Source organism: Mycobacterium sp. DHQP2018-32-09 (assembly GCF_058148405.1).
Window position 1 is genome coordinate 1 of record NZ_JBYVYK010000004.1, and the last position, 57,671, is coordinate 57,671.

49 protein-coding genes and 1 pseudogene (1 of these 50 running past the window's edge) are annotated in these 57,671 nt (G+C 70.3%); 21 read left to right on the forward strand and 29 right to left on the reverse strand.

Going from position 1 to position 57,671, the window contains the following annotated elements:
* Nucleotides 1-691, reverse strand: a 691-nt coding sequence (locus AC30CM_RS03260; protein WP_490115388.1) for a DUF222 domain-containing protein, incomplete at its 3' end; no start/stop codon positions are given.
* Nucleotides 692-834: 143 nt separating this feature from the next.
* Here AC30CM_RS03260 and AC30CM_RS03265 point away from each other — a divergent pair.
* Nucleotides 835-1,245 (forward strand): annotated as a pseudogene (locus AC30CM_RS03265) (IS481 family transposase); the annotation flags it as partial.
* 239 nt (nucleotides 1,246-1,484) lie between these two features.
* Here AC30CM_RS03265 and AC30CM_RS03270 read toward each other — a convergent pair.
* The 7 genes from AC30CM_RS03270 to AC30CM_RS03300 all read right to left on the reverse strand — a co-directional run bounded on the left by AC30CM_RS03270 (nucleotide 1,485) and on the right by AC30CM_RS03300 (nucleotide 9,485).
* Nucleotides 1,485-2,642, reverse strand: coding sequence for an aspartate aminotransferase family protein (locus AC30CM_RS03270; RefSeq protein ID WP_490115389.1), 1,158 nt, complete (start codon nucleotides 2,640-2,642; stop codon nucleotides 1,485-1,487).
* Nucleotides 2,639-4,177, reverse strand: a complete 1,539-nt coding sequence (locus AC30CM_RS03275) for an aldehyde dehydrogenase family protein (RefSeq protein WP_490115390.1) — start codon at nucleotides 4,175-4,177, stop codon at nucleotides 2,639-2,641. Before AC30CM_RS03275 ends, AC30CM_RS03270 begins: the two co-directional genes overlap by 4 nt.
* A 10-nt stretch (nucleotides 4,178-4,187) precedes the next feature.
* Nucleotides 4,188-5,357 (reverse strand): NAD(P)/FAD-dependent oxidoreductase, encoded by a 1,170-nt coding sequence (locus AC30CM_RS03280; RefSeq protein WP_490115391.1) that lies wholly within the window; start codon nucleotides 5,355-5,357, stop codon nucleotides 4,188-4,190.
* A gap of 116 nt (nucleotides 5,358-5,473) precedes the next feature.
* A complete protein-coding gene (locus AC30CM_RS03285; RefSeq protein ID WP_490115392.1) occupies nucleotides 5,474-6,184 on the reverse strand; it encodes a PDC sensor domain-containing protein in 711 nt (236 codons plus the stop codon).
* The gene (locus AC30CM_RS03290) at nucleotides 6,181-6,939 is read right to left on the reverse strand and encodes a FadR/GntR family transcriptional regulator (RefSeq protein ID WP_490115393.1); all 759 of its coding nucleotides are present in this window, start codon (nucleotides 6,937-6,939) and stop codon (nucleotides 6,181-6,183) included. Before AC30CM_RS03290 ends, AC30CM_RS03285 begins: the two co-directional genes overlap by 4 nt.
* Before the next feature lie 38 nt (nucleotides 6,940-6,977).
* Nucleotides 6,978-8,327, reverse strand: coding sequence for a flavin monoamine oxidase family protein (locus AC30CM_RS03295; RefSeq protein ID WP_490115394.1), 1,350 nt, complete (start codon nucleotides 8,325-8,327; stop codon nucleotides 6,978-6,980).
* A gap of 24 nt (nucleotides 8,328-8,351) precedes the next feature.
* Nucleotides 8,352-9,485 (reverse strand): extracellular solute-binding protein, encoded by a 1,134-nt coding sequence (locus AC30CM_RS03300; RefSeq protein WP_490115395.1) that lies wholly within the window; start codon nucleotides 9,483-9,485, stop codon nucleotides 8,352-8,354.
* Between the two features lie 74 nt (nucleotides 9,486-9,559).
* Here AC30CM_RS03300 and AC30CM_RS03305 point away from each other — a divergent pair, with 74 nt between their 5' ends.
* The 6 genes from AC30CM_RS03305 to AC30CM_RS03330 all read left to right on the forward strand — a co-directional run bounded on the left by AC30CM_RS03305 (nucleotide 9,560) and on the right by AC30CM_RS03330 (nucleotide 18,558).
* Nucleotides 9,560-11,374, forward strand: coding sequence for an ABC transporter permease subunit (locus AC30CM_RS03305; RefSeq protein ID WP_490115396.1), 1,815 nt, complete (start codon nucleotides 9,560-9,562; stop codon nucleotides 11,372-11,374).
* Nucleotides 11,371-12,519, forward strand: a complete 1,149-nt coding sequence (locus AC30CM_RS03310) for an ABC transporter ATP-binding protein (protein WP_490115397.1) — start codon at nucleotides 11,371-11,373, stop codon at nucleotides 12,517-12,519. Before AC30CM_RS03305 ends, AC30CM_RS03310 begins: the two co-directional genes overlap by 4 nt.
* 67 nt (nucleotides 12,520-12,586) lie before the next feature.
* On the forward strand, nucleotides 12,587-12,961 hold the full coding sequence (locus AC30CM_RS03315) for a SpoIIAA family protein (RefSeq protein WP_490115398.1): 375 nt from the start codon (nucleotides 12,587-12,589) through the stop codon (nucleotides 12,959-12,961).
* A 200-nt stretch (nucleotides 12,962-13,161) separates the two neighbouring features.
* The gene (locus tag AC30CM_RS03320) at nucleotides 13,162-16,434 is read left to right on the forward strand and encodes an NAD-glutamate dehydrogenase domain-containing protein (RefSeq protein ID WP_490115399.1); all 3,273 of its coding nucleotides are present in this window, start codon (nucleotides 13,162-13,164) and stop codon (nucleotides 16,432-16,434) included.
* Between the two features lie 73 nt (nucleotides 16,435-16,507).
* Entirely contained in the window at nucleotides 16,508-16,852 is a 345-nt protein-coding gene (locus AC30CM_RS03325; RefSeq protein WP_490115400.1) for a cupin domain-containing protein, read from the forward strand.
* Between the two features lie 104 nt (nucleotides 16,853-16,956).
* Nucleotides 16,957-18,558, forward strand: coding sequence for a gamma-glutamyltransferase family protein (locus tag AC30CM_RS03330; protein WP_490115401.1), 1,602 nt, complete (start codon nucleotides 16,957-16,959; stop codon nucleotides 18,556-18,558).
* A gap of 76 nt (nucleotides 18,559-18,634) precedes the next feature.
* On the opposite strand, the gene AC30CM_RS03335 is transcribed toward AC30CM_RS03330, so the two are convergent.
* The 6 genes from AC30CM_RS03335 to AC30CM_RS03360 all read right to left on the reverse strand — a co-directional run bounded on the left by AC30CM_RS03335 (nucleotide 18,635) and on the right by AC30CM_RS03360 (nucleotide 24,453).
* On the reverse strand, nucleotides 18,635-19,339 hold the full coding sequence (locus AC30CM_RS03335) for a YoaK family protein (RefSeq protein ID WP_490115402.1): 705 nt from the start codon (nucleotides 19,337-19,339) through the stop codon (nucleotides 18,635-18,637).
* A complete protein-coding gene (locus tag AC30CM_RS03340; protein WP_490115403.1) occupies nucleotides 19,336-20,949 on the reverse strand; it encodes a gamma-glutamyltransferase in 1,614 nt (537 codons plus the stop codon). The genes AC30CM_RS03335 and AC30CM_RS03340 overlap by 4 nt, the downstream gene beginning before the upstream one ends.
* 63 nt (nucleotides 20,950-21,012) lie before the next feature.
* A complete protein-coding gene (locus AC30CM_RS03345; protein WP_490115404.1) occupies nucleotides 21,013-21,801 on the reverse strand; it encodes an amino acid ABC transporter ATP-binding protein in 789 nt (262 codons plus the stop codon).
* Nucleotides 21,802-21,824: 23 nt separating this feature from the next.
* Nucleotides 21,825-22,616 (reverse strand): amino acid ABC transporter permease, encoded by a 792-nt coding sequence (locus tag AC30CM_RS03350; protein ID WP_490115405.1) that lies wholly within the window; start codon nucleotides 22,614-22,616, stop codon nucleotides 21,825-21,827.
* Nucleotides 22,617-22,653: 37 nt separating this feature from the next.
* Entirely contained in the window at nucleotides 22,654-23,502 is an 849-nt protein-coding gene (locus AC30CM_RS03355) for an ABC transporter substrate-binding protein (RefSeq protein ID WP_490115406.1), read from the reverse strand.
* 273 nt (nucleotides 23,503-23,775) lie between these two features.
* A complete protein-coding gene (locus AC30CM_RS03360) occupies nucleotides 23,776-24,453 on the reverse strand; it encodes a TetR/AcrR family transcriptional regulator (RefSeq protein WP_490115407.1) in 678 nt (225 codons plus the stop codon).
* A gap of 220 nt (nucleotides 24,454-24,673) precedes the next feature.
* On the opposite strand from AC30CM_RS03360, the gene AC30CM_RS03365 reads away from it, so the two are divergent.
* On the forward strand, nucleotides 24,674-26,044 hold the full coding sequence (locus AC30CM_RS03365) for an NAD(P)/FAD-dependent oxidoreductase (protein WP_490115408.1): 1,371 nt from the start codon (nucleotides 24,674-24,676) through the stop codon (nucleotides 26,042-26,044).
* A gap of 4 nt (nucleotides 26,045-26,048) precedes the next feature.
* Here the strand turns inward: AC30CM_RS03365 and AC30CM_RS03370 are convergent, their stop codons facing one another.
* From AC30CM_RS03370 to AC30CM_RS03385, 4 genes are all read right to left on the reverse strand, one after another.
* A complete protein-coding gene (locus AC30CM_RS03370; RefSeq protein ID WP_490115409.1) occupies nucleotides 26,049-26,342 on the reverse strand; it encodes a WhiB family transcriptional regulator in 294 nt (97 codons plus the stop codon).
* 10 nt (nucleotides 26,343-26,352) lie between these two features.
* Nucleotides 26,353-27,777 carry an NAD(P)/FAD-dependent oxidoreductase gene (locus AC30CM_RS03375; RefSeq protein WP_490115410.1) on the reverse strand — a complete coding sequence of 475 codons (1,425 nt, stop codon included), beginning with the start codon at nucleotides 27,775-27,777 and terminating at the stop codon, nucleotides 26,353-26,355.
* A gap of 182 nt (nucleotides 27,778-27,959) precedes the next feature.
* On the reverse strand, nucleotides 27,960-29,123 hold the full coding sequence (locus tag AC30CM_RS03380) for an MFS transporter (protein ID WP_490115411.1): 1,164 nt from the start codon (nucleotides 29,121-29,123) through the stop codon (nucleotides 27,960-27,962).
* A gap of 158 nt (nucleotides 29,124-29,281) precedes the next feature.
* Nucleotides 29,282-29,536 carry a hypothetical protein gene (locus AC30CM_RS03385; RefSeq protein WP_490115412.1) on the reverse strand — a complete coding sequence of 85 codons (255 nt, stop codon included), beginning with the start codon at nucleotides 29,534-29,536 and terminating at the stop codon, nucleotides 29,282-29,284.
* Between AC30CM_RS03385 and AC30CM_RS03390 the strand changes: the two genes are divergently transcribed.
* Both AC30CM_RS03390 and AC30CM_RS03395 read left to right on the forward strand, forming a co-directional pair.
* A complete protein-coding gene (locus AC30CM_RS03390; protein ID WP_490115413.1) occupies nucleotides 29,526-30,929 on the forward strand; it encodes an aspartate aminotransferase family protein in 1,404 nt (467 codons plus the stop codon). The genes AC30CM_RS03385 and AC30CM_RS03390 overlap by 11 nt on opposite strands.
* 4 nt (nucleotides 30,930-30,933) lie before the next feature.
* Nucleotides 30,934-32,562 carry a PucR family transcriptional regulator gene (locus AC30CM_RS03395; protein ID WP_490115414.1) on the forward strand — a complete coding sequence of 543 codons (1,629 nt, stop codon included), beginning with the start codon at nucleotides 30,934-30,936 and terminating at the stop codon, nucleotides 32,560-32,562.
* A gap of 31 nt (nucleotides 32,563-32,593) precedes the next feature.
* Here AC30CM_RS03395 and AC30CM_RS03400 read toward each other — a convergent pair whose 3' ends face one another.
* Together AC30CM_RS03400 and AC30CM_RS03405 are read right to left on the reverse strand one after the other, a co-directional pair.
* Complete coding sequence (locus AC30CM_RS03400; protein WP_490115415.1) at nucleotides 32,594-34,240, reverse strand: hydantoinase B/oxoprolinase family protein; 1,647 nt, start codon at nucleotides 34,238-34,240, stop codon at nucleotides 32,594-32,596.
* The gene (locus AC30CM_RS03405; RefSeq protein WP_490115416.1) at nucleotides 34,237-36,267 is read right to left on the reverse strand and encodes a hydantoinase/oxoprolinase family protein; all 2,031 of its coding nucleotides are present in this window, start codon (nucleotides 36,265-36,267) and stop codon (nucleotides 34,237-34,239) included. The genes AC30CM_RS03400 and AC30CM_RS03405 overlap by 4 nt, the downstream gene beginning before the upstream one ends.
* A gap of 152 nt (nucleotides 36,268-36,419) precedes the next feature.
* Between AC30CM_RS03405 and AC30CM_RS03410 the strand changes: the two genes are divergently transcribed.
* From AC30CM_RS03410 to AC30CM_RS03455, 10 genes are all read left to right on the forward strand, one after another.
* The gene (locus AC30CM_RS03410) at nucleotides 36,420-37,214 is read left to right on the forward strand and encodes a polysaccharide deacetylase family protein (protein WP_490115417.1); all 795 of its coding nucleotides are present in this window, start codon (nucleotides 36,420-36,422) and stop codon (nucleotides 37,212-37,214) included.
* Entirely contained in the window at nucleotides 37,211-37,978 is a 768-nt protein-coding gene (locus AC30CM_RS03415) for an SDR family NAD(P)-dependent oxidoreductase (RefSeq protein ID WP_490115418.1), read from the forward strand. The genes AC30CM_RS03410 and AC30CM_RS03415 overlap by 4 nt, the downstream gene beginning before the upstream one ends.
* Nucleotides 37,978-38,685: an SDR family NAD(P)-dependent oxidoreductase gene (locus AC30CM_RS03420; RefSeq protein WP_490115419.1), complete on the forward strand. Its 708-nt coding sequence runs from the start codon at nucleotides 37,978-37,980 to the stop codon at nucleotides 38,683-38,685. Before AC30CM_RS03415 ends, AC30CM_RS03420 begins: the two co-directional genes overlap by 1 nt.
* Complete coding sequence (locus AC30CM_RS03425; protein ID WP_490115420.1) at nucleotides 38,682-39,800, forward strand: C45 family autoproteolytic acyltransferase/hydrolase; 1,119 nt, start codon at nucleotides 38,682-38,684, stop codon at nucleotides 39,798-39,800. The genes AC30CM_RS03420 and AC30CM_RS03425 overlap by 4 nt, the downstream gene beginning before the upstream one ends.
* Before the next feature lie 57 nt (nucleotides 39,801-39,857).
* Nucleotides 39,858-41,606 carry an ABC transporter substrate-binding protein gene (locus AC30CM_RS03430; protein WP_490115421.1) on the forward strand — a complete coding sequence of 583 codons (1,749 nt, stop codon included), beginning with the start codon at nucleotides 39,858-39,860 and terminating at the stop codon, nucleotides 41,604-41,606.
* A gap of 96 nt (nucleotides 41,607-41,702) precedes the next feature.
* Nucleotides 41,703-43,034, forward strand: coding sequence for an ABC transporter substrate-binding protein (locus tag AC30CM_RS03435; RefSeq protein WP_490115422.1), 1,332 nt, complete (start codon nucleotides 41,703-41,705; stop codon nucleotides 43,032-43,034).
* Nucleotides 43,031-43,804: an ABC transporter ATP-binding protein gene (locus tag AC30CM_RS03440; protein ID WP_490115423.1), complete on the forward strand. Its 774-nt coding sequence runs from the start codon at nucleotides 43,031-43,033 to the stop codon at nucleotides 43,802-43,804. The genes AC30CM_RS03435 and AC30CM_RS03440 overlap by 4 nt, the downstream gene beginning before the upstream one ends.
* Nucleotides 43,797-44,522: an ABC transporter ATP-binding protein gene (locus AC30CM_RS03445; RefSeq protein WP_490115424.1), complete on the forward strand. Its 726-nt coding sequence runs from the start codon at nucleotides 43,797-43,799 to the stop codon at nucleotides 44,520-44,522. The genes AC30CM_RS03440 and AC30CM_RS03445 overlap by 8 nt, the downstream gene beginning before the upstream one ends.
* The gene (locus AC30CM_RS03450; RefSeq protein ID WP_490115425.1) at nucleotides 44,519-45,406 is read left to right on the forward strand and encodes a branched-chain amino acid ABC transporter permease; all 888 of its coding nucleotides are present in this window, start codon (nucleotides 44,519-44,521) and stop codon (nucleotides 45,404-45,406) included. The genes AC30CM_RS03445 and AC30CM_RS03450 overlap by 4 nt, the downstream gene beginning before the upstream one ends.
* A complete protein-coding gene (locus AC30CM_RS03455; protein WP_490115426.1) occupies nucleotides 45,403-46,515 on the forward strand; it encodes a branched-chain amino acid ABC transporter permease in 1,113 nt (370 codons plus the stop codon). The genes AC30CM_RS03450 and AC30CM_RS03455 overlap by 4 nt, the downstream gene beginning before the upstream one ends.
* A 3-nt stretch (nucleotides 46,516-46,518) precedes the next feature.
* Here AC30CM_RS03455 and AC30CM_RS03460 read toward each other — a convergent pair whose 3' ends face one another.
* The 6 genes from AC30CM_RS03460 to AC30CM_RS03485 form a co-directional block, all read right to left on the reverse strand.
* The gene (locus tag AC30CM_RS03460; protein WP_490115427.1) at nucleotides 46,519-47,922 is read right to left on the reverse strand and encodes an aspartate ammonia-lyase; all 1,404 of its coding nucleotides are present in this window, start codon (nucleotides 47,920-47,922) and stop codon (nucleotides 46,519-46,521) included.
* Nucleotides 47,919-49,031, reverse strand: a complete 1,113-nt coding sequence (locus AC30CM_RS03465; RefSeq protein WP_490115506.1) for a M20 family metallopeptidase — start codon at nucleotides 49,029-49,031, stop codon at nucleotides 47,919-47,921. The genes AC30CM_RS03460 and AC30CM_RS03465 overlap by 4 nt, the downstream gene beginning before the upstream one ends.
* 53 nt (nucleotides 49,032-49,084) lie before the next feature.
* Entirely contained in the window at nucleotides 49,085-49,753 is a 669-nt protein-coding gene (locus tag AC30CM_RS03470; protein WP_490115428.1) for a DUF1028 domain-containing protein, read from the reverse strand.
* A complete protein-coding gene (locus tag AC30CM_RS03475; protein ID WP_490115429.1) occupies nucleotides 49,750-50,193 on the reverse strand; it encodes a RidA family protein in 444 nt (147 codons plus the stop codon). Before AC30CM_RS03475 ends, AC30CM_RS03470 begins: the two co-directional genes overlap by 4 nt.
* An 18-nt stretch (nucleotides 50,194-50,211) precedes the next feature.
* On the reverse strand, nucleotides 50,212-51,474 hold the full coding sequence (locus tag AC30CM_RS03480) for a flavin-containing monooxygenase (protein ID WP_490115430.1): 1,263 nt from the start codon (nucleotides 51,472-51,474) through the stop codon (nucleotides 50,212-50,214).
* Nucleotides 51,475-51,622: 148 nt separating this feature from the next.
* Entirely contained in the window at nucleotides 51,623-52,534 is a 912-nt protein-coding gene (locus AC30CM_RS03485) for a LysR substrate-binding domain-containing protein (protein ID WP_490115431.1), read from the reverse strand.
* A 117-nt stretch (nucleotides 52,535-52,651) separates the two neighbouring features.
* On the opposite strand from AC30CM_RS03485, the gene AC30CM_RS03490 reads away from it, so the two are divergent.
* Nucleotides 52,652-54,145: an aldehyde dehydrogenase gene (locus AC30CM_RS03490; RefSeq protein ID WP_490115432.1), complete on the forward strand. Its 1,494-nt coding sequence runs from the start codon at nucleotides 52,652-52,654 to the stop codon at nucleotides 54,143-54,145.
* Nucleotides 54,146-54,220: 75 nt separating this feature from the next.
* Here AC30CM_RS03490 and AC30CM_RS03495 read toward each other — a convergent pair whose 3' ends face one another.
* The 3 genes from AC30CM_RS03495 to AC30CM_RS03505 all read right to left on the reverse strand — a co-directional run.
* Nucleotides 54,221-55,771 (reverse strand): GMC family oxidoreductase, encoded by a 1,551-nt coding sequence (locus tag AC30CM_RS03495; protein ID WP_490115433.1) that lies wholly within the window; start codon nucleotides 55,769-55,771, stop codon nucleotides 54,221-54,223.
* Nucleotides 55,768-57,210: a purine-cytosine permease family protein gene (locus tag AC30CM_RS03500; RefSeq protein ID WP_490115434.1), complete on the reverse strand. Its 1,443-nt coding sequence runs from the start codon at nucleotides 57,208-57,210 to the stop codon at nucleotides 55,768-55,770. The genes AC30CM_RS03495 and AC30CM_RS03500 overlap by 4 nt, the downstream gene beginning before the upstream one ends.
* Nucleotides 57,211-57,309: 99 nt before the next feature.
* Nucleotides 57,310-57,671: the end of an APC family permease gene (locus tag AC30CM_RS03505; protein WP_490115435.1), read on the reverse strand. 1,192 nt of this gene lie beyond the right edge of the window; 362 of the gene's 1,554 nt are visible here — the last part of the coding sequence; its start codon lies off the right edge, out of view — the gene reads right to left on this strand; its stop codon occupies nucleotides 57,310-57,312.

The window sequence follows — 57,671 nt, forward strand, 5'->3', positions numbered from 1 at the left end:
CCGGGGCGGCGTACTTGGCCAACAACACCTCCAGCAGCGCCGCCGCCTCCGGGGTCAACGTCGCCGACATGGGCACGGTGCGGTCACGCCGCTGGGAACCGATCACCACCTCCCGCCGCCGCATCCGTTCGGGCTCCCCATCCGTGGGTTCAGGGCCGTCGGGGTCGATCTCGGCCAACGCCAGCCCGATCTGATCCCGCAACTCCTTGGGACCGTGCCCCACCGCGTGGCGTACCCAGTCCAGTTCGAGGCGTTCGCGCTCCACGCGGCTCACCCAGCCGGGCACCTCGCGCAGCCCGTCGCGGATCACGGCCACGTGCTCCCCGGTGAGCAACCCGCCGGCTTGGGCGGCCGCCAACGCCGGCAACACCGGCGCCAACGCCTCCCCGGCCACCGAACGCCGCGGCCCCAACACCGCGGCCTCGGCCAGCCGGCGACTCGCCTCCCGCCCCGAGAGCCGCCACCGCACCGCCACCACCTCCCGCCACGACTTGGCCCCGACCTCCTTGGGGGTGGTGCGGCACTGCAACTCGGTCAGCACCCGGTGCCACTGCGCCGGCAGCGCGCAGCCCAGGGACTCCAGCTCGTCGCCCAGGGCGAACAGTTCGTCGAGGGTCACGGCGTCCAGGTCGCAGCCGGCGAACGCGGCCCGCAACCCCGCCACCGCCACCCGAACCTCACCCAACCCCACCACTCGAACATACATTCGACCACCGACAAGCCGGGGTGCTGAAGCGTGTCATCTCTCAGGACATCGGTGACAGTTCTGCATCACGACATCGGTGACACTTTGGGCGGTCTTGGTGGTGACACTTCTGCGTCAGAGTTCCGGTCGTGGCTGGCAATGAACCCATCGATCCTCGCGTTCGTCTCGCGATCTCCCAGTGGCCCGATGATGCACCCCGTGGAGCGGTCTCGACCTTCTGCGCCGAGCACGGCATTTCCCGTAAGTCGTTCTACGAACTCCACAAACGCGCCGCGACTGACGGTCCGGCCGCAGTGCTCGAACCTCGAACTCGGCGGCCCAAGTCGAGTCCATCAACTCTGAGCGCTGAGTTGAAACTGCAGGTCGTGACCGTGCGTGCAGCCCTGGAGGCCTCAGGTCTCGATCACGGGCCGATCAGCGTGTACGAGAAGATGCGCGCCATGGGGTTCGAGCAGGTTCCCTCCATCGCATCGCTGGCGCGCATCTTCCGCGCAGCCGGAGTGTCGCAGCCCGAGCCGAAGAAAAAGCCCCGCTCAGCGTGATGCAGAACTGTCACCGATGTCCTGAGAGATGACATACGCGTAGTCGGCAGTCGACCAACCCTGCCGGCCCCACGGCACGGGAGCGACGCACCCCTCGGTAGGCGCAGCGTGAGACACGAGTCAGTTCCGGTTGGATCCCGAGCACTTCCGCATTGGCGGGCCAGGCAACCGCGGGGGCCGAACACGACGGGTGTCAGCGAGGTCCCCGGGACATCACTGGCCCTGCTGAGGGAGGGCTACTCCGCGGGTACGCACTCCAGGACGCACCGCTCGATGTGGTCGACGTCCTCGTCGGTCATCACGGTCGACAGTGCGAGCAGGCCGTTCGTGCCGGCGAGTACCCCCGCCTCGTACAGCCGCCACCACGTCGCGGTGGCATCCTCGACGTGCAGTCGCAGCAGCGAGCCCCGACCGTGCACGCGGACGCCGGCATCGCTCAACCGACGTCGCAGCCCGTCACCGCGAGCGTTGAGATCGTCGATGACCGATCCGGAGAACCGTTGCAGCGCAACCAGTCCCGCAGCCATCGTCACGGGATTGGCGCTGAACGTACCACCCCACGTCACCGGGCCACGCCCCAGCGGACTGAACGCGTCGAGCACGTCGGCCCGTCCGCCCACCGCTCCCACCGGGAATCCGCCGCCGATGATCTTGCCCAGCGACACCAGGTCCGGCACCAGGCCGTAGTCGCGGTGCAGTCCGCCTTCGCCCAACCGGAAGCTGATCACCTCGTCGACCGCCAGCAGCGCGCCATGGTGGCGCGCCAGGCGCTGTGCGGCCGCCGCGAAGTCCTGCGACACCGGGCGCAGACCTGCGCGGTTCGGCATCAGATCCAGCAGGATCACCGCAACCCGGTCGCCGTGGCGGGCCATGGCATCGGCCAGTGCGTCGACGTCGTTCTGCGGCAACTCGATCGACGCCTCCGCCGCCGACTGCGGCACCCCGGGCGCGTCGGTGGCCACCACGCCGTCGTAGGTGCCGTGGTAGCTGCCCGCGAACCTCACGACCAGATCGCGGCGGGTATGGGCACGCGCGCCGCGCACCATCATCATCACGGCCTCGGTCCCCGAGTTGCAGAATCGCCATCGCGGCAGACCGGTTCGCTGCGAGAGCGTCTCGGCCATCTCCACCTCGGACGCGGTCGGTAGCCCGAAGGCGGTACCCGCGGCGGCGGCACGGGTCGCGGCGGCCAGGATCTCCGGATCGGCGTGCCCGTGGATCAGCGCCGTGTAGTTGTTGTTGCAGTCGATGGTCCGGTGCCCGTTCGAGTCGGTGACCCGTGCGCGCTCCCCGGCCACCGCGTACGGCGGATGCGGTGCGACGAACAGGGTCGAGCGGGTGTTGCCACCCGGCATCACCCGTGACGCCCGGGCGTACAGGTCCGCGGTGCTCATCGCCGTGTGCTCACCGTACGACTCTGCTCCCGCATGAATCCGGGCAGATACCACGGTCCCAGCCCGCCCTTGCCCGTCGAGCCGCTGGCCTTCCACCCGCAGAACGACTGCAGACCGGGCCACGCTCCGGTGGTGGCACCCTCGCGCCGGTTGACGTACACCACGCCGGCGGCGATCTCGTCCAGGAAACGATCGGTCTCGCCGCCGTCGGCGGAGAAGATGCCCGCCGACAGCCCGTAGTCGACCGCATTGGCCTCGGCGAGGGCATCGTCGATGCCGTCGACCGCGGTCACGGTGACGACGGGGGCGAACAGCTCCTCGCGCGTGAGTCGGTGGCCCCGCGGCAGCCCGGTGATCACGGTCGGCGCCACGAAATGGCCCGGACGTGAGACGATCTCGGCCGCGTGCACCGCGGCACCGTCGTCGAGCGCGCAGTCGAGCGCGGAGGCCACACGGGCGGCGACGTCGGCGTCGATCAGCGGACCGACGAAGGTCTCCGCGTCGGCGGGATCACCCACGACGAGGTCCGCGGTGCGCGCGATCAACTTGGCGACCAGGTCGTCGTGGACGGCGCGGTCCACCAGCACCCGGCGGGTCGCGCTGCACTTCTGACCCGAAAAGCCGTAGGCCGAGCGGACGATGCCCTCGACCGCGTCGTCGAGGTCGGCCGTCGCCATGACGAGCGCCGGGTTGCTGCCGCCCATCTCGGCGAGCACCGGCTTGGCGTAGGCACCGGCCGACGAGGCCCGCACGATGTCCCAGCCCACCTCTGCCGAGCCGGTGAACGCGATGCCGTCCACGCCGGATGCGGCGAGGGCGCGTCCTGTCTCGGCGCCACCGTGCACGACGTTGAGCACGCCCTGCGGCAACGATTCGTCGAGCAGGCGGGCCGCCAGCGCCGTCGCCCGCGGCGTCTTGTCGCTGGGCTTGAGCACCACGGTGTTCCCGGTGACCAGCGCGGCGGCCGACATGTTCACCGCGAGCGCGACGGGAAAGTTGAACGGCGCCAGCACGGCGAAGACCCCGTAGGGCCGCAGGACGTCCGTGGTGTCGTCGGTGGCCGTGGACCGCAGTGGCGTCACGAAACCGTCGTGGCGTTCCATCTCGGCGCAGTAGTGCTCGATGAGGTCGGCGGCCTCCTGCGCCTCCGCCAGGGCTTCGATGCGCGGCTTGCCGGTCTCCGCCGAGATCACCGCGGCGATCTCGACGACGCTGCCGCGGAAGCGAGCCGCGGCGGCCCGCAGCGCCTCGGCGCGGGCGGCGAACGACGCCGCGCGCCACTGCCGTGCCGCCGCCCGCGCGGCGGTCACGGCGTCGTGGACGACGGCCTCGGGGGCGGCGTGCGCCCGGGTCACCACGCGGCGGGTGTCGGCGGGATCGCGGCGTTCGAAGACGTCGCCCTCGAATCGCTCGGAGCCGCCGACGACGTGACCGAGCGCGGCGGGCGGCGCCTTCCGGGCCGCCTCGAGCGCGTCCTCGTAGTCGCGATCGAGTTCGGCTGCCAGCGCAGTGCTTCCGTAGTTCAACGTGGTCATGTGAGGCCTTTCAGACGGAGTGACCGTAGGGGGCGGTGACGGCGCGCTGGGGCGCCCACGACGCGGTCCAGTCGAACGTCGGCCCGACGTCGAGGACGGCCTCGGCGGCCACGAGGCCGATGGCGGGGGCCAATTGGATGCCGGAGCCTCCCGCTCCCAGCGCGCAGATCACCGTGGGTCGATCGGGGTGTCGCCCGACGACCGGGCGGTGGTCGGCACTCATGGGGTAGATGCCCTGCCAGCTGCCGCTGACCGCGAGATCGTCGACGTCGTGCAGACGTTCGGCCATCAACGTCAGGATGCGCTCCACCTCGCCGTCACCGACCCGTCGCAGCTTGACGTCGGGTGACACGGCGTCGTGCACTCCCTCGTCGGTGTGCAGGCCGGCGATCAACTGGTCGGCGCGTTCGGAGCGGAAGTAGACGCCGTCGGTGCCCGATTCGGGGACGTAGTCCATGACGAAGGGCAGCAACGGATCCTGCGGCGCCCCCAGGTCGATCGTGATGGCGCCGTGCAACTGCGGGTGCAGTGGGATCGGCGCGCCCAACAGGTCGGCGACGTGGGAGCCCCAGGCCCCTGCGGCGTTGACGACGACGTCGGCCCCGAGGTCGCCCTTGCTGGTGTGCAGCGTCCAGCGACCGTTCGCGTCGACGTCCGCGCCCAGCAGGTCGTGGGTGCTCAACACCCGACCGCCGAGGCTCGTGACGAGTTTGGCTGCGATGCTGCAATATTCGTATCCGTCGATGTGGCCGTCGGACGCGCCGTACAGCCCGCCGCTGCGGCCGGTCATGTCCAGCTGCGGCCACCTGGAGGTGATGTCGTCGGCGGTGAGCACCGCAGCGTCGGTGACGCCGAAGGCGCGCTGCGTCTCGACACTGCGGGCGAACGTCTCGAGATCGGATGCCGAGGATCCCAGACGCAGGTATCCGCATGCGGCATAGGGCAATCCGTGGTCGGCTGCCATTCGGTCATAGTGTCGGCGGCCGTACACGCGGGCCTCGACGTCGTCGGCCCGGAAGTACTGCGTCTCGACCATGCCGACCGACCGTCCCGACGATCCCTCACCGGGGTGGGCCCGTTCGATCACCGTGACGTCGGCGACGCCGCGGACCGCGAGTTCCAGCGCGGTGGACAGGCCCAGCACGCCACCACCGACTACGACCACCGTCGGGGTCGTCACCATGAATCCTCCAGGGGAGCAGATCTGCGTGTCGCCGCGAATGCGGCGGACGACGGACCGCGGACGCACCGCGGACCCAAATCCTATAGTTGAATAGTTTTAAAGGTCAAGCCCGGTCACGAGGGAGCCAGCACCACCGACCAGGCGAAGCCGGGCACCGGAACCCGTTGCCGCTGAGAATCTTCCGACTCATCGACAGTCGCGCCCCGCGGTCGCAGGGGCAGGCCCGTGCTCAGGGTGGGCGCAGTGGACACCACCACCCGGTCGAACTCGTTGACCAACGCCACGGGCGCGGACACCCCGCGCAGGTCGGTGATGAGCGACGCGATGAATCGCCGCACGTCGACGTCGGCCGCCACCACTCCCACCGGGCCGTCGACTCCGGTCACCGGCAGTGAGACGGTGACGGTGTAGTCGTCGGCTCCCCACGTGTCGATGAAGGGTCCGGTGAGGGTTGGCTCGCCCGAGCCGACCGGTACCCGGAACCAGCGGAGTGCGGCGTAGTCGTAGAAGCTCTCCGAATCCGGATCGACGCTGTGTGATCGCTCGACCAGCGCATCGCCGCGGCGCGCCCACCACACCATGGCGGGCAGGCGTTCGCGCCCGTCGTAACACGCTGCGAAGCCCGAGCCGGCGAGGACGTCGTCGTCATCACCCGTGGCCAGCAACCGTCGTGTCGCCGAACGAAAGTGCTCGACCGCGCCACCGTCGGACGGTGCGTCCGAGGCCACGTCCTCGAGCCGTTGCACCACGGCATCGATCCTGGCGGCCACCTGGTCGGCGAACCGCGCGATCGTTCGCCCGGGCGTTGCGGCGCGACGGTTCATCGGGAACTCCTCACTCGGGCGTCGATGGTCACTCCGGCAAGATGGTGGGCGACGTGGGCGCCTGCGGTCCTGACCGCACGGGCAGCCGCATCCCGGTCGCCCGCTCGCACGGCCTCGACCAGGTCGCGATGCCGCGCAGCGACCTGCTCGCGCAGCGCGGCATGGCGATAGGCGACCGACAGCAGCGGACCGTAGTCGATGACGCACGTCACCGTGGCCCTGGTGAGCCGCACCGACTGTGATGCGGCGGCGACGGCGATGACGAGCCGGCCCTCCGCGCGGCGAGCCGACACGGCGTCGTCGGAGCGGGCGAACGTCTCGGCGTGCTGACCGATGCCGTCGACCTCTTCGTCGGAGGCGCGTTCGGCGGCCAGCGCCGCCGACGACTCCGCGATCGCGATCCGCCAGTCCGAGAGGTCACGTAGGTCGACCAGCGACATCTCGGCCAACTGCGAGAGGCCATGGGCCACGGCGTCGTAACCGTCGCGGCGCACGAAGCTGCCGCCGGTGCGGCCGCGTCGCGTCTCCACCAGCCCCGCATCGCGCATGAGGCTCAGCGCTTCGCGCAACGTCACCGGCGAGATGCCCAGCTGTCCGGCCAGGTCGGTTTCCGACGGCAGCTGCTCGCCGTCCTTGAAGACGTCCAGTGCCACCGCACTGCGCAGCCGGTCGAAGATCACCTTGGTCCGGCCACCGTGCTCGAGGGGGGCGAAGATCACCTCGCGCAAGATGTCCGACGTTTGAGGTACCGCCATGGACGTCCTCCAAGCCTTCGCGTGTCGTCAGCCGCGGTTCAGCGACCGAGAATACCGAGCACCTCGTCGGCGGCGAGGCCTCCGGTGTGCAGGGCGCCCTCGACACCCAGACGCGTGTCGAAGTCCGAGCCCGCGAACGTCACCCGGCCGTGGGGGCGGCGCGCGGTAGGCCGGATCGTCGTCTGCCCGGGGCGCAGGTAACTCCACGTGCCGCGGGAGTACTCGTCGCCGGCCCAGTCGTGGAACGCCACCGCCTCGACCCGGATGCCGGGAACGTAGTGCTGCAACGCCTTCTCGACGGCCGCGGAGTCACCGGGGTCGAGGATCCCGACCTCGGAGGTGAAGCCCACGACGATGGCCCGGTCCCCCGCGTGATGGGTGGTCGACGCGGTCGCGAAACCGCCTTCCGGGGGAATCCCGTGTCCGTAGAACGGTTCCGGGCAGTTGCTGACGAACACCGTGAGCTTCTCGGCCTGCGCCGCCACGCCCTGTTCGGCGAGCGCCTGCAGTTCCGGCGACAACGCAGGTGAGAAGGCGACGTTCGACAGCACGCCGATCGGCAACGCGCACACCACCGCCGGAACGGTGATCTCACCCGTCGACGTGGTCACGCGCACCTGGTCGCCCTCGTCGGTCACCGCGGTGACGGTGACGCCGAGCAGCACGTCGGCGTCCGAACCCGACAGCACCGCCTCGAAGAGCGCGCCGGTGCCGTCCGCGAGCTGCGGACCGAGGGTCCGGGCCATCGGGGTGTCGTACGGCGCGGCGAAGAAGGTCGCCGCCGACACCGAGCCGCTCGCGGCGACGGCCTGCAGCAGCGGAAGCGCCGACGGCACGTGCCAGTCGTCGCCCGCCAGCGTCACGACGTGGGCGGCGAACAGTTCCCGGGTGTGCGGGCCCAGTGGCAGGTCCGCCAGCAGCGTCGGCCACGGCACGTCCAGATCGGCGACGTCCTGCTCCTCGATGGGCCGGTCGACGTCGATGCGCTTCGCGAGTTCCGTGATGCGGACGATGAGCCGCTCGAACGAGGCCAGCTCGTCCAGTGGGATCGGCATCGGGCCCACGCGCCGTTCCCCGCCGGACAGCCAGATCAGCTCGGTGCGCTCCAGGGAGCCCCACTCCAGCGCGAGGCCGTGATCGTCGATCTCCTGCCAGGCCAGGGGGTAGCTGGGTCGATCGAGCATGAACGCTCCGCCCCACTCCACGGTGTGACCGTCGAAGAACCCCGGCTGCGACCACATGCGGCCGGAGAGCCGATCGCGCCCTTCGACGATCAGGACACGCAGACCGGACCGGGTGAGCCGGCGGGCCGCGGTGGCGCCGGCGAAGCCGCCGCCGAGGACGGCGACGTCGTAGGGACCCTGAGGTGCGTTGACGACGTGATACATGTTCTCCCGTTCTCGCGAGTCGTGTTATCGAGACTGGAACGCCGCCAGCGCGTTCGACACGGCGTCGAGGTTGTCGGCGTAGTACTTCGCGTTCTCGGCAACCGTGTTGGCGCCGTCGGTGTTCTGCTTCGAGACGACGTAGGGCTGGACGGCCTGGTCGTACTCGGTGGCCTCGAGGTCCTTGATCGCCGTGGTGTAGGTGGTGCGATCGACGAACCCGATCTGTCCCTCGTGATCCAAGATCCACATCGCGATGGCCGCCTGTCCCACCTTCGATTCCGGCGCGCCCTTGGGTACGGCGAAGTAGGCCGCGGTGGTCAGGCCGCCGTTCCAGGTGAAGGCCAGCGGCAGCTTCTGCTTGGCGATCGCGTCGTAGACGCGACCCGTCCACACCATGCCCATCGAGCACTCACCGTTGTTGAGCAGCTGCAGAACGGTGGAGCCCGACTCCCACCACACGATGTCGTTCTTGATGGTGTCGAGCTTGGCCAGCGCCCGGTCGACGTCGAGCGGGTACATCGCGTCCGGCGCGACGCCGTCGGCGAGCAGCGCGACCTCCATGGTGCCGCCGCTGACGGGGTACTTGTAGAGGCAGCGCTTGCCGGGGAAGTCCTTGGTGTTGAACAGGTCCGCCGACGACGTGGGGGTCTTGCCCCCGAGGGCCGTGGTGTTCCACACCAGCACCGCGGCGTTGTCTTCCACGCGGATGCCGTACTCGTCGACGCTGCTGGCGTCGAGCTTGTCGACGGGGACGGTGGTGGTGTCGATCTTCTCGAGCAATCCCGCGTTGGCCGCCTGGAAGTACTCGCCGCCGGTGCCGAATTCGATGAGGTTCCAGGGCACGTTGCCCGCCTCGGCCGCGGCCCGGAACTTCGTCGACGTGCCGTCGGTGTACTCCGCCCGGGCCTGCAACCCCGTGAGTGCGGTGAAGTCCTTCCAGACCGTTTCGTTCTTGGCGTCGGTGGTCAGACCGCCCGAGGAGTCGTACCAGGTCAGCGAGCCACTCAGCCCCTTGAACGTGGATTCGGGGAAGACCGCGGGATCGAACTCGCCCGCGTTGTTGGCGGGCGCCGCCGAGTTGCCGCACGCGGCGGTGACGGTGCTGACGAGCGCCACGGCGGCGATCGCCGCCGCCTGCTTGAAGCTTGCTCTTGACATGGCCGCTCCTTTGGGTCAGGTTGTTTTAACCGATCGAACTGTATCTTTAATTTGGCCCACGTCAAGAGGAACTCGTGAGAACCGTTACGGACATCCCCCCGGACACCGGCGCGCCGTCGCCACGTCCGCAGGACGGACCAAAGGACCTGGCCACCAACAGGACTCGTCGGCGCTATCCCGTCGCGACCGTGGCGCTGCTGGTGGCTCTCGCCGCGCTGTACGGGGTGTTCTTCCTGTGGCCGCTGGCCAGCATCGCGGTGCGCAGTCTCAACCCGGGTGGCGCCGCATCGTGGGATCCCGCAGGATTCAGCCTGACGAACTACGGCAGCCTCGTCACCGACGCACTGCTGCGCGACGTCCTGGTCAACACGGTGATCACCGCGGCCGTGTCCACGCTCGTCACGTTCGTGCTCGCCTTTCCCACCGCGTACCTGATGTCGCGGCTGCGGCGCTCGACGTCCACGGCGTTGTTCATGTTGGTGCTGCTGCCGTTCTGGGTGTCGATCCTGGTGCGTCTCTTCGCGTTCCTCGAACTGCTGTCCTCGAACGGACCCGTCAACGGCGCACTCGACGCCCTCGGCGTCGGCAAGCAGCAGTTGCTGTTCAACACGACGGGCACGGTCATCGGCATGGTGAACTACCTGCTGCCCTACATGATCCTGGTGCTGTTCGCGGCCATGAGCGGCGTGGACCCCAACCTGACCCGCGCGGCCAAGTCGCTGGGATGCTCCAGCCGGCAGGCGTTCACGGCGGTGTACCTACCGCTGATCCGCGGATCCATCGTCGGCGCCCTGCTGCTGAACTTCATCATCGCGACCGGGTTCTTCTTGACTCCCGCCATTCTCGGCGGACCACAGGACGTCACGATCTCGACCTACATCGCCACGCAGGTACAGAACTACCGCTGGGGACCTGCGAGCGCGTTCGGCGTGGTGCTGCTCGTCCTGACGTGTCTCGGCTTCGCCGTCGCCGGCCGCATGACGGGGTTGACGGCCGGGTCGGGCATCTCGATGACCGGCGCCAAGGGCGTGTCTCGCGATCAGGCCATGGCAGGCGGCCCGGTCAAGGTCGGTCTGTGGGCGGTGACGGTGCTCGTCATCGCATTCCTGTTCGCGCCCATCGCGTTCGTGTTCCCGCTGTCCTGGGGAGTCGACGCGACCATCGCCTGGCCCCCACGGGGTTTCACCCTCGACTGGTACGGCGTGGCACTCACCGACCCGATGTGGACCGACGCACTGCAGAAGAGCGTCACTGTGGGCATCGCGGTTGCCGTCCTGTGCGTCGCGCTCGCCGTGTTCATCGCCCGCTGGGTACGTACGCTCGACGACCGGCCGCGCCTGCAGTCGGTCGTGGTGAGCGTGGTCTACCTGCCGGTGATCGTGCCGGTGATCCTGCTGGCGATCGGCACGTTCGACGTGCAGAACCGCATCGGCCTGCTGGGCACGTGGTGGGGCTTGGTGCTCGTCGAGAGCATCCTCGCCCTGCCGTTCACCTACCTGGTGGTCGCGGCCGCGCTGAACAACGTCGACCCCAGCCTGGAGAAGGCAGCGTGGACCATGGGCGCCAGCCATCTGCACGCCCTGCGGAAGGTGGTCGTGCCGACCGTGATCCCCGCGATCACGGGCGCGGCACTGCTCGCCTTCATCAGCTCGTGGGACGAGGCCGTGGTGGCGCTGTTCCAGACCAGCTTCGACAAGACGCTTCCGGTCAACTTCTACGCGTCGCTCAAGAGCGGATCGAGCCCCGTGATCGCGGCCATCGGCGCCATGCTGATGCTGCTGGTCGTGGTGTTGGGGGCCGCCTTCCTCACCGTCCAGGGCGTGCGCTCCCGGCGCCGCTCCGTCACGCCCACATCCGAGAAGACCGACACCGTGGAGAAGCAGCCATGACCACCGCGCACCAGACGGCGCCCCCCACCGAGACGCAGGCCGTCGAGCCGTTCATCCAGATCCGGCGGCTGCACCACGAGTACGCCGGCCTGACCGCGCTCGACAGCATCGATCTCGACGTCCGGCCCGGGGAGTTCGTCACGCTGCTCGGCCCCAGCGGGTCGGGCAAGAGTTCGCTGCTGCACATCCTCGCCGGGCTCATCGATCCGACGTCGGGCACCATCACCATCGCCGGCCGCGACATCACGCGGGTACCGCCGCAGAAGCGCGAGATCGGGCTGGTGTTCCAGAATTACGCGCTGTTCCCGCATCTGACCGCCAGGCAGAACATCCGCTTCCCGCACGACGTCCGCAAGACTCCGGACGCGCAGGCCGCCGCCCGGGTCGAGGAGGTCCTGGAACTCGTCGAGCTGACGGCGCTGGCGGATCGTCGGCCCGATCAGCTCAGCGGTGGCCAGCAGCAGCGCGTCGCGGTGGGCCGGGCCATCTCCGCCGTGCCGAAGGTGCTGCTGCTCGACGAGCCGTTGGGTGCGCTGGACCGGCGCCTGCGCCAACAGCTGGGCCACGAGATCCGGCGCGTGCAACGGGAAACCGGCATCACGACGCTCTACGTCACCCACGATCAAGAGGAAGCCTTCACCATGTCCGACCGCGTCGTGGTGATGAACCATGGCGAGATCCGTCAGGTGGGCACCCCCGAGGAGGTCTACACCCGGCCCACGGATTCGTTCGTCGCCAACTTCGTCGGCGAGGTCAACCTGTGGCCGGTGACGGTCACCGGCCGTTCCGCAGAGGGACGGTACACCGCGACCATCGCGGGTTCGGCGGAGTTCGCGGCGACCGCGTCGGCGGAGGGCCCCGACGGAGTCGGAGGCACGCCGATCGACCCGATGGTGGCCGTCCGCCCCGAACGCGTCTGGGTATGGCGGCCGGACGGCCCGCCACCGCGGGCCGGAGTGCAAACGGTCGATCGCGGCATCATCGTCGAGTCGACGTTCCTGGGCAACAGCCGCAGCGTGGTCGTCGAGACCGAACACCTGGGTCGCACCACCGCGCTGCTCTACGACGGCGAGGAGCCACGGGATCGCGGTGAGCAGGTGCGGCTCGGCTGGGAACCCGGGCACGCGCTGGTCCTACCCCGATAGCGGACATCGGGAGGTTCACAGCCGATTCCGAGGTGCGTCGCGGGCCGGGCGGCGCATCATCGACGACATGATCGAGGAGCTCTCGGACCTGCCCGCCGGCGTCGCCGGGATCCGGGTGTCCGGCCGCGTCACCCGCGAGGACATGCGCGCGTTCCGGCCGACGATGGAACGCATGCTCGCGACCGACGACATCCGTTTCGTGGAGGTCATCGGTCCCGACTACCAGGGTTTCGGACCGGGCGGACTCGCCGAGGACCTCAAACTCGGATTCGGCGCGCTGTTCTCCCACCACGCCGCGTTCACGCGCATCGCGGTGGTCACCGACCAGACGTGGGTGGTGCACACGCTGCACGCGCTCGCGTGGCTGGTGCCCGGCGAGCTGGCCCTGTTCGGCCTCGACGACCTGGACCGCGCTGCGCGGTGGGCCGCCGGGACGTCGTGAGGCCCGTCTGCGTCGCGACGGCCGCGGGACCCGGCAGCGCCGCAAGCCCCCGGCGACCCCGCTGACCCCGGCAACCCGGGCGACACTGTGTAAACCCCGACACGAGATGCGTGACACTCTGACCGATGCGGCGCCGCGGCGGCGGCACCACACTGACTGGGCAGCCAACCGGCAACGTCGCCAGCCCGCCAGGAGTCCCCGTGTCCGCCACGCCCGTCCCCCCTACCACCACCGCTCTGCACGACGCGACTCCCGACGGCATCGTCGTCGAGATCACGCCAGGCTCGGACTCCCCCACCCAGCTGCACTTCACCCTCGCTGCGGCACAACCGGTTCCGCTGCGGAGAATGCTGCCCGCACTTCAGAGCATGGATCTCGAGGTGCTGCACGAGCAGACCGACTCCGCACTGCGGCCCGACGGCCGCATCGGGTACGCCTACGGGCTCACCCTGCAGGCCGGTGACGACGCCGCGGCCGCGGTGGCCGGCTGGCACCCGGACACCGAGCGACGCATCCGCGAGACGTTCCAGGCCATCTGGGCGGAGCGCATCGAGGCCGACCAGTTCAACACGCTGGTCGTCAGCGCCGGTCTGACGTGGCGCCAGGTCGCCGTGTTGCGCAGCTACGCCCGGTACTTCCGGCAGATCTCGCTACCGTACGGGCAGGCCCGCATCCAGCGCCTGCTGCTCGACGATCCCGATGCCGCCAGGGCCATCACCGAGTCCTTCGAGGCTCGCTTCGCCGACACCACCCGCGGCGCAACCGATCCCGTTCGCGTGGCCCGGATGGCGCAGGCCGCCGCCGAACTGGATCGCTGCATCGACGCCGCCACGCACATCGACGCCGACCGGGTGCTGCGCGCCTACCGCAGCCTCATCGATGCGACGGTGCGCACCAATGCCTTCGCTCCGGAGGCGCTGACGAGCGCCGCACCGTACCTGGCCCACAAGATCCAGGCACGCGAGGTGGCCGAGATCCCCGAGCCGCGGCCACTGTCCGAGATCATCGTGACCGCACCGGACTTCGAGGGCCTGCACCTGCGCCACGCGCTGGTGGCCCGCGGCGGCCTGCGCTGGTCCGATCGCGTCGACGACTACCGGACCGAGGTGCTGGCACTCGTCAAGGCGCAGGCGGTGAAGAACGCCGTGATCGTCCCGTCGGGCGCCAAGGGCGTCTTCGTCATCAAGCGCTACCCCGCCGCCGGCGGCGACGCGATGGACGCGCAGGCCCGCGCCGCGCACGGGCGGCGCTGCTACCGGCAGTTCGTCTCGGCGTTGCTCGACGTCGTGGACGTCGTGCCGCCCAGCGCGGCGACGCCGCCGCGTGCCGGCGTGGTATGCCACGACGGCTCCGATCCCTACCTGGTGGTGGCCGCCGACAAGGGCACCGCGACGTTCTCCGACACCGCCAATGCCATTGCCCTAGACCGTGGTTATTGGCTGGGCGATGCGTTCGCCTCGGGCGGCTCGACGGGATACGACCACAAGGCGATGGGCATCACCGCGCGGGGTGCGTGGGTGAGCGGCGACGCGCACCTGCGGACATTGGGCATCGACAGCCGAACCGATCCGTTCACGGCCGTCGGCATCGGCGACATGAGCGGTGACGTGTTCGGCAACGGCATGTTGGCGCGGCCGGCGATCCGCCTCGTCGCCGCCTTCGACCACCGGCACGTCTTCATCGATCCGAACCCCCGGGCGGACGTGGCGGCGGCCGAACGGCGCCGCCTGTTCGCCCTTCCCCGATCCAGCTGGGCCGACTACGACCCGAGCGCCATCAGCGCCGGCGGCGGCGTGTGGCCCCGCACGGCCAAGTCCATCCCCGTCTCACCCGAGGTACGCGCCGCGCTCGGGATCCCCGACGACGTCACCGCACTGCCACCGCACGAACTGATCCGCCACGTCCTGTGCGCCCCGGTGGACCTGCTGTGGAACGGCGGCGTGGGCACCTACGTCAAGGCCGGCGACGAGACGCACGCCGACGCCGGGGACAAGGCCAACGACCAGCTCCGGGTGGATGCGGCACGGGTGCGCAGCCGGGTGATCGTCGAGGGCGGCAACCTCGGTGTCACGCCGCGCGGTCGTATCGAGTTCGCCGCGGCCGGCGGCCTGATCAACACCGACGCCATCGACAACGCCGCGGGCGTGGACTGCTCCGACCACGAGGTCAACATCAAGGTCCTGCTCGACGCGCTGGTGCGCTCCGGGCGCGTCGCGGCGTCGGAACGCAACGCGCTGTTGGCCGAGTTGGCCGACGACGTCGCCGAACTCGTGCTGGCCAACAACCGTGATCACACCCGGATCCTGTCCGACGCCACGTTCGGTGCCGCCAAGTTCGTCGCGGTGCACCAGCGCATGACCGACGCCCTCGAAGCGCGTCTCGGATTCGACCGCGCCATCGAGAACCTGCCCACCGCAGAGGAATTCGCACGGCTGCGCGCTACCGGCGGCGGCCTGGTGACGCCGCAGCTGGCCACGCTGCTGGCGCACGTGAAGCTGGCGCTGAAGGCGGACCTGCTCACCGGCGAGCAGATCGACGCGGCGCGCTTCACCGCACGGCTGGACGGGTACTTTCCCGCCAGGCTGCGCGAGCGGGTGGGTGGCCCCATCGTGGAGCACCCGCTGGGCCGCGAGATCATCGCGACCTCGGCGGTCAATCACCTGCTCGCCACGTCCGGGCTGACCTACGCCTTCCGGATCGCCGACGAGACCGGCGCCAGCACGGCCGACATCGTTCGTGCCCACGCCGTGACGTCGGAGGTGTTCGACCTCGACGCCCTGTGGGCCGCGATCTACGCGGCCGATCTGCCGAGTGACCTCGAGAACCTCCTCGTCACCGAGGGTCGCCGCCTCCTGGATCGGGCGTCGCGCTGGTTCCTGCTCAACCGTCCGCAGCCGCTCGACGTCGATGCCGAGATCGCGCGCTTCGCACCGCTGGTCGGCGCGCTGCGACGCCACGTGGGCGACATGCTGTGTGGGCGCGAACGCGCCACGGTGGCGGCGGCGCGCGACGCGTTCGTCGCCGCAGGCGCCCCGGAAGACCTCGCGCGCACCATCAGCGAGGCCCTGTACGCCTACAGCCTGCTCGACGTGGTCGAGGCCGCTGCGGCGTGCGGGGAGGATCCCCACCTGCTGGCCCGGGTGTACTTCGAGTTGTCCGATCACCTCGGCGTGGACAGTCTGCTGCTGGCCGTGTCGACCCTGCCGCGGGGTGAGCGGTGGCATTCGCTGGCGCGGCTGGCGCTGCGCGAGGACCTCTACCGGTCCATCCGCGACCTCTCCGTGGACGTCGCCCGGCGGGTGGCACTGCACGACGAGGGCAGTGCCATCGAGGAGTTCGAACTGTTCAACCGGCGTCGCTTCGAACGGGCACGCCGCACGCTCGACGACATCACGGCCACGGCCGAACCGGGTTTGGCCGTACTGTCGGTCGCGACGTCGCAGCTGCGCAAGCTGTCCACGACGCAGGTGTGAACGCGCGTACCACCCACGAGCCACGACACCACCCACGAGCCACGACACCACCCAGGAACCACGGAGACCTTCGATGACGACGCTGCAGCCCAACCGCTCCATCCGCGGCGGTGAGATCCCCCTCGAGTACGCCGCCGTGCCTGCCGAACAGACCGTCGCAGGTGCACCCCGCACGGGCGTGGCCGAACTCGGCCGCCTCGGCGACCTGGAGGTGGGCATCTGGGAGATGACCGAGGGCACCATGACCGACGTCGAGACCGACGAGGTGTTCGTCGTGTTGTCGGGCCGCGCCACGGTGGAGTTCGACGACGGCACCGAGCCCCTCGACCTCCGAGCCTGCGACGTCGTCCGGCTCGCCGCGGGCGCCCGCACCACGTGGACGGTGACGGAGAGGCTGCGCAAGGTGTATCTGGCCTGATCCGCCGTACCGGTCCACACCTTCCCTATCGTTCGATAGTGTCCTATCATTCGATAGGGTAGGTGTGGATCGCGCCGCCCCACGCTCGAGGAGGACGGCGACCCGTGACCGCACCGACCATGAATGCGCCCCGTTCGGCCGTGCACCGCTGCGCCGCCATCGCGGCCCCGCACCCGCTGGCCACCGAGGCCGGGCTGCGCGCGTTCTCCGACGGCGGGACCGCGATCGACGCGGCGATCGCGGCGGCAGCCGTGCTGACCGTGGTGTACCCGCACAACGTGGCCCTCGGTGGCGACCTGGTGGCCCTGGTCCGCACGCCCGACGGACGCGCGCACTGCGTCAACGCCTCGGGGTGGGCAGGCCGCCGCACGGACGTCACGACGCTGCGGACGGTCCACGGTGCGGCCCTACCCACCCGCGGCGCCGACACGGTCACCGTACCCGGGGGCGTCCGCGGCTGGGAAACCCTGCGCCAGTTCGGTTCCCGCAGATCGTGGTCGGCGACGCTGGCGGCCGCCGAGGCCGCGGCCGCCGACGGCGTACCCGTCGCACCGTCGGTGGCCTGGCACCTCGCCCACCCCGAGAACGCCGACCTGCGCGGCCTCGAGGACTTCGACCGCGCGTTCCGCCCCGGCGGCCACGACGCCGCCGCCGGCGACGTCCTGCACCAACCGGAACTCGCACGCACCTTCGCGCGTCTGCGTGACGGCGGGCCCGACGAGTTCTACGCCGGTGACCTCGCCCGCCGCTCGGTGGCCTACCTGGGTGCACAGGGTTCGTCGCTCGAGGCGTCCGACTTCGCCGACTTCCGGCCGGAGGTCGGCGCCCCCCTGACGGCGAGTTTCGGGGGTCTGGACGTGTTGACCAGCCCACCCAACACCCACGGTTTCGTACTCTTGCGCGTGCTGCACGCCATCGACCGACTGCGGCTCACCGACCCGCTGGGCCGCGACTTCGGCACCGTCATGCGACTGTTCCACCACGCCAACGCCGTTCGCGATCGCGCTCTGGCCGACCCGCGGTACGCCGACGTCGACGTCGCGGCCCTCGTCCACGGCGGATCGACCGAGTTCACCGCGGTCGGTGACGCCGCGGCCCCGGTCCTCGTCCCGCGCGGTGACACCGTGGGGGTGTCCGCCCTCGACGGCGACGGCACTGCGGTATCCCTCATCCAGAGCGTCTACTACGCGTTCGGATCGGGCCTCGTCGACCCCGAGACCGGGGTCCTGTTCCACAACCGGGGAACCAGCTTCTCGCTCGACGGGGCATCACCCAACGTCATCGCCCCGCGCAAGCGCCCGGCGCACACGTTGATGCCCGCCATGACCGTCGCCGACGGTGCCGTCCGCCACGTGCTGTCGACGATGGGCGGACAGGGCCAGCCTCAGATCCTCGCCCAGATCCTGTTGCACGCCATGGCGGGAACGCCGGCCGCCGACGCCGTCGCCGCGCCGCGGGCGATCGTCGGTCCGCAGTACGACGGGATCACGGCCGACGTCGTCTCCGTCGAATCCGATGCACCGCAGGCGGTCCGCGCCGCCCTCGCCGCCAGCGGGCTGGTGGTCGCGGAGCTACCGGCCCACACCGAATCGCTCGGACAGGCCAACGTCGTCTTCGCCGCGCCCGACGGCACCGTCTCGGCGGCGTCGGACCCGCGGTGCGACGGGACGGCGGCGGTGCTGCAGCAGCCACGCGGCCACGCCTGAGCGGGCGTCAGGCCGCCGGCGGCGGCGGGGTTTCAGGCCGCCGGCGGTGGGGTTTCAGGCCGCCGGCGGCGGGGTTTCAGGCCGCCGGCGGCGGTGTCGCCCGGCCCCACAACACGTGCCCGAGGACGCCGCACACCAGGGTGGCGGATGCCGCGACGTACACCGGAACGCTGATGTGCAGCTTCATCATCAGGCCACCGACGAGTGCGCCCGCGAAGATGGCGACGACCGCCCACAGGCGGCGGTGGGTGAACCAGGTGAGTCCGCCCTTGAACAGGGTCTCACTGGCGTAGGACGTGATGGTCGAGGTCACGACGACCGTCGTCATGTCGGTGACGGCGAGGAAGCGCGCCACCGAGGCCTGGGCACCCATCACCACCGCGATGGTGGCCGCGCAGGCGATCCCGGCAGGCGACGGTCCCGAGACGGGCGCCAACAGCGCGGTGGCGACGGCGGCGAGCACCACCGCGTTCACGCACACGATCGCGGTGATCACGCGGCTCCAGCCGCGCGGCCTGCCGCGAATCAGCCTGCCCGCGAGGGCGGCTCCCAGCACGTAGCCGATGAGCGCGATCAACGGGCCCGCCACCGGCAGCCCCTCCTCGGCGGCCAGACCCATGCCGAGGATCACCACGTTCCCGGTCATGTTGCCGGTGAACACCCGGTCCAGGCCCAGGTAGCCGACGGCGTCCAGCGCACCGGTGACCACGGTGAGCGTCATCATCAGCCACACGTGCAGATGACGCAGTGCGAAGGGGCGGGTGTCGGCGGGTGCGCTCACTCGGGTGCCCGGTTGGGACGCGCGTACTGCGCGACGACGGCGGAGCCATCGGCGCGCGGATCGGCCGCGGCGACGAAGCTGCCGTCACCGTCCACCCGGACCACGTTGGCTTGGCCGAGAGCTTCGGTGTGCGTTGGCACTTCGAGGACACGCAGACCGGACGCGACGACTGACGACACGGCATCGGAGTCTACGTCGCCTTCGACGACCGCCGAATCGACGGTCGCTCCCCCCACCTGAGGGCCCACGACGGCACGGGGCGCTGCGAGAGCGTCGGCCGCCGAGGCCCCGTCGAGCAGCCGGAGCAGCACCTGGGTGAGGATCTGGGGCTGGCCCTGGCCGCCCATGGTGGCCAGGACGTGCCGGACGGCTCCGTCACGGGTGGTGAGGACCGGCATGAGCGTGTGCAGTGGCCGCTTCCTGGCGGCGACGACGTTCGGCGACCGGGGGTCCAGCGAGAAGCTGGTGCCGCGATCGTGGAACAGCACGCCCGTGGCCGGATCCAGCAGCCCGGATCCGAACGCGTGGTACACGCTCTGGATCAGGGACACCGCGAACCCGTCCGAATCGGCCGCCGCGACGCCGACGGTGTCACCGCGGGGCACCGTCGCCGCGGGCGCCGAGGTCATCGCGGGCTCGGCGACGGGCGAGGCGGCCCCGAGGTCACCGTCGAGCAGCGCCGCCACGTCGACCGCAGCCGCCCGTGGATCGGCGAGATGCTCTGCGCGCAGCCGGTTTCCGTGGTGGAACGCCCGCATGAGCGCCCCGAGGCCGGACCCCAGGGGGGCGTCGACGCCGAATCGCTCCAGCACCCGTAGCGCACGCAGCATCACGAAGCCGTGGGTGTTCGGCGGGCTGGTGAACACGCGGTGGCCGCGATGGTCGGTCCAGATCGGATCGACCACCTCCGGAACGAACTCGGCGAAGTCACGTTCGTCGAGCACCGATCCGTGCGAGCGTAGGAACTCCACGGTGCGGGCACCCAGGGCGCCGGTGTAGAACTCGTCGGGGCCGCCCGTTGCGAGGGCGGCCAGCGTCGCCGCCAGCGCCGGTTGCCGCAGCGTGTCCCCGAGTCCCAGCAGGCGACCACCCGGCCGGAACGCCCGGTCGAAGTCCTCGGAGCCGAACAGGTCGGCATTCTCCGGCTCGACCAGGTGTGCGTGCAGCGACCGCGCCACCGGCACACCCGCCCCGGCGGCGCGTTCGGCGGGTTGCAGCAGCCGCGACCACGGCAACCGACCACCCATCCGACGCAGCGCATCCCAGCCCCGGATCCCGCCGGGCACCGTCACCGTGTCCGCACCGCGGTCGGGCAGTGTCGCCCCGTGTCGCGCGCGCAGGGCCGCCGCGTCGACCGCCGCCGCCGCCCACCCGGAGGCGTTGACACAGCGCACCTCTCCCCCGGGCGTGCGCACCAGCGCGATGAGATCACCGCCGAGCGCCACGTTGTGCGGATACACCACGCACAGCACCGCGGCGGCGGCGATCGCCGCGTCGATCGCACTGCCGCCGTCGCGGTAGACGTCCGCGGCGGCATCGGTGGCCAAGGTGTGCGGTGTCGCGATCGCTCCGGTGAACGTCGCAGGCCCGGGGAACGTGGGCATGCTCATTACCCCCTCGTGAGGTCGTGGTGGCGACCGCGGTGCGGTCCGTGGATGCCGACCGCGGTGCGGTCAGTGGATGGTCGACAGGAACGTCTTGGTGCGCTCGTTCTTCGGGTGGGCGAACAGTTCTTCCGGCGGGGCGTCCTCGATGATGCGACCACCGTCCATCACGATGATCCGGTCGGCGACGTCGCGGGCGAATCGCATCTCGTGGGTGACGACCACCATCGTCATCTGGTCTCGCGCGAGTTCGCGCATCACCTCGAGCACCTCGCCCACCATCTCGACGTCGAGGGCGCTGGTGGGTTCGTCGAACAGCATCACCTTGGGTCGCATGGCCAGGGCGCGGGCGATCGCGACGCGCTGCTGCTGACCGCCCGAGAGCTGGCTGGGCCGTGATTCCCCCTTGTCCCCCAGTCCCACCCGTTCCAAGAGGGCGCGCGCGTCCTCGCGCGCCTTCTCCTTGGGCTGGCCCAGCACGCGGACCGGTCCGTTCCACACGTTCTCCAGCGCGGTCATGTGCGGGAACAGGTTGAAGTGCTGGAAGACGAAGCCGATCTCGCGGCGGCGGCGCGCCAGTTCCTGCGTGCCCACCTTGCGTTGCGAACCCGTCTCGCGGTGGGCGATCGACACCCCACCGATGAGAACCTCACCGCTGTCCAGGGTTTCGAGGTGATTGAGCGACCGCAGGAGCGTGGTCTTGCCCGCCCCGGACGGGCCGATCAGCACCACCACCTGGCCGCGGTCGACGTCGAGGTTGACGCCGTCGAGCACGCGTCGGCCGCCGAGGGTGCAGCAGGCGTTGCGTACCGACACGATGGGGGCCGTGGCCTGCCCGGACTCGGAATTGGCAGTCATGTCGTCTCCTTGAGGAAGTCTCGTCATCCGTGTGGCTGCAGGGTCGTGGCGGCGGCAGCACCGCGGCGTGCGCCCAGCAGCCGCTGGGTGATGGGTACGCGGACCTCGATGCCGAGCTGACGCGTCAGCCGGTTCTCGATGGCGGCCTGGATGAAGGTCCACACCGTGGTCAACGCCAGGTAGTAGATGGCGGCGACGATGAAGATCTCGAAGGTGTGGAACGTGGCCGAGCTGATGGACTGCGTGACGAGGAACATCTCGCTGACGCCGATCACCGACAGCACCGAGGTGGTCTTCATCATGCCGTTGAACGAGTTGCCCATCGGCGGGACCATGACGCGCAGCGACTGCGGGACGATGACGAAGCGCATCAGCCGCGCCGGCGTCATGCCGAGCGATGCCGCGGCCTCGAACTGCCCCTTGGGCACGGAATCCAGTCCTGCCCTGATGATCTCGGCGATGTAGGCGCTCTCGTTGATCATCAACCCGATGATCGCCGCCTGGACGGCGGCCTTGACCGACAGCCCGAGCAGTGACACGTCGTGGAACTGGTAGAGCCCGACGGCGGCGAGGCCGGTGTAGATGATGACCAGTTGCACCAGCAGCGGGGTTCCACGGATCACCCAGATGTAGAACCCGGCGCACCAGCGCAGCCCGGCGAACGACGATCGCCGCATCAGCGCGACGGCCAGGCCCAGCAGCGTGGCCAGCACCATCGCGATCACGGAGATCACGATGGTCAACACCAGCCCGTTGAGGAAGTTGTCGCTGGGAGTGAACAGCGCCTTCCAGAAGAAGTCCCAATCGAATTGCACGGTAGCGCCTTTCGTGAACCTGGTGAGGTCGGGCCGGTTACTTGTCGATGGCGAGGTCGGTCATGCCCCACTCGTCGAGGATCTTCGAGTAGGTGCCGTTGGCCTCGAGTTCGCCGAGTGCCGCCGCGATGGCGTCGTGCAGCGCGGTGTCGTTCTTCAGCGTGGCTGCGCCGATCTTGATGGTCCCGAACGGCTTGCCCACCGACGTGATCTGGGCACCGGTCTTGGTCTGGTAGTAGCCCAGCGTCTCCGCGGTGTCCATGTAGGCGTCGACCTGACCATTCTGCACCTGCTGAATGGACACGTCGGCCTGGTTGGCGCGGGTGATGTCGACGGGGGCCTTGCCCGCCGCCGTGCACTTGTCGGACTGCTCTTGGGCCAGGGACTCGGCGGTGGTCGCCACCGCCAGCACGACCTTCTTGCCGCACAGGCTGTCGTCGAGTCCGGTGATGTCGGCGGGCTTCTGCTTCGAGACGGCGATGCCGGTGCCGGAGTACACGTAGGGCACGAAGTCGACGACGGCCTCGCGCTCGGGCTTGATGTACAGCTGGGCCATGATCACGTCGCACTGCTTGGCCTGCAGCGTGGGGATGACCGTCGCGAACGACGACTCGTGGAACTTGGGTTGCAACCCCATCTGCGCGGCCAGCGCCTTGCCCAGGTCGACCTCGCTGCCGATCAGGCTGCCGGACTCGTCGTGGTACACGTTGGGCGGCGTGCCGTCGTTGGGCGCGCAGATGGTGAGGGTGCCCGCCTCCAGGATGGCCGGGGGCTGCACCTTGGGCGGTCCCGTCGGGGTGGGCGCCGCCTCGTTCGACGACGACGAACAACCCACCAGCCCGAGGGCGGCCAACCCGGCGATGCCGGCGATCAACGTCTTCTTCACTGTTCCTCCAGGTGAGCGGTCAGCCGGTGTATGCCAGGTCACACCTGGCGTCCTATCGAACGATAGGGCACTATCGGCCGATAGGGAACCCTTTGACGCAAGTCGTAACACCGTTAACGCAACGGTCACGTGGCCCGCCCATCCCGGGCCCATCACCAAGGTCCTACCCAGGCTCCCAACCGAGGCCCCCGCCCAGGCCCCCACCGAGGCCCCCCACCGAGGCCCCCGCCCAGGCCCCCACCCAGACCCGCCGGCAGGTGGTGGCCACTCGGCTCAGGGGGCGGCGGCCGGTTCCAGATCGCGCAACCGACCCAGCGTCACCTCGCGGATGCCGGGCAGGCGATCCTGATCCACCAGCAGCGCGCGCACCACGAAGTCGGCGGCCTGCAGGGGCCGCTCCTGCCGCATGCGGCCGGAGGGCCCACCTTGCTCGCGCAGCGTCTCGAAGAGCACGCCGTTGGCCGCACGCACGACGAAACTCGGCTCACTCGGCACGAATTCACCCGCGCGGCAGCCGCCGTCGACCACGGTCTCCATCTGTTCGTGGAACCGCGCGATGCCGGCGCGCTCGTCGGCGAATTCCGGCAACGCCAGCACCGCATCCTGATACAGGCCGCGGGCGTCGAACGGCTGCACCAGGATCTCGCGGACGTCGCACGAGATCGCGAAGTGCAACTTCTCCGCCCAGGTCGACGATTCGGCCAGGCGCGCGTTCATCCGTTCGATCGTGGGTCCCAGATCCAGTCCCACGAGCGTCCGGTAGATCTCGTGCTTGGCCTGGAAGTGGTGGAACAGCGAGGGCTGCCGGATCTGGACGGCGTCCGCGATGTCGCGCGTCGACGTCCCGAAATAGCCGCGCTGCGCGAACAGTTCGGACGCGGCGAGCAGAATCCGGCCGCGCGTCGAGGACCAGTCCACCACCCCCGGCTGAAAGTCCGGCCCGTACTTCACCCGTCAACTGTGACACAGCGCCCCGCCCGACCGCCGCCCGACGCGTGCCCGACACTCCGCCTCGATTGGACCTCGGCGGAAGACACGTTGTCGGACGCCGGGCCCCGCAGCCGGTCCCATACTGTGATTCCCGCACCCCGCGTGGGGTCCCGGCGGGGTCGTCGACCATGAAGGAGTAGCGCGTGTCGAGTCGTCGTTCTCGAGTCGTCGAGGTGTCGTCGTGACGGCCAACGGCGGCGTGTCGTTCTGGTGGCAGCAACTCGGGGTGCCCAAGCCGCGGCCCGCACTCCCCGGGTCGATCGACGTCGACGTCGCGATCGTGGGGGCCGGCTACACCGGGCTCTGGACGGCGTACTACCTGAAGAAGGCGCAACCCGACGCGCGGATCGCCGTGCTGGAGGCGCGGTTCGCGGGATTCGGCGCCTCGGGCCGCAATGGCGGTTGGCTCACCAACGACATCACCGGCGGCCGTGACCGCATGGCCAAGACCAGCGGCCGCGACGCCACCAACGCCCACCAGGCAGCGCTCAACGCCACGATCGACGAAGTGATGGCCGTGGCCGCGGCCGAGGGCATCGACGCCGACATCCACCGCGGCGGCGAGCTGAACGTCGCCTACACCCCTGCACAATTGGCCCGGCTGACGGCGACGGCGACCGCCGCCGCGCGCTGGCCCCATACCGACGTCGAACTGCTCAGCGCCACCGAGAGCGCCGAACGCATCAACGTCGCAGGCACTCTCGGAGGCATCTGGCATCCGCACTGCGCCCGGCTGCACCCGGCGAAGCTCGCCAGGGGCTTGGCCGAGGCGGTCGAACGCCTCGGCGTGACCATCTACGAGAACACCCCGGTCACCGCCATCACCCCGGGCCGCGCCGACACCGTCTTCGGTGCCGTGCGCGCCGCGCACGTGTTGCGGGCGACGGAGGGGTTCACCGCGAACCTCGCCGCCGAGCACCGCACCTGGCTGCCCATGAACTCGTCCATGATCGTCACCGAGCCGCTGCCCGCGGCGGCGTGGGAGTCCATCGGCTGGAACGGCCGCGAGACGCTCGGGGACTTCGCGCACGTCTACATGTACGCCCAGCGCACCGCCGACGACCGGATCGCGTTCGGCGGTCGCGGCGTCCCCTATCGCTTCGGATCGGCCGTGGACACCGACGGCACGACGCAGCCCGCGGCGATCGAGACCCTGACCGCACTGCTGCGCCGGTTCTTCCCCGCGGCGTGTTCGGCGGCCATCGACCACGCCTGGTCGGGCGTGCTGGGCGTCCCCAGGGATTGGTCGGCCGCGGTGAACCACGACCGCGCGAGCGGCCTCGGGTATGCCGGGGGCTACGTGGGTACCGGGGTCACCGCCACCAACCTCGCGGGACGCACGCTGTGCGACCTGGTGCTGGGCCGCGACACCGAGCTGGTGCACCTGCCCTGGGTCGGCCACCGGGCCCGCAAGTGGGAGGTCGAGCCGCTGCGCTTCGTCGCGGTGCACGGCATCTATGCCGCCTATCGGGCAGCGGACCGCAGTGAGTTCCGGGGCCGGGCGACCAGCTCGCCGATCGCGCGGGCGGCCGACCTGGTGGCGGGCCGCTGACGGGTCAGCTCGACGGCTGGGGGGTCAGGGCGTCGCGTTCCCGCGCGGTGAGCCCGCCCCAGATGCCGAACCGCTCGGGTGTGCGGATGGCGTGCTCGAGGCAGCCCTCGAGCACTGGGCAGCCGACGCACACCGCCTTGGCGGCCGCCTCCCGGCCGTGCAGCGCGCGGCCGCGGCCGCCGTCGGGGAAGAACGTGTCGACCGGGATGCCGCGGCAGCGAGCGTCCTGGTGCCACGGGCCGGCGTCGCGCGAGCGCAGCACCACCCGGCGCCTGGGGACCGAACGGGGTGACGTCACGAGCGGCTCCTCACGAATCGAAGCCCAGGCCCGCCGCATCGAGCGTGCGCAGGAACAGGTTTCGCCGCCCACCGGAGTGGTCGGCGCGGTCGAGTGACCACCGCGTCGCGGTGATGCCCACCCAGCTCAGCGGCTCCGGGGGGAACGGCAGCGGCAGCGACCGCACCATGTCCAGCTCGGTGCGCTCGGTACGGCGACCCGACGTCCGGTCCAACATGACGTCGGCGGCGAACCGGGTGGCGGCGACGCCCAGACCGGTGAAACCCGCGGCGTAGGCCGTCCGCCCCTGATGCGCCGATCCGAAGAACGCGCAGAACCGCGTCGAGGTGTCGATGACGCCCGCCCACTGGTGGGTGCACCGGATGCCCTCGAGCATCGGGAACGTGGTGAGCAGGTGGCTGGCCAGCCTGCGATAGGTGGCCGGCCGGTCCTCCAAGCGTCGATCGATGCGGCGGCCGTAGTGGTAGATCGCGTCGTATCCACCGAACAGGATGCGGTCGTCGGCGGTCAACCGGTAGTAGTGGAACTGGTTGGCGGTGTCGGCGAGTCCCTGCCGCCCCCGCCAGCCGATCTCGTCGAGTTGGTCGGCGGTCAGCGGCTCGGTCACCAGGACGTAGTCGTACACCGGAACGGTGTGGTACCGGTAGCGTTTCAGCAGCGACGGAAATGCGTTGGTGGCCAGGATGACCCGGTCGGCCGTGACGTGAGTGGCCGCAGCGGCCAGCCGGATCGGGGCTCCGCCGCGGCCGCCGGACAGCCCCGCCACCGGCGTCTCCTCGAAGACGTCGACGCCGTGCTCGTCGCAGGCGCGCGCCAGTTCGTGCGCGAGCTTGGCCGGATGCACCAGCGCCGTCCGATGGCGGGTGAAGCGCGAACCCAGGTAGGTCGGCGAGTTCACCTGGGCCCGCGTGGCCGCGGCGTCCAGGAACGTCGACTCGGCGGTGTCGGGTTCCGAGCGCAGGTAGTCGAGTTGATAGTCCTCGACGGCCAGCGACAGCACGCCGGGACGTTCGAAGTCGCAATCCAGGCCCAGCGTGGACACGGTCTGCTCGATGCCGTCCAGGTTCTCCAGACCGAGGCGGTCGAGCGTCGCCATCTCCTGCGGCCATCGGCTGTGCCCGTTCTCCTCACCGTGGGTGAGGCTGGCCTCGACGAAGCCGCCGTTGCGCCCCGACGCCGCCCACCCGATCCGATGACCCTCCAGGAGGGCCACCCGAATTCCGGGATCGCGCCGTACCGCCTGCAGCGCACTCCACAACCCCGTGTATCCCCCGCCCACGACGACGAGGTCGTAGTGGCCGGGCGAGGTCAGGGACGGGTACCGCCGCGCGTCGCCGACGTCGGCGGTCCAGAACACCTCCGAACGCGTGGTCGCCAACGCGTGGTCGATCGCGCGGTCGCTGGCCGGCTGTCGTTCGAATACGGTCCGGGACATCTCGAGGTATCTCCAACGCTTCGGTGGGTGACGCCGCCCGCGGCCGTGAGTGGCGGCGGGCCGGCAGCCGTCGATCGTGGGCTGCACCGCGTCTTGGCCAGTGTGCGCCACGCCACGAGGCGCTGCCACGGACAGTATGCGTCGAAATCGCGCCGAATTCCGACATCCTGTCCGTTCGGCGATCACGTCGTCAGACCACGGATCGGCCCGGTCATTCGCACCACCAGCGGGCTGAGCGCCGAGACCACGCCCAGCACCGTGGCGACCGCGTACGCCCCGGACGGGCCCCAGGCATCGCCGGCGACGCCGGCGATCGCGGTGCCGATGGCGCCACCGGCCAGGGCTCCGGTGTTCAACCAGCCGAACGTCTCGGTGGCCGCGTCACCAGCCACCCCGTCGGAGACCATCAGGTAGATGGTGGCCAGGGCGGGCGCGAAGCCGAAGCCCGACGCGAACAGCACGATCAGCTGGATGGCGAGCACGTCGAAGACGCCGGTGGCGGCGGTCCCGGCGGCGACGATGGCGAGCATGGCCACCAGGCCGCTCATCCCGAGGTGACGGTGTCCCAGCAGGACGCCACCGATCAGGGAGCCGATGCTCGACACGGCGATCGCGATGCCGGCGACGACGCCGTCGTGGCCGTACTGGGCGACCACGCCCACCTCCAGCGCCATGAACGAGGCCACCAGCGCGAGGCTGGCGACCATGGCGAGCACGACCTGCTTCTGCAGCAGCACCCGGCCGAACGACGACTGGTTGCGCTCGACGCGCGGCGTGCGGCGCTGGATCGAGGTCAGGAACCCCACGCAGCCGGCGACGGTGATGGCCGCGGCGGCCAGCAGGGGGATCGCCGTCGACACCGTCGTGGCCAGGAACGTCGCCGCGACCGGTCCGATGACCCAGATGAGTTCCTGGGCCGAGGTGTCGAGGGCGAACAGCGCCCGCACCACGTCGGGCGGGACGAGCTGGGGGTAGAGCGCTCGCACCACGGGCATTAAGGGTGGGACCGAGGCGCCGACCAGAGCGCCCAGCACGCACAGCACCAGCGCGTTGGGCGGTGCGGTGGCCATGCCGACCATCGCGGCACCGTTGACCAGCGCGGCCGGCAGCATCACCGGGACCACCCCCACGACACCGACCAGGCGTGCGGTCAGCGGCATCACGATGGCCTCGGCGACGCTCACGCACGCCACCACGGCGCCCGCCTGGCCGTACGAGCCGGTGGTGGCGCGAACGTGCAGCAGGATCGCCAGCGACAACATGCCCAGCGGCAGACGGGCGAACAGCTGCCACGCGGTGATTCTGGCGACGTGGGGAATCCGCAGCAGGGCCAGATAGCTCCGCATCCATCCCGTTCCTGGTCGAGGCCGACCGTGCGACGGCGCCGAACGGCGTTCGCGCGCAATTCATCCGATGGGTGGCCGAGTTCGATGTGCAGGTCCGGCGACGCCGAGGCTGTCGACCGGTCCCCCGCTACCCTAGCCGATGCCGTCGGCTCTGATACCTACGGTTTCAATCGTCTGGGAGCCCCCTGACGACCCTTTTCGTTGCCCACCTTGCCATCGCACACGAAATCGGTGCAGAATGCTGATGTGCGCGGAATCACGCCGGATCCGGCCGAGGCTGTCGGCGGGAACCGTCGCGCGCCATCGACGACGAGGACGCGTGCCGATCCGGGAGTGATATTCAGCCATCGCCATGACATGTGACCGATAAAGTATTGAACTGCAACACAATTGAGGTTCTCGATGACGATCATCTCCGAAACGCCAGAAACCACGTCGGCCTCCGGCTCGGGTAGCGGGCTGGCCGCCAAGGCCAACCGCCACCTGTGGGGCCACTTCGCTCGCCACGGCGCGGGCATCACCCCGCCGATCATCACCCGCGGCGAGGGCGTCCACATCTACGACGACGCAGGCAAGCAGTACATCGACGGCCTGAGCGGGCTGTTCGTCGTCCAGGCGGGCCACGGCCGTGCCGAGCTGGCCGAGGCCGCAGCCAAGCAGGCCGAGACCCTGTCGTTCTTCCCGCTGTGGTCTTACGCCACCCCGCCCGCGGTCGAGCTCGCCGAGCGCATCGCCGGTTACGCCCCCGGTGACCTGAACCGCGTGTTCTTCACCACCGGCGGCGGCGAGGCCGTCGAGTCGGCGTGGAAGCTGGCCAAGCAGTTCTACAAGCTGACCGGCAAGCCGGGCAAGCACAAGGTCGTCTCCCGGGCCATCGCCTACCACGGCACGCCCCAGGGCGCCCTGGCCATCACCGGCATCCCCGCCTTCAAGGCTCCCTTCGAGCCCCTGACCCCGGGCGGGTTCCGGGCACCCAACACGAACTTCTACCGCGCACCTGCGCAGTTCGCCCACGACGAGAAGGCCTTCGGCCAGTACTGCGCCGACCGCATCGCCGAGGCCATCGAGTTCGAGGGTCCCGAGACCGTCGCGGCCGTGTTCCTCGAGCCGGTGCAGAACGCCGGCGGCTGCTTCCCGCCGCCCCCCGGCTACTTCCAGCGCGTGCGCGAGATCTGCGACGAATACGACGTGCTGCTGGTCTCCGACGAGGTCATCTGCGCCTACGGCCGCATCGGTTCGATGTTCGCCTGCAACGACTTCGACTACGTCCCCGACATCATCACCAGCGCCAAGGGCCTGACGTCGGGCTACTCGCCGCTGGGTGCGATGGTCGCCTCCGATCGCCTGTTCGAGCCGTTCAACGACGGCCACACGGTGTTCGGCCACGGCTACACCTTCGGTGGACACCCCGTCTCGGCCGCCGTCGCGCTCGCCAACCTCGACATCTTCGAGCGCGAGGGCCTCAACGACCGCGTGAAGACCAACGCGCCGGCCTTCCGCGCGACGCTGGAGAAGCTGCTCGAGCTGCCGATCGTCGGCGACGTGCGCGGCGAGGGCTACTTCTACGGCATCGAACTGGTCAAGGACAAGACCACCAAGGAGACCTTCAACGACGAGGAGAGTGAGCGCCTGCTGCGCGGGTTCCTCACCCCCGCGCTGTGGGAGGCCGGTCTGTACTGCCGCGCCGACGACCGTGGCGACCCAGTGGTGCAGCTCGCCCCGCCGCTGATCTCCGGCCAGGCCGAGTTCGACGCGATCTACGACATCCTGTCCGACGTCCTCGGTCGCGCCAGCAACATGCTCTGAGCCGGTGCGCCCGACCTCTGCGCTGCCGGGCCCCGCGGACGCGACGCTACCCACCGTCGCCGACGTGATCGCCATGCCCGCAACGCAACTCGGGCGCCCGCAGGTCATCGCAGGCGACGCGCACCTCGCGCGTCGCGTGCGATGGCTGCACGTGGCCGAGCTGGCCGAGATCGACGAGCTGTTGCGCGGTGGTGAGCTGGTGCTCACCACCGGCTTCGCGCTCACCGATTCCGCCGATGCATGGGAGACCTACGTCTCGCGGCTCGAAGACGCCGGGGCCAGCGGATTGCTCCTGGAGTACGGCACGCGGTTCGCCACGGCCCCCGAGGCGCTCGTCGCCGCCTGCGAGCGGCACGCCGTACCGCTCGTCGTCTTGCATCGACCGGTGGAGTTCGTGCGCCTCACCGAGGCCGTGCACGCCCGCATCCTCGAACACCAGATGGCGACGTTGCGGCTCTCGGACAAGGCGCACGAGGTGTTCACCTCGTTGACCGTCACCGGCGCCACGGTCGCCGACATCGTCTCGGCAGCCGCCCGAATGGCCGACGCCGCAGTGGTGTTCGAGGACCTCATCCGACGCGTGCTGGCCTGCGATGCCTCGGGCATGCCGGTCGACCAGCTGCTGAACCGATGGGCCGCCCGTTCCCGCGAGGCGGTCTCGACCGGCCGGGCGGCGGTGTGCGGACCCGAGGAGTGGGTGGTCACCAACGTGGAGGTCGACGGAGAGCCCGTGGGCCGACTGATCCTGCTGCCTCGCGGCAGGCCCACGGCGGAACACCTGGTGATCGTCGAACGCGCCTCGGTGGCGCTGACGCTGCACCGCATGCTCACCCGCGACGACGAGGACCCGGGCGCGCTGGCGCAGCGCTCGCTGTTGAGCGACGTCATCGAGCGCAGGTACGGCAGCGAGGACGACGTGCTGGCACGCACGGACGCACTCGGCGTCGGATTGCGGCGCAAGCTGCTCGTCGGGGTCGTGGTGCGCACGCCGGACGGCGGGCCCGCCGGACGCGACTTCGGCAGGCTCGTCGCCGAGGCCACGCGCGCCACCGGTCTGCCCACGTTGCTCACCCCCCGGGGTGACGACGTCGTCTGCGTTTTGGTCGGCCTCGAGGATCACGGGCAACGTGCCGACGTCCTCACCCGCCTGGCCCGTGCGGTGCGGGCCCGCTGCGCGGGTGCCCGCATCGGGGTCGGGTCGACGGTGACCCGGTTGGCCGACGTCCGGCGATCCATCTCCGAGGCCGTCCAGGTCGAGCGCGCCTACCGCGCAGAACCCCACGGAGATCGGCTCTTTCACGAGTTGCCCGAACTCGGGGTGCGGGGCCTGCTGGTGACGCTCACCGGCGATCCCCGCCTGCAGGCGTTCGTGGCGCGCACGCTCGACCCCCTCCTGCACTACGACGCGCAGCACGGCACCGACATGCTTCGGCTGCTGTCGACCTACCTCGAGTGTCGCGGCAACAAGTCGGTCGCCGCGCGCACCGCCGCCATGTCGCGCGCCGCGTTCTACGAGCGGCTCGACGTCATCGCCAAGATCCTGCGCGTCGACCTCACCTCGGCCCGGGTGTGCACGTCGTTGCACGCCGCGGTGATGGCCCTGGAGGCCGAAGCGGCGATTCGTGGAGCGTGAGTCGCGCTGAGCGCGACGGATGCTCCACGAATCACACGCGCCCGTTGCGGCGATCGTCGTCGCGGGCACGCTCGTCGCGGGCGCACGGATCGCCGTAGCCACCGCCCCCGGCCGTCTCGACGCGCAGCACGGTGCCGGGTTGCAGTGTCAGCGACGCCTTGTCGGGCAATCCGGTCAGCTCCGTGCCGTCGGGACCGATCACCGTGACGGTGGTGGCTCGCGCGTCGCCACCCCCGTGCGCCCCGCGAGGCGCGAACTCGGGATGGGTCTGCTCGGAGTAGAACGTGACGCGCTGCGGCATGCCGACGATCTGGTACTCCCGACGCAGGCCGAGGCCGCCGTTGAACTGCCCGAGCCCCTGGGAACCGGGGATGAACTCGCACCGCAGGACGCGCACGCTGTAGTTGGTCTCGACCACCTCGACCGGCATCACACCGACGTTGGACATGTAGGTGTCCACACCGTCGATGCCGTCACCGAGCGCGGTGGCCCCGGTGCCGCCGCCGACGACGTCGGCCATCACCGACGGGCGACCCGTCAGCGGACTCACCGAACCCACGTTGCAACAGAAGAAGCTCACCGTGCTGCTGCCCACCGCCAGCTGCGGCCACATGTCGGCCATCGCCCGGATCAGCGTGTCGGCGAAGCGCTGACACGTGTTGTGGCGCACCGAGACCGCCGCGGGCGGCTCGGGGTTGAGGACGCTGCCCAGCGGTGCGTCGACGTCGACGACGCGCAGCAGCCCGTCGTTGGCACCGAGATCCGGTGCGACGACGGCTCGTACCGCGTAGACGACGCCGGCCCGGGAACTCGCCCACGGCACGTTCATCGCACCCGCCACCTGCCGGTCGCACCCGGACAGGTCGATCGCCAGCCGTCCACCCCGCTTGGCCACCCGAACGTGGACCCGGGCGGGGGGCCCACCTCGGCCGTCGTCGTCGAGGAAGCCCTCGGCTTCTCCCGTCCCGTCGGGCAGCGCCCGCAGTGCGGTCGCCACGCCCCGTTCCACGGAGTCGAGCATGCGCTCCATCACCTCCAGAAATGCTGCGACGCCGTATCGTCGCACCAGTTCGACGACGCGCTCGCCGCCAAGTGCGCACGCTGCGCGTTGCGCCCGCAGGTCGCTGACGGTGCTGCGCGGGTCGCGGATGTTCTCGGTGATCACCGCGATCAGGTCCTCGTTCTCCACCCCGGCCACCGCCAGCCGCACGGGAGGCAGCACCAGGCCCTCACCGAAGATGTCCTCCAGTTCCGGTCCCTCACTGCCGGGATTGACGCCACCGACGTCGATGTGATGTGCGGCGGTACCCGCCCAGGCGACCAGTCGACCATCGACGAACACCGGCGCGATCACGTTCACGTCCGGCAGGTGCATCGCGCCCATGAAGGGATGGTTCGAGATGAAGACGTCGCCCTCGGCGACCCGGCCTCGCCACCGCTCGATGATGGACGCGACCACGAGCGACATGGCGCCCAGCTGGGCTGGGATGTAGTCGGCCTGGGCCACCAGGTCACCCGATGCCGTGAACAGCGCGCAGGAAAAGTCGTCCATGTCGCGGATGATGGGGCTGTAGCTCGAACGCTTGACGACGTCGCCCATCTCCTCGGCCGCCGACTGCAGTGCCGCGGCCATCACCTCGAAGGTGACGGTATCCACCTCGTGCGCAACGGAATTCATCGATTTTCTCCGTTCTCGGTGATCAGCAGGTCGCCACCTGCCAGCACCTCTGCGTGCTGCGCTTCGAGTAGCACCGTGGTCGAATCCATCTGCTGCACGATCGCCGGCCCGGTGAATCGTGCGCCGACGGCGAGCCCGGCACGGTCGTAGATCGGGACCTGGGCGGCGGCGAAGCCCGGGATGCGGACCTCGCGGTGGGCCACCGGCGCGGGGGCCGGCGCGGCACCGGTGGGGACCGGGGCGTCGACGGGCCGGCGGTACGTGCCGACGGCGGCGATGCGCACGGTCACCAGTTCGACGGGTTCGCCGAGGTTGGCGTGGCCGTAACGTTCCGCATGTGCCGCGTGAAAGGCCTCCGGGATCGCGCTCAGTGCGGCCTCGTCCCACCCGGCAAGGGCCACGTTGAGTTCATAGCCCTGACCGAGGTAGCGGCAATCGACCGATGCCGTCACCGCCACGCCCTCCGGTGGCGCCCCGTCGCGCAGCAGTCGCTGGGTGGCCGCAGCGGCCGCCTCCTCGAACCACCCGGCGATGCGCGGTGTCGCGGCGTCGTCGAACGCGGTCAGCACCGTCTGCGAATCGTCGATCCGCAGACCCGCGACCAGCAGGCCGTCGGCGGAGAACAACCCCGGCCACAGCGGTACCAGCACCGACCGCAATCCCAAGTGCCGCAACAGCAGACCGGCGTGCAGCGGCCCGGCGCCCCCGAACGGCACCAGCGTGAACCGACGGGGATCGAGCCCCCGCTCCACGCTGACCTTGCGCACGGCGCGCACCATGTGGGCCAGGCCGATCGCCAGGATGGCCTCTGCCGCTTCATCGGTGGTCATGCCCAACGGGCCCGCGACGCGGTCCACCGCGGTGACCGCCGCGGCGCGGTCCAGTACCAGGTCGTCGGCGAGTTCTTCGGTGCCCAGCGTGCCGAGCACGACGTGCGCGTCGGTGATGGTGGGTTCGGTTCCGCCGCGCAGGTAGCTCGCCGGGCCGGGCACCGCCTTGGCCGAGCGCGGTCCGACCCGCAGGCGCCCCGTCGCATCGAGCCACGCCACGCTGCCGCCGCCGGCGCCGATGGTGTGGATGTCGACGGTGGGGGCCACCAGCACGTGGTCGCTGACCACCTGAGAGGTGGTGAACGGGATCCGTCGTCCGCGAACGAGACACACGTCGGTGGACGTCCCTCCCATGTCCAGGCTGATGACGTCGTCGAGGTCATGGCGCCGGGCGGCGGCGATGAGACCGGCCACCCCGCCCGCGGGGCCGGAGAGCACCAGGCGGTGCGCGGCCGCGTCGGCGCGACCCGCGGGTGCGCACCCGCCGTTGGACTGCATCACCAGGAAGGACGACGTGACCCCGGCATTGCCCAGTGCCGTCGCGGCACGTTCCAGGTACCCCCCGATCACCGGGCGCAGCGCCGCGTTCAGCACGGTGGTGGCGGTGCGCGGGTACTCCCGGAACTCGCGGACCACCTCGCTGGACAGCGTCACCGGCACGTCGGGCAGCGCCGCTCGCAGCGCCGCTCCCAGCCGTCGTTCGTGGGTGTCGTCGAGATAGCTGAACAGCAGGCTCACCGCGACGGCCCGGACGTCGAGGGCGGCGATCTCGGCGACGACGCGCTCCACCTCGGCGTCGGTCAGCGGCGTCAAGACCTCGCCGGTGCTGGTGAGCCGCTCGTCGACCTCGATGCGGGCGTGACGCTCGACGAGTTCGGCGGGACGAACCGGGGTGAGGCTGTACACGTCGGGGCGGCTCGACTGCCGATAGCCCATGACGTCGCGGAACCCGCGGGTGGTCAGCAGCGCCACCGGCGCGAGGTTGCCGGTGAGGACCGCGTTGGTCGCCACCGTGGTGCCGTGGCACAGCAGCGCGACGTCGGCCACCGGCACGCCGCGCCGCACCAGGGTGCGCACCGCGTTGCCGAGGCCGCGCGCCGGGTCGTCGGGGGTCGAGGCCACCTTGGCCACCACCACCCGACCGTCGGCGCAGCGCGCCACTGCGTCGGTGTACGTGCCGCCGGCGTCGATGCTCACCGTCCAGTCCTTCACGGGCTCCCTCTCGTCGAACCGTTCGTCGAGGTGCCAGTACAGCCGCCCCGCCGGGCCGCGTCATGCGTCAATCGACGGACGGTCACTACGTCAGATTGCGGATGCCGGCCCGGGCGGCGGCGACCACAATCGCGAGGATGGCAGCACGACCCTGGCCCGGTGGCGCGCGGTACGCGGCGAGCGTCACGTTCGACTTCGACGCCGAGGAGGTATGGATCGGCGAGGACCCGGCCAACGCGCAACGCCCCGGCGTGCTGTCGCAGGGGGCCTACGGCCCCAAGGTCGCGATCCCCCTGATCCTCGACCTGTTGGCCCGCCACGGGGTGACCGCGACGTTCTTCGTCTGCGGCGCCGACGCCGACCGCCATCCCGACCGGGTTCGCGACATCTTGACCGCCGGGCACGAGGTGGCCCACCACGGTTACACCCATCGATCCCCGATGGCGCTGTCCCGCGAGGACGAGGAGGCCGAGCTGGTCCGCGGCCTCGACTCACTGCGCGGTCTCGGCGCGGACGTGGTCGGCTACCGCTCGCCGTCGTGGGACTTCAGCCCGCACACCCTCGAGCTGCTCGGCGCGTACGGGTTTCGGTACTCCTCGAACCTGATGGACGACATCACGCCGTACCGGCATCCCGGCGGGATCGTCGAGGTGCCCGTGTCGTGGCTGTTCGACGACGCCCCGCACTTCTGGTTCTCCGGCGCCCGTGCCGACTGGGGCAGGACCATCCGCACCGTCGACGAGGTGCACGCCCTGTGGTCGGCGGAGATCGACGGCATCGCCGACCTGGGAGCGCACGTCATGCTGACCATGCATCCCTTCCTCATCGGCCGGCCCTCACGGCTGGCGCTGCTCGACCGGATCATCCGCCGCCTCGTGGACGGCGGGGCGTGGATCGCGCCGGTTCGCGACGTCGCCGGGCTGGTGTCGTGACCCCGCGCAGCGCCATCGTGACCGGCGCGGCGAACGGCCTGGGCACCGGCATCGCTCGTCGGCTGCTCGCCGACGGCTGGTGCGTGGTCGCGTCCGACGTCAGCGCCGAGGTGGAGGAGCGCTTCGCTGCGGGCACCCACGACGGTCGGGTGCGCACCGCGGTCGCCGACATCGCCGATCCCGACACCGCGCAGGCCCTGGTGCGCGCGGCGATGGCCTCGTTCGGGCGACTGGATGCCGTGATCAACAACGCCGGGATCGGCGGTCCCGGAGGCAATCTCGACACCGTGGCGATGACCGACGTGCGGCGCACCCTCGAGGTGAACCTGATCGGCACCGTCCAGCTGTGTCAGGCCGCCATCCCGCACCTCAAGGCGCAGCGCGGCGGGCGCATCGTCAACGTCGGCTCGGTGTATGCGCAGCGGCCGGTGGTCGGCGGAGCCGCCTACGTCATGTCGAAGGCCGCGCTGCACGGGCTGTCACAGTGTCTGGCACTGGAATTGGGCCCGTTCGGCATCACCGTCAACACCGTCGCCCCCGGGTACATGATGACCCGCATGCACGAGGAGGAGATCGCCTTGCAGGCGCGCGCGGCCGGCATCGAACCGGAACGCATGCAGGATCGGCTGCGGTCCGAGGTGCCGCTGGGCAGACACGGCACGGGTGACGACGTCGCCGGCGCGGTGACCTGGCTATTGAGCGCCGACGCCGGCTACGTCACGGGGCAGACGATCGGCGTCAACGGCGGGATCGTGGTGAGCTGATGGGGCATCTCGTCGTCACCGGGGCCGCGTCGGGCATCGGCGCCGCCGTCGCCGACGGTGCCGAGGCACGCGGGTGGACGGTGGCACGTCTGGACCGCGACACGGCCGCCGATGCCCGCATCCACCACGTCGACGTCGCCGACTTCGATTCGGCGACGGCCGCATTGGATGCGATCACCGCTCGGTGGGGACGCGCACCGGACGCCCTGGTGCATGCCGCGGGCATCTACCGGGTGCGGGCCGCCACCGACGTCGATGCCGACGCGTGGGACGAGACGTCGACGATCAACGCGCGCGGCACCTTCGTGATGGCGCGCGCCGTGGCCCAGACCATGATGTCGGCAGGTACCGGCGGCTCACTGGTGCTGCTGGGTTCGGTGGCCGCGCTGCGGGGCGACGCCGTCGAACCCAGCGTCACCTACGCCGCCAGCAAGGGTGCGGTCAGCGCGCTGGTGCGGCAGCTGGCCGTGGAGTGGGCCCGCGCCGGCATCCGCGTGAACGGCGTGCTGCCGGGCGTCATCGACACGGCCATGACCACGCTCGTCGACGACGCGCCGGCCTACGAGGCGTTCCTGCGCACGCTGCCGCTCGGCAGGCTGGGCCGCGCCGAGGAGGTCGCCGAGGTCTGCCTGTTCCTGGCTGGTCCGCAGTCGTCGTACGTCACGGGCAGCGAAATCACCGTCGATGGAGGGTATCTCGTCTCGTGACCACCCACGAACTGCCCATCGTGACCGTGGCGGGCGATGCCCGCGACCGCGGCCTGCAGTACGGATCGCAGGCTGCCGAGCGGGTGCGGCGCACCCGTGACGCCTACGCCGAGGTGTACGCGCACTTCGCGACCTGGGACTGGGACCGGGTGCGCGCCGAGGCCCTCCCCTTCGTCGAACCGATCCAGCAGTTCCATCCAGCGTCCGTCGACGAGATGGCCGGCATCGCCGAGGGCGCGGGGCTGGACTTCGTCGACGTCCTCGCGATGAACCTGCGCACCGAGATCCTCTTCGCCGCGAAGGTGCGGGCCGCCGACGCGCGTCGGCCACCCGTACTCGAGTGCACCTCCTTCGCCGCACGCACCGCCGACGGTGAGCAACTGATCGGTCAAACCTGGGACTGGCTCGTGTTCTCCGCCGACACCATCGTGCTGGTCGAGTCCACGCCCACCGAGGGACCGGCCTTCATGACCGTGGTGGAGGCCGGTTTGTTGGCCAAGCTGGGCATGAACTCGGCGGGTCTGGCACTGGCCACCAACGCGTTGGTGACCGCCGCCGATGCCGGGACACCCGGGGTGCCCTACCACGTGCTGCTGCGCGCGCTGCTGGACTGCCGCACCCCGACGGAGGCCGCCACCGTGCTGCAGTCGGCGCACCGGTCGTCGTCGGCCAACTATCTCTTCGGTTCCGGCGAGGGATTGGTGGCCGACGCCGAGACCCGGCCCGGCGGCCCCGCCGACATGGCCTGGGCGGTCCCCGACGACGACGGGCTGTTGCTGCACGCCAACCACTTCTCGGTGGCCCCCGCGGGCACCGTGGTGGACGTCGGAACCGCGCTCATGGCCGACTCGCTGTTCCGGCTGCAGCGGGTGCGACGCCTGGCCCGCGAGGCGCCGGGTGGCGGGGTCGAGGAGTGGAAGCGCATCCTCGCAGACCACGCGGGCCACCCGGCCGGCATCTGCTGCCACCCCGACCCCGACACCCATGCGATGGACCGGTGGACCACCGCGACGGGCGCGATCTTCGAGCCGGGTCGGCGCCGCGCACACGTATCGGTCGGCAATCCCTGCGGCGGCACCTGGTTGCTACGCGATTACGGCCCGTCCTGGGCGTAGAGTTCGGGCCACGTCGCAGGATCGCCGCGCATCGCGGCACCGCGCCAAGGGAGTTCGATGTCGAAGGTCGTCGCCGAGTTGGTCGTCGAGGCGGATGCGCGCCACCGCCCCGCGCATCCCGCGGTACCCGACCGCGTCGTGGACTACGCCGTGGGCTTCCTGGCGACGGCCAGGGATTCGTTGCGCTTCCTGTGGCGCGCCGACGACGCGTGGTTGTCGATCCACCTGGTGCGGACGCACGACGATCCCGTCGGCCCTGCACGGGTCGCCGGATCGCGGGTCACCCTCCGCGTCGCCGAGGTCGAGATGCCGCGCGGCGTCACGCTGCGCGAGGTGGACGTGCTGACGCTGCTGGCCCTCGGATTGACGAACGTGGGCATCGCCGAGCGGCTGGGGACGAGTGCACGCACGGTCTCCACGCAGATCGAGCGGTTGCTGACGAAACTGGACCAGGGCACGCGCGGGGGTCTGGCCGCACTCGCGGTGGACTCGGGACTGCTGCGTCTGCCGATCCCCGGCGGCGTCGACGGCACTCCGGGCATCGGCATCGTCGAACTCGAGTCGATCGTCACGGCCGTGCCGCGCTCGCCCGCACCCCCGTTGCGCCCGGCCTACCCGCGCAAGCGTCCGATGACCGTCGGGGCGCTCATCCCGGTCAGGGCCGCGGCGGCCGACGGCGTCGAGGTGCGCCACGGCGCGACGCTGGCGGTCGAGGAGATCAATGCCACCGGCGGCGTCGGCGGTCGACGCCTCGAACTGCTCGCCTCCGACGTCGACCTGTTCGACTGGGCCAGCGTCGAACGCGGGCTGGCCCGGTTGTTCGCCCACGACGTCGACGCGATCACGACGAGTTACGCCAGCGCGGAGAACTCCGCGGTGATCGACGCGGTCGCCGACTTCGGCAAGCCGTTCCTGCACACCGCGACCTACGCCGAGCAGGTCGCGCATGCCGAGTCCGATCCGCGGCGCTACGGTGCGGTGTTCCAGACCTGCGCGTCCGAGACGTTCTACGGCGTCGGTCTCATCCGACTGCTCACCGAGCTCGAGGCGGCCGGGGTGTGGCGACCACGCTCGCGACGCATCGTCAGCATCGAGGCGGCGACCACGAGTACCCGCGTCACCAACGAGCACTTCCTGGCCACCGCGGGTCAGGCGAATTGGACTCTCGCCGAACTGATCCGGGTCCCGGTGCCGAGCACGGACTGGGCGCGCGTCGCCCGGCGCATCGCGGCCGTCGACCCGGAGGTCGTCATGGTGACGCACTTCTTGGACCAGGAGGTCGCGGCGTTTCACCAGGCGTTCGTCGCCGCCGGTCTGGAATCGCTGGTGTATTGCGTGTACGGCCCGTCGATCCCCCGTTTCCAGGATTCCGTCGGCAGTGCCTCCGACGGCATCATCTGGTCGACCACCACCGGGACCTACGACGACGTGCTGGGGCGCCGCTTCCGCAACCAGTACGCGGCGCGTTTCGGCCGCGCGCCCGGGTGGTCACAGGCCGGCGCGGCATACGATCAGGTGAACCTGCTGGCTGCGGCGTGGAGCGCGACGGCCACCCGGGACACCGGCGACGTGGTGCGCTACCTCCGCCGCTGGCCGCACCGCGGGGTCAACGGCGTCTATTACTTCGGCGAGACCAGCCAGTCGACCCTGTCGTATCCGGATCTGACGCCCGACGCCTCGATGGGCCAGGCGCACATGGTCTATCAGATCCAGGGCGGCACCCACCGCGCGTTGGCGCCGGAGCCGTTCGGGTCGTGCGCGCGGTTCCGCGTGCCCTCCTGGTGCGCCCCCGGCAAGACGGCCTGACCAGGGTGATCGGACCCGTCCGTCAGATGACGGATGTGGTGCCGGGGCGAATTGGCTGTACTTCTCCTCACGTTCGATCGGCCGAGGAGCGGATACATGCCGGACACCCCACGCACCGCGAGACCGCGCGGCGTCTCGCGCCGCAACTTCGTCAACGGACTGGGGATCGCCGGCCTCGGTGGCGTCGTGGTGGGCGGTGGCGCGGCGTGGACGGTCAAGCCGGCGGGGTCGGGGCTGGCCGGTGGCGGTGCGACGGGCGCGCCCATCACGATCGGCAGCGTGGCGCCGCTGACCGGCCCGTACTCCGGTGACGGCCAGGAGATGGTGCGCGGCGCAGAGATGGCGCTCGACGACGTCAACGGCGCAGGCGGGGTGGCGGGCCGTCCGGTTCGGCTGGTCACCGCCGACATCTCCGATCAGGCCCCGGAGAACTTCATCCAGGCCGCCCAGCGACTGGTGTCGCAGGAACGCGTGTCCGCGGTGTTCAGTGGCTACACCACCACGACGTCGGCCGAGTACCAGATCTACGGCGATGCGGGTGTGCCGATGCTGCATGCCAATACGCTGCAGGACAACACCGACTTCGTCGTCGAGCACGGCATCACGAACATCTACCAGGTGTGCCCCACCGAGATCTGGTACGCCGAGGGCTTCATCCAGCTGATGCGGCGGTGGATCGACTCTGGCACGTGGCGGCCGTCGGCCAACACCGCGGCCGTCATCGCCAGCAACGATTCCTACAGCATCTCGATCGCCACCGTCTTCCAAGACGGCCTCCGAAAGCTCGGGTGGGACATCACGTTCTACGACGAGGTGACCGCGCCCAACGCGGACTGGGGACCGCAGCTCGCACGCATCCGCGCCAATCCCCCGGGGCTCATCTTCATCACCGACTACCTGGCCGGTGACCTCGCCAGCTTCGCCACGCAATTCGCCAGCGCACCAACGCCTTCGCTGCTGTATCAGCAATACGGACCGAGCGTGCCGGAGTACCTGGACCTGGCCAAGGGTGCCGCCAACGGCGTGCTGTGGTCCACCACCATCGGCACCTTGCCCGACCAGATCGGCACCGACTTCCGCCAGCGGTACCAGGGCAAGTACGGTGCGCCGGCCGGCTTGAGCCAGTCCGGCGCCCAGTACGACGCCGTGCGCCTGTGGGCGCGGGCGGCCGCCCAGGCCGGTGATCCCGACGACTTCGCGCGCGTGAACCAGTTCCTCAAGGCCACCGTGTTCCGCGGCGTCGTCGGCACGTATGCGTTCGATCAGACCGAGCTGACCGCCGTGCCCTATCCCGACAAGGTCGACGACCCCAGCCTGGCGATGCCGCACCTGACCTACCAGATCCAGGACGGCAAGCAGGTGCTGCTGTCACCGGACCCGTACACGCAGGGGCGTTTCGCGCTGCCGCCGTGGCTGGCCGGCCGATGACCCCGATCTTCGAAACCGACGCCGTGACCAAGCGTTTCGGCGGTCTGACCGCCGTCGACGGGGTGTCGATGCGGGTGCTCGAAGGCCAGATCTTCGGCATCGCCGGGCCCAACGGGGCAGGCAAGACCACGTTCTTCGACCTCGTCACCGGGTTGGTGCGCACCGACGCCGGCGAGGTGCGCCTCCGCGGCGAGTCGATCGCGCGGGCCAGCGTCACGCAGATCTGCCACCGGGGCATCGCGCGCACGTTCCAGCATCCGGCCGTCTTCGACACGCAGACGGTGTTGGCGAACGCGGTCGTGGGAGCTCAGTTCGGCAGCGGCAGAAGCTGGTTGAGCGCGCTGCGCAAGGATCGTGCGGCGCTCGACGCCGCGTGGTCGGAGCTGGAGTTCACCGGTCTGGCAGCCGTCGCACGGCAGCAGGCCGGGCCGCTGCCGGTCTTCGACAAGAAGCGGCTGATGATCGCGTCCGCTTTGGCCACGGGCCCGGCGATGCTGTTCCTGGACGAACCCTTCGGCGGCCTCACTCCTCCCGAGATCGACGACCTGATGGACCTGCTGGCCAGGATCAAGCGCCGCGGAGTGACGATCGTGCTGATCGAACACGTCATGCGGGCGCTGATGGCCCTGTCGGACCGCGTGCTGATCCTCAACCAGGGCACCGTGCTGTTCGAGGGCACGCCGCGCGAGGTCGCGGCACACGAGGACGTCGTGCGCGTGTACCTGGGGGAATCCCCGGCCGAGACGGATGCGGAGTCCGACGATGAATGACGTCTTGCTCGAGATCCGCGATCTGACCGCGGGATACGACGCGACCACGGTGCTGCACGGTGTGGACCTGACGGTGCGCGCCGGCGAGTTCACCGTGGTGATCGGTCCCAACGGTCACGGCAAGACCACGCTGCTGCGTGCGGCGAGCGGGTTGGTGACGCCGCGCACGGGTGTCATGTCGCTCGCAGGACGCGACATCACGCACCTGCGACCCGAGCGCATCGCCGCGTGCGGTCTGGTGCACATCCCGCAGGGTGACCTGCTGTTCCCCGACATGACCGTGCTGGAGAACCTGACCCTCGGCGGGTTCCTGCGCAAGGAGGGGCGGGCCGCACGCGCACGCAGGTTGTCCGAGGTCTACGAGATCTTTCCCCGGCTCGCCGAACGCTCCAACCAGCGTGCCCGCACGCTGTCGGGCGGTGAACGCCGCATGGTGGCGCTCGGGCGGGGGCTGATGGCCGATGCGGTCGTCCTGATGATCGACGAACCCAGCCTCGGCCTGGCACCCGTCCTCGTCGACGAGGTGTACGCCCAGATCGCCCGTATCCACGCCGCCGGACAGACGATCCTGCTGGTCGAGGAGAACTTCTCGCGAGTGCGCGACGTCGCCGATCACCTCGTGCTCCTCGAGAACGGGCAGGTGCGAGCGTCGGGCACCGTGGACCGGGTGCTCAGCGATCCCGCGGTGGCGGCCACCTACCTGGGGATGTCGTCGTGAACCTGCTCCTGCAGACCCTCGTCAGCACGGTGGTGCAGGGATCGATCCTCGCCCTCATCACCATCGGCATGAGCCTGGTGTACGGCACGTTGCGCGTGCTGAACATGGCTCAGGGCGTCATGGTGATGGTCGGCGGCATGGCGGCCTACGTCTTCGTCGCGGACTGGGGCATGCCGGTGTGGCTGTCACTGGTGTTCGCCGCGGCGGTGGCGTTCGTCCTGGGCGTGCTGACCTATTACGCCGGCGTACGGCCGTTGGTCGGCAGGATCGGCATCGACTTCGAGATGACGGCGTTCATCTCCACGTTCGCCATCGCGACCATCGTGCAGAGCCTCGTCCTCGCCGTCTTCGGCCCACGACAGAAGCCGTTTCCCGAGTTGCTCGCCGGCCGTGTCGATCTCGTGGCGGGTGTGTCGATCACGTTCCACTCGATCCTGATGGCCGCCGTGGCGATCGTGGCACTGGTGGGGCTCGGCGCCTTCCTGGCGCGGTCGCGCTATGGATTGGCCATCACCGCCGTCGCACAGAACGGTGACGCGGCACGGTTGATGGGCATTCCCTCCGCACGCGTCTACGTGCTCACCATCGGCATCGCCGCGGCACTGGCCGGCGTCGCAGGCGTGCTCCTGGCGCCGGTGTACTTCGTCTACCCGAACGCCGGTGATCTGCCACTGCTACAGGCCATGATCGTGGCGATCTTCGCGGGTCTGGGCAGCGTCCGCGGCACGGTCATCGCGGCGTACGTCATCGGGTTCGTCCAGGCTGCGGTGTCCATCTACTGGAGTTCCACGTTCGCGTTGCCGGTGCTGTACGCGTTCATCCTCGTCGTCCTCCTGGTGCGTCCGTGGGGAATCGACGGCAAGCCGCAGGAGGCCCGGCTGTGAACATCCCGACCCCGACGAACATCCCGACCCCGACCCGCGCAGCGCGGCACGCCTGGTCGGCGCGTGAGATGGGGTGGCCGCGCCCGCGCTGGATCGCGTTGACCGCCGCGCTGCTGTTCGCGGTCGTGCTGCCGTTCGCCGTGCCGGACCGCAGCTGGCTGTCGGTGGCCATCCTGGGCGCGGTGTGGCTGACGTTGAATCAGAGCTGGAACCTGGTGTTGGGCTTCTCCGGGGTGTGGCATTTCGGGCAGCTGGCGGTCTACGCGATCGGGGCCTACGTCGCCGCCTTGACCAGCCTGCACACCGGGCTGCCCGTGGTGGTGTCGATTCTGCTGGGCGGTGTGGCCGCCATGGCGGTATCGGTCCTGCTGTCGTTGCCGGCGCTGCGACTGCGCGGAATCTACGTGGCCCTCATGACGTTCGGCTTCGGCGAGGTGGTCAGGCTGCTCGTCGTCGCCGATGGCACCGGCCTCACCGGAGGCACGTACGGTCTGTCCGGCTTCTCCGGGTTCGGCGCCGACTCGCTCGATGCCCTGACCCGCGACCGCGTGCACTACGCCGTCGCCGTCGGTGTCGCGATGCTGACGGCCGGCGCGATCTTCGCGCTGGTGCGGTCTCCGCTGGGCTCCGGACTGGTGGCGCTGCGCGACAATCCGACGCTCGCGGCGGCACGCGGCATCAGCCCCCGCGTCATGCAGATGGTCGTCTTCGGCATCTCCGGCTTCTTCGCGGGCCTGGCCGGCGCGGTGTACGCCTTCGCGTTCCGCGTCGTCGCGCCCACGCTGATGGGTCTGGCCCCCATGACGCTGTTGGTCACGATGCTGGTGGTCGGCGGGCTCGGGACCGTCACCGGACCCATCGTCGGCACCGTGATCATGGCCTTCGTGCAGGCGCGGCTGCAGAGTTGGCCGGACGTCCGGCTCATCGTGCTGGGACTGATCCTGCTCGTCATGATCGTGGCCGTGCCCCGCGGCATCGTCGCGTTCGCCGGGGGTTACCGGCGGCGGCTCGACGACTGGATCGACGAGGACACCGACGAGGACACCGACGAGGACACCGACGAAGACGAGGCGCCGGACGCCCCCGGGGCGCCCCCGCCACCTCGGTGACGGCTATGACGATCGCGGCCGCGTGAGGTTGTCGGGTTCCAGGATCGTCGCCAGCTCGCTTGCCGTCAGCAGGCCGCGATCGAGCACCAGCGACGCGATGTCGGAATCCGACTGCAACGCATCGGCGGCCAACCGCGTGGCCGCCTCGTAGCCGATGTACGGGTTCAGCGCGGTCACCAGGCCGATCGAATGGTCGACCTGCGCCCGCATGTGCGCGACGTTGGCCGTGATGCCGACGACGCATCGGGTGCGCAGGGTGTCGCACGCCGCCCTCAGGTGCGCCAGCGACTCGAACAGGCTGTGCGCGATCAGCGGCTCGAAGGCGTTGAGCTGCAACTGACCTGCTTCGGCGGCCATGCTCACCGCGATGTCGTGGCCGATCACCTCGAATGCCACCTGGTTGACGACCTCGGGGATGACGGGATTGACCTTGCCCGGCATGATGCTCGAACCCGCCTGCACGGCGGGCAGATTGATCTCACCGAGGCCGGCGCGCGGACCCGACGACAGCAGCCGTAGATCGTTGCAGATCTTCGACAGCTTCACCGCGGTGCGCTTCAGTACCCCCGAGAGCTGCACGAAGGCGCCGACGTCCTGGGTGGCCTCGACCAGGTTCGACGCGGTCACCAGCGGCAGTTCGGTGATTCGCCGCAGTTCCTCGCACACCGCCGCGGCATAGCCTCCCGGGGCGTTGAGCCCCGTCCCGATCGCGGTGCCGCCGAGGTTGATCTCCGAGATCAGCGACGCCGCCTCACCCAGGCGGTCGGCATCCTCGCCGACCATGACGGCGTAGCTGCCGAACTCCTGGCCCAGCGTCATGGGCACCGCGTCCTGCAGTTGCGTGCGCCCCATCTTCAGGTGCCCGGCGAACTCGACGGCCTTGTCGGCGAACGCGGCCACCAGTTCGGCCATCGCCAGCCGCAGGCGGTGCACGGCGAACTGCAGTCCGACCTTGAGCGCCGTCGGGTACACGTCGTTGGTGCTCTGGCCCAGGTTGACGTGCTCGAGGGGGTGCAGCGTCGCGTAGTCGCCGCGCGGGTGGCCCAACAGCTCCAGTGCGCGATTGGCGATGACCTCGTTGGCGTTCATGTTCGTCGACGTACCGGCGCCGCCCTGGATCACGTCGACGACGAAGTGCTCGTGCAGCGCGCCCGCCTTGATCTCGTCACAGGCCGCCACGATCGCGTCCGCGCGTGCGTCATCGAGTGCGCCCAGGCGTCGATTGGCCTGCGCCGCAGCCTGTTTCACGCAGGCCATCGCGACCACCAACTCCGGATGCCGCGAGATGGGGGTACCGGTGATCGGGAAGTTCTCCCGGGCGCGGGCCGTGTGCACGCCGTAGTAGGCCGTGACGGGCACCTCCCGGTCGCCGAGAAGATCGTGCTCGACGCGCACGTCGGCGGTCACGAGGCGTTCCCGGCAGCCGACAGACGTCGTCGCGTCGCCGCATCCGTGGCGGCGTCGACGAGCGTCAGCGCCAGCGCGTCGGCGCCTTCCACCACGGCGCGATCCGCGGCGGCCGAGATCGCGGCCGCGGCGAACTCGGGCTGGTGGTTGACCGCGGGCAGCGAGCCGATGCCGATGTAGGGGTGGATGGCGGCGACGTGTTGCGAGACGTTGCCCATGTCGGTCGACGCCCGGTTCATCAGCGAGTCGGGTCCCGTGTCGAAGCGCCTGCCCAGCTGTTCGGCTCGCCGCACGTATCCGGCGAGCAGGCCTTCGTCGGTGCGGAACTCGGCGTATGGCTGACTCTCCGCGGTGATGGTCAGCTCGCATCCGGTGGCGTGGGCACCTGCCTCGAAACACCGGTTCACGCGGCGTTCCAGCGCCTCGAGTTCGGTGAGCGTCCCGGCACGGACGTACCAGCGCCCCTCGGTGCGCTCCGGGATGACGTTGGGGGCCTGGCCGGCGTTGGTCATCACCCCGTGCACGCGGACGTCGCGCGGAAGCTGTTGGCGCAGCAGGCCGATGGCCACCTGGGCGATGGTGAACGCGTCGGCGGCATTGACCCCCCGATCGGGGTAGGCGGCGGCGTGTGCCGACTTGCCGTCGTACTGGACGTGACTGTGCGACACCGCGTACGGCTCGGCACGCGCCACGTCCACCGGACCGGGATGCACCATGGCGGCCGCGTGCACGCCCGCGAAGGCGCCGCGGTCGAGCATCTCGATCTTGCCGCCGCCCCCCTCTTCGGCGGGCGTGCCGAACACCGACAGCGTGATCCCCAGATCGTCGACGTGGTCGGCCAGGGCCAGCGCGGCTCCGGTGGAGATGGCGGCGATGACGTTGTGCCCGCAGGCGTGGCCCATGCCCGGCAGCGCGTCGTACTCGGCGCACACCGCCAGGTGCAGCGGGCCGCTGCCGCGGCGCGCGAGGAACGCCGTCGGCAGGCCGACGTAGCCGGTCTGCACGTCGAACCCGGCGTCGGCGAGGTCTGCGGCCACGCGCGCCGACGATCGCACCTCCTCCCAGGCGATCTCGGGGTGGGCGTGCAGGTCGTGGGACAGGGCGAGCATGCCGTCGCGGGCGCGCTTCGCCGCCGCCCGCACCCCGTCCTCGAGCGACGTCGTCACAGGTCCCCCGGGACGCCGTAGGACGGTGCGGCCGTGGGATCGATGCCGCGGGTGCGATAGTCGGCCTTCTGCGGTTCCCACACCTCCCAGAGCCGCTGCAGCTCGCCGATCGGATCGTCGTGCCAGTCGACGCGCAGGTCGGTCACGGGCCAGGGCACGTCCTCGACCACCTGCAGCCCCGCCGAGTGCACCGGGCCGGCCTCGCCGCCCGCGGCCGACGCCGCGACCAGGCCGTCGAGCAGTCGCCGTTCGACACTCGCCGCGTCCGACGATGCGTAGCCCTCGTGCAGCGCGGTGATGACGTCGGCGTCGGCCAGCATGTTGCCCGCGGCGGCGGCACCGTCGGCGCGCAGCTCGTGCCGGGTGCCCAACGCCTTCTCCCCCGTGTGGATGGCGGTGCGCCCCTGGGTGTCCACGACGATCAGCTGGCGATGCGCGGCGTGCCGCTCCGTGGCGAGCGTCGCCGCGAGCGCCGAGGTGGCGTCGGCCCCTGCCGCCAGCGCGTCCAGGGCGACGGTCCCCAGGTGCGGGTTGGTGACGTTCTGACTGGCCACCGCGCCGACCCCGGCGCGCAGGTGCACGCAGCGCGCGGCCACCGCGGGACTCGACGAGCAGACCACCATGCCGAACGCGGCGCCGTGGCGCACCACGAGGGAGAACGTCACGACGCTGCACCGCTGAGCACCGCGGTGGCGTCGATCTCGACCAGCCACTCCGGCCGGGCCAAGGCGTCGACCACCAGACCCGTGGACACCGGATGAACCCCCTTGAGCCAGCGCCCCATCACGCGGTACACGGTCTCGCGGTAACGCACGTCCACCAGGTAGACCGTCACCTTGACGATGTCGGCGAGGCTGCTGCCGGCCTCCTCCAGGAGCATCGCGATGTTGGCCATCGCCTTCTCGGCCTGGGCCTCCACGTCCCCGATACCCACCGATTCGCGGGTGTCGAGGTCTTGACCGATCTGTCCGCGCAGGTACACCACGCCGCCAGCCACGACGGCCTGGCACAGGTCGTTGTCGAGGTTCTGTTCCGGGTAGGTGTCGCGGGTATTGAACGGCCGGATCCGGCGGTGGGTGGCGCCGGCGGGGGTCGCGTCGCTCATGAGGGTTCCTCTCGGGGTTCAGCGTTCGGCGAGTGCCGGCGCGCGGTAGGCGAGGTAGCTGCGTTGGATGGCGATCTGGTCGGCCAGGTACTTGGCGTCGTGCCAGACACCCCAGATGAAGCTCGATCCTCGCCGCGACTGCCACGGAAGGCCCAGGAAGTAGACGCCGGGTTCGCTCGACACCCCCCGCTGATGCCGGGGCCGGCCGTCGGCGTCGAACGCGTCGACCTGCAGCCAGCCGTAGTCGAAGGCGAAGCCGACCGCCCAGACGATCGACGTGATGCCCGCGGCCGCGAGGTCGAGTTCGAGGATCGGGTCGGTCATGCACTGGGGATCGGGTCCGAAGACGCGCGCCTCGGGTTCTGAGGGCAGGTCCAGCCCGTTGCGTTCGACGTAGGCGTCGGCCTCGTCGAGCATCGACAGGTAGTTCGCGTCACCGCTCTCGATGTTCGCCCGGAGGTCGGGCGCGAACGTCAGCACGCCGTCGGCGTAGGGGCCGGCCATGCCCAGCAGCGTGATGCCGCCGGCGGCGAGCGTGCGGAAGTCGACGGTGTGTCCGCCGTGGGCGCCGCTCACGGCGATGGTCACGTGCTCGGCACCGCGCGGCGGTGCCGCCATGTCCCACTTCCCCAACACGCCGAGCCACCAGCAGAAGTCACGGCCGCGATAGCTGCGCGGCGGACGGTCGTGCGGTCCGACGGCGAGGTACACCCGGCGGCCGGACTGGCGGAGTTCGTCGGCGATCTGCACCCCCGACGATCCTGCGCCGATCACCAGGACCGCGCCGTCGGGCAACTCCGCCGGGCGGTGATACCCGCTGGAGTGCACCTGGTGGACGTTCGCCTCGGCGGGCACCACCGGCGGGACGACGGGCTTTTGGAACGCCCCGGTGGCCGCCACGACGAATCGTGCGTCGATGGTGCCCTGGGACGTCTCGGCACGGAAACCCAAGGCGCCTGGGCGCTTCCGCACCGACGTCACCTCGACGCCGGTGCGGATCGGGGCGTCGACCTTCGCGGCGTACGCCTCCAGGTAGCGGGCGACCTCGTCCTTGCCGGCGAATGCATCTGCGGGAAGGTCGAATTCGAGACCGGGAAAGCGGTCGTGCCATGCCGGCCCGTTGGCCACCAGCGAGTCCCATCGCCACGACCGCCACCGTTCGGCGATCCGGTCACGCTCCACCACGAGGTGCTCGACGCCCTGGGCGCCGAGGTGCTCGCTCATCGCGATCCCGGCCTGACCGGCGCCGACGACGAGCACCTCGATCTCTTCGCTCGACAACTTGACCTCCACTCGGCACGGACTCGGCGCATGCGGGGCACGGACTGGGGCACCGCTGCCGTTCCATGGTTGGCCGCGAGCCTGCATCTGTACAGCGCATAGATCCGATGTACGGCATCGAGGAAAGCGATGTACGCAGGTGGGACGGTCAGACGCCGGGCGGATTGGCGAACAGGTCGCGGCACAGTTCGGCGACCACGCTGGCCCGCCGCGTCGGTCGTGCCGCCACCGCGTCGAGCAGGATCACCGTGAGGGCAGGCGGATCACCGCTGATCGGGATCGCCGCCACGGCATGGCCGTCCAGCGCCGTCGACACCGCCGCCCGCAGGTTCAGCACGCAGTAGGCCAACCCGCGCCCCACCAGCGCGCGACAGGTCTCCACCGTCGTCGACCGGTATCGGATGTTCGGCGTGATGCCCGCGGCGGCGAAGACGCTCTGGAAGTACTCGCGGCTGTGCGGCAGGTCCAGCAACACCATGGGTTCGTCGGCGAGTTCGGCGAGATCCACCTGCGCCCGGCCCGCGAGGCGGTGCTCACCGGAGACCAGCACGTAGGGCGGCAGGCTGAACAGTGGCCACCGCTTGAGCCGCGGGTCGTCGACGAGGTCGTACCCGATGCCGAGTTCGAACGTACCGTTGGCGACACCCTCGGCCAGGTCGGCGAGGTCGACCTCGGTGGTCACCAACCGCAGCTTGGGCAGCGTCTGCGCGGCCACGGCCAGCAGCTCCGGCAGCAGGTAGGGAGCGACCACCTGGAAGCAACCGATCGACAGCGTGCCCGACAACGATGTGCCCAATCCCTGGGCGACGGCCCGCAGGTCCGCAGCCGAGGCCAGCAATTGCCGACTGGCGACCAGCAGTTCGCGGCCCGCCGGCGTCAGGCTGATGCCCCTGGCGTGGTGGCGGACCAGCAGCTGCACCGACAGCGCGGCCTCCAGATCCGCGAGGGCCGCCGACATCGCCGACTGCGACAGGTGCACCGCGGCCGCCGCCCGGGTGACGCTGCCGGCCTCGGCGACGGCGACGAAGTACTCCAGTTGCCGCAGCGTGTAATCCGACATCGCGCCTCCTCCTGCATCAGGAAAACTGATCCTAGGGTTCGGAAACACCGGCTGTACAGCTGCACTCGCGGTTGCGAGGGTAGGAGACGCCACCGGATCCGCCTCGAAGGAGAACACGTGACGACCACTGAACGGGCCCATCCGCAGACGCTCGACGAGTGGACGCGGGAGGCGGCGGCCGTGCGGCCCCGTAACGGAGTGTTCGTCGACGGCGGGTTCCACGACGCCCGATCCGGCGCCACCTTCGACTGCGTCAACCCTGCCACCGGTGCCTTCATCACCGCCGTGGCCTCCGGCGACGCCGCCGACGTCGACGCCGCAGTCCGTTCGGCGCGAACGACTTTCGAACGCGGCGAGTGGTCCCGCGCCGCGATCGCGGACCGCAAGCGGGTGCTGCTGCGCCTCGCGGAGCTGCTCGACGAGCACCGCGTCGAGCTGGCGCTGCTCGACTCGATGGACATGGGCAAACTGGTCACCGAGGCCTTCACGGTCGACGTCCCCTCGGCCGCAGGACTCTTCGCGTACTACGGCGAGGCGATCGACAAGATCAACGGCGAGATCGCCCCCACCGCACCGGGCAACCTCGCGCTCGTCACCCGCGAACCCCTGGGCGTCGTCGGCGCCGTGACGCCCTGGAACTTCCCGCTCGACCTCGCCGTCTGGAAGGTCGCGCCCGCCCTGGCCGCCGGAAACTCGGTGGTGCTCAAGCCCTCCGAACGCGCGCCGCTGTCGTCGCTACGACTGGCCGAACTGGCCATCGACGCGGGGCTGCCCCCCGGCGTGTTCAACGTGGTGCCGGGCTTCGGCCAGACCGCGGGCGCCGCGCTGGGCCGGCATCCGGGCGTCGACGTCCTGGCGTTCACCGGTTCCACCGCCACCGGCAAGCAGTTCCTGCGCTACGCCGCGGAGAACCTGGTACAGGCGTGGGTGGAGTGCGGCGGCAAGAGCCCCAACCTGGTGTTCGCCGACGCCGATCTGGACCGCGCCGTCGAGATGGCGTTGTTCGGCGCCTTCTACAACCAGGGTGCGGTGTGCTCCTCCAATTCCCGCCTGCTGGTACAGGACTCGATCGCCGAGACGTTCACGAGCCGGCTGGTGGACCGCGCGGCGGAGATGGTGCCCGGCAACCCACTCGATCCGGCCGCCACGCAGGGCGCCCTGGTCGACGCCGCCCACACCGACCACGTGCTGGGCTTCGTCGACCGGGCCCGCGCCCACGCCACCGTGCGCGTCGGGGGCCGGAGGGCGCACGACGGCTGTTTCGTCGAGCCCACCGTGGTCACCGGGCTCGATGCGGGCGCCGAGCTGGTCACCGACGAGGTGTTCGGCCCCGTGCTGGCCGTACAGACCTTCGCCGACCAGGACGAGGCCATCCGCATGGCCAACGACACCGTCTACGGGCTGGCGGCCTCGGTGTGGACCACCGACCTGCGCCGCGCACACACCGTGGCGGCGGCCCTGCGCGCGGGCACCGTGTCGGTCAACACCGTCGACGCGCTCAGCGCGCAGACCCCGTTCGGTGGCGTCAAGCAGTCGGGCTTCGGCCGCGACCTGTCGCTGCACGCCCTGGACAAGTACACCGCGCTCAAGACCACCTGGATCACGTTCTGAGGCAGGACCCCTCGCCGAGTGTGGGGGTTTTCGAATGCATCGCCCGCGGTGCCGAGAACCCCCACATTCGGCGTGTCAGACCCGGTGGGCCGCCGCATCCTCGGCGATGAGCACGCTGGCCCGCTCGGCGACCGTCATGATCGTGCCGACGGGGTTCACCGACGGGATCGTCGGAAACACCGAGGCGTCGACCACCCGCAGGGAATCGACCCCGCGCACGCGCAGTCGCTCGTCGAGCACGGCCATGGGGTCGTCGTCGGCGCCCATCCGACACGTACCGGACACGTGATAGACCGTCTGGTGCGTCGCGCGCAGCGGCGTCGACAACTCGTCGTCGGTCACCAGATCGGCGCCGGGGAACACCTCGCGACCGATCCAGTCCGCCATGGGCGGCGCCGCGGCGATGCGCCGCGCCGCTCGGATGCCGGCGATCAGCGTGGCCTCGTCGGCGCCGTCGGCGTCGGTGAAGTAGCGGTAGTCGATGCTCGGCGCGTCGTCGGCGTCGGCCGTCGTGATCCACACGCGGCCGCGGCTCTTGGGCTTGGAGACGTTGGGGGCGATCGAGACGATGCGCTCCGGCAGCGTCACGCCGTAGGTGACGGCGTGGTCGGCGACGGCGTCGACCGGGAAGTGCATCAGGACGTCGGGGCGGGCAGGGCCGCCGTCGTCGTCGAGCCGTACCGCGGCACCGGCGTCCCAGCCGGTCGCCCGCGTCACCGGGACGTCGCGCCGGGCCTCCCAGACGATCAGGCCCTCGGCGTGGTCCATCAGGTTCTCCCCCACCCCTGCCAGGGCAACCCGTACCGGCACGCCGGCCTCCTGGAGCACCGCGCGGGGACCGATCCCGGACAGCTGCAACAACTTCGGCGTGTCGATGGCGCCGCAGCACAGCACGACCTCGCGGGTCGCGCGCATCTCGGACTCGGCGTTCTCGCCGTCGCGGACCAGCACGCCGACCGCGGCACCGTCCTCGATGAGCACCCGCACGGCCCGAAGACCGTGGGCGACGCGGAGGTTGGGGCGCGTGCGCAGGGCCTCGTGCAGGTAGTGCACCGACGTCGACGACCTCAGGTGCGTCTGCGGCGTGTACCCGATCTCGAAGAAGCCCGTACCGGTACCCGTCGCCGCGAAGTCGGGGTCGGAGTTCCATGCCTGCCGGGCCGGCAGGTCGAGCGCTCGGCGCGCCGACTCGACGACGTCGGCCACGTAGGGGTTGCGGTCCTTGGCCGCGACGGGCGTGATGGGCGCGGCGATCCGGTCGTAGCAGGGATTCAGCGTCGCGGAGTCCCAGCCGCGCGCGCCCATCGCGACCCACTCGTCGAGGTCGGCGGGGAGCGGGCGCCACGTGATCATGGTGTTGGCCGTCGAACATCCGCCCAGGATGCGCATCCGGGCCTGCCGGATGTGCGAGTTGCCGCGCGCCTGTTCGACACTGCGGTAGTCGTAGTCGTACTCGCCCTCGAGCATCTCCGCCCACCGGCGGATGTCGAGGGCGCGGGGTTCGTCGGCGTCGGACGGACCCGGTTCCACGACCACCACGGAGACGTCGGGGTCCTCCGACAGGCGTGCCGCGACGATGCAGCCCGCCGTGCCGCCGCCGACGACGACGTAGTGCGGGGCCGTCATACGACGGTCTCCCGGGCGGGGGTCGTCGCCGGAGCGGCCTGCGCACGCATCTTGGGCCGCATCAACACGTAGTACAGCGGGCAGATGACGGCCAGTCCCACGATCCACGACACGTCGACCCCGCCGATGGCGGCGGCGATGAAGCCGGTGAACAGCGTGGTGGACAGGAACGGGATCTGCACGGCGATGCCCGCGAAGTAGCATCCGATGGCGATCCAGTTGAAGCGCCCGTACCGCCCGCCGTCGCGTTCGAACAGCGCGTCGATGTCGTAGTGGCCGTGGCGCAGCAGGTAGTAGTCCACCAGGTTGACCGCCGTCCATGGGATCAGCACGCACAGCAGCAAGGCCAGGAAGTTGGCGTAGTTCGCCAAGAAGTCCTCGGCACTGACCAGAGCCGGGACGAGCGCGACGACGAACAGCACGACCGAGACCACGGCCCGGCTGCCGGCACGCGGCTGCCATCGCGGGAACACGTTCTGTCCCACGGTGATGGTCGACAGCGTGCCGCAGTACAGGTTCATCGCGTTGGTCGCGGTGATGCCGATCGCGAAAATGGCGAACACCCCGGTGCTGACGCCGTGCGTGAGGGCCGAGAGGCCGTCGAGGGTGTCGTCGTCCGGTAGTGCCGCGCCCACCAGCACGCCCAGCAGCATCGGCAGCACCGAGCCCAGCACACAGCCCGAGTAGGTGCCCCAGAACGCCGCGCGCTGGCCGGTGTCCTTCGGCATGTAGCGCGTGTAGTCGGAAACGTATGGCGCGTAGGCGATCTGCCACAGCGCGGCCACCGAGAGCGTCGCCATGAAGCCGGCCCAGGTGAAGCCGTCGGTGTGCCACGTGCCGTCCGGAACGCCGTTCACGCCGACGATCCACACGAACGCGACGAGCAGCGCGCCGCCCGCCACCACGGACAGGATCGCGGTGACACGGTGGATCAGGCGGTAGCCCACCATGGTGGCCACCACGCTGATCACGCCGATGACCACGATCGCCCAGTTCGTCGGGAGCCCGGTGACCTTGGCCAGGGCCTGCCCGCCGAGCACGGCGTTGGACGCGAAGAAGCCCAGGTACATGAACACCACCAGGACGACCACCAGCAGGCTGCCGTACGACCCGAACTGGGCTCGCGTCTGCAGCATCTGCGGCACGCCCATCTGCGGGCCCTGCGCGGCGTGCAGTGCCATGACCACCGCGCCGACGACGTTGCCCAACAGCACCGAGGCGACGCCCGCCCACAGGGGAAGACCGAACACCGTCGTCGACAGCGCGCCGGTGATGATGGTCAACAGCATGATGTTCGAGCCGAACCACACGGTGAACAGGTCACGGGCGCGGCCGTGACGCTCGTCCACCGGGATGTGTTCGATGGTCCGGCGTTCGACGGTTCCCGCACCCGGCAATTCCCCGCCCGGTACGGCTCCACCTGGGACAGCGGCGTTCATGGCTACCCGCTTTCACGATCGTGCTTGCACGCGGGGTGTCCGCGGTCACTCGAGTATTGGCGTCCGGCTAAGCCGGATAAATCACGAAGAATCTCAGGACTACATCGATTTTGGCGATCCAGTGGTCACCGCCGCGTCGACCGGCATCGCCGCAGCGTGGCGCCCCTCGAGGCGCAGTGGGCGCGCCGCCAGGTAGCCGACGATGCCGAGGACCGCCAGCGCGGCCAGCGTGCCGAGGGTGAACACCTCGAACACCACGGTGCTGACCCCCCAGGTCTCCTCGAAGTCGTAGGGCAGCCCGAACAGTGCGTCGAGGGTGCCGGGGAACACCGCCACCCAGCTGCCCAGCGCCACCCAGCCGAAACACACCGCACCGAGCACGCGGAACCCCCTGTCGGACACGGGCACCCGGAACGGTCGCACGACGTCGGGGAACGCCGTGCGCAACCGGACGGCCGCGG

What these genes read in the sequence shown, in the direction of transcription:
- AC30CM_RS03270 (WP_490115389.1), bottom strand. Translation starts at nt 2,642, where the DNA reads ATGAGCACCGCGGACCTGTACGCCCGGGCGTCACGGGTGATGCCGGGT.
- AC30CM_RS03275 (WP_490115390.1), bottom strand. Translation starts at nt 4,177, where the DNA reads ATGACCACGTTGAACTACGGAAGCACTGCGCTGGCAGCCGAACTCGAT.
- AC30CM_RS03285 (WP_490115392.1), bottom strand. Translation starts at nt 6,184, where the DNA reads ATGAACCGTCGCGCCGCAACGCCCGGGCGAACGATCGCGCGGTTCGCC.
- AC30CM_RS03290 (WP_490115393.1), bottom strand. Translation starts at nt 6,939, where the DNA reads ATGGCGGTACCTCAAACGTCGGACATCTTGCGCGAGGTGATCTTCGCC.
- AC30CM_RS03295 (WP_490115394.1), bottom strand. Translation starts at nt 8,327, where the DNA reads ATGTATCACGTCGTCAACGCACCTCAGGGTCCCTACGACGTCGCCGTC.
- AC30CM_RS03300 (WP_490115395.1), bottom strand. Translation starts at nt 9,485, where the DNA reads ATGTCAAGAGCAAGCTTCAAGCAGGCGGCGGCGATCGCCGCCGTGGCG.
- AC30CM_RS03310 (WP_490115397.1), top strand. Translation starts at nt 11,371, where the DNA reads ATGACCACCGCGCACCAGACGGCGCCCCCCACCGAGACGCAGGCCGTC.
- AC30CM_RS03315 (WP_490115398.1), top strand. Translation starts at nt 12,587, where the DNA reads ATGATCGAGGAGCTCTCGGACCTGCCCGCCGGCGTCGCCGGGATCCGG.
- AC30CM_RS03325 (WP_490115400.1), top strand. Translation starts at nt 16,508, where the DNA reads ATGACGACGCTGCAGCCCAACCGCTCCATCCGCGGCGGTGAGATCCCC.
- AC30CM_RS03340 (WP_490115403.1), bottom strand. Translation starts at nt 20,949, where the DNA reads ATGAGCATGCCCACGTTCCCCGGGCCTGCGACGTTCACCGGAGCGATC.
- AC30CM_RS03345 (WP_490115404.1), bottom strand. Translation starts at nt 21,801, where the DNA reads ATGACTGCCAATTCCGAGTCCGGGCAGGCCACGGCCCCCATCGTGTCG.
- AC30CM_RS03375 (WP_490115410.1), bottom strand. Translation starts at nt 27,777, where the DNA reads ATGTCCCGGACCGTATTCGAACGACAGCCGGCCAGCGACCGCGCGATC.
- AC30CM_RS03380 (WP_490115411.1), bottom strand. Translation starts at nt 29,123, where the DNA reads ATGCGGAGCTATCTGGCCCTGCTGCGGATTCCCCACGTCGCCAGAATC.
- AC30CM_RS03390 (WP_490115413.1), top strand. Translation starts at nt 29,526, where the DNA reads ATGACGATCATCTCCGAAACGCCAGAAACCACGTCGGCCTCCGGCTCG.
- AC30CM_RS03385 (WP_490115412.1), bottom strand. Translation starts at nt 29,536, where the DNA reads ATGATCGTCATCGAGAACCTCAATTGTGTTGCAGTTCAATACTTTATC.
- AC30CM_RS03400 (WP_490115415.1), bottom strand. Translation starts at nt 34,240, where the DNA reads ATGAATTCCGTTGCGCACGAGGTGGATACCGTCACCTTCGAGGTGATG.
- AC30CM_RS03410 (WP_490115417.1), top strand. Translation starts at nt 36,420, where the DNA reads ATGGCAGCACGACCCTGGCCCGGTGGCGCGCGGTACGCGGCGAGCGTC.
- AC30CM_RS03420 (WP_490115419.1), top strand. Translation starts at nt 37,978, where the DNA reads ATGGGGCATCTCGTCGTCACCGGGGCCGCGTCGGGCATCGGCGCCGCC.
- AC30CM_RS03430 (WP_490115421.1), top strand. Translation starts at nt 39,858, where the DNA reads ATGTCGAAGGTCGTCGCCGAGTTGGTCGTCGAGGCGGATGCGCGCCAC.
- AC30CM_RS03435 (WP_490115422.1), top strand. Translation starts at nt 41,703, where the DNA reads ATGCCGGACACCCCACGCACCGCGAGACCGCGCGGCGTCTCGCGCCGC.
- AC30CM_RS03440 (WP_490115423.1), top strand. Translation starts at nt 43,031, where the DNA reads ATGACCCCGATCTTCGAAACCGACGCCGTGACCAAGCGTTTCGGCGGT.
- AC30CM_RS03445 (WP_490115424.1), top strand. Translation starts at nt 43,797, where the DNA reads ATGAATGACGTCTTGCTCGAGATCCGCGATCTGACCGCGGGATACGAC.
- AC30CM_RS03465 (WP_490115506.1), bottom strand. Translation starts at nt 49,031, where the DNA reads ATGCTCGCCCTGTCCCACGACCTGCACGCCCACCCCGAGATCGCCTGG.
- AC30CM_RS03475 (WP_490115429.1), bottom strand. Translation starts at nt 50,193, where the DNA reads ATGAGCGACGCGACCCCCGCCGGCGCCACCCACCGCCGGATCCGGCCG.
- AC30CM_RS03485 (WP_490115431.1), bottom strand. Translation starts at nt 52,534, where the DNA reads ATGTCGGATTACACGCTGCGGCAACTGGAGTACTTCGTCGCCGTCGCC.
- AC30CM_RS03495 (WP_490115433.1), bottom strand. Translation starts at nt 55,771, where the DNA reads ATGACGGCCCCGCACTACGTCGTCGTCGGCGGCGGCACGGCGGGCTGC.
- AC30CM_RS03500 (WP_490115434.1), bottom strand. Translation starts at nt 57,210, where the DNA reads ATGAACGCCGCTGTCCCAGGTGGAGCCGTACCGGGCGGGGAATTGCCG.